This is a genomic window from Aeromonas sp. Marseille-Q7275, assembly GCF_965119515.1.
The window spans coordinates 55926-112371 of record NZ_CBCPLW010000014.1 but is presented as its reverse complement, the minus strand read 5'-3'; the positions used below and the strand labels follow the sequence as shown (position 1 = coordinate 112371).

Below are 56446 nucleotides of genomic sequence, written 5' to 3'. Positions count from 1 at the left end.
CCTGCTCGGCGAGGACTACATCACCATGGCCAAGGCCAAGGGGCTCTCCAGCAACAGGGTCATCTTCAACTACGGCGCCCGCAACGCCGTGCTGCCCAGCGTCACCGCCCTCTCCATGGCGCTCGGCTTCGTCATCGGCGGCTCCCTCATCACAGAGGTGATCTTCAACTACCCCGGCCTGGGACTGACCCTCTATCAGGGCATCCTGGCCCGCGACTACCCGCTCATTCAGGGGCAACTGCTCATCATGACCATCACCATGCTCAGCTTCAACTTCCTGGCGGACGTGCTCTATGTCTTCCTGGATCCCCGTCTGCGTACAGGAGGCAAATAAGATGCGTATGCCGACTATTCTGAAAATCCTGCTGGGCAACAAGAAGGCGGCCTTCGGTCTCGCCATCGTGGTCACCTTCGTGCTGATGGCCCTGTTTGCCCCGCTGCTCGCCAGCAACGAGCCCACCAAGCGGGTCGCCCGCCCCCACCAGCCCCCCAGCGTGGAGCTGGTGATGGGATCCAACCGCATGGGCCACGATCTCTGGGCCCAGTTCACCAGCGGCGCCCGCATCTCCCTGATGGTGGGCTTCGGGGCAGGCCTGCTGGTCTGCGCCCTCGCCATCGGCATCGGCATCACAGCCGGTTACTTCGGCGGCGTGGTGGACGAGTGCCTCACCTTCCTGATGAACGTGGTGCTGGTGATCCCCAACCTCCCTTTATTACTGGTGCTCGCGAGCTTTATCGGGGAGGCGTCACCGACGGTGATTGCGCTCATCATAGGCTTTACCTCCTGGGCCTATGGCGCCCGGGTGATCCGTGCCCAGACCCTGGCCCTGCGCGAAAAAGAGTTCGTCATCGCCGCCGAGGTGCTGGGGGAACCGGCCTGGCGCATCATCCTGGTGGAGATACTGCCCAACCTCATCTCCATCATAGGGGTGAGCTTCATCGGCTCCATCATCTACGCCATCGTCACCGAGGCGACCCTGGAGTTCCTGGGGCTGGGTGATCCCACCGTGGTCAGCTGGGGCATCATGCTCTACAACGCCCAGACCTCCAGCGCCATCCTGGTAGGCGCCTGGTGGGAGATCCTGGCCCCCTGCTTCGCCATCGCCACCCTGGGGGCGGGTCTGGCCATGCTCAACTTCGCCATTGACGAAATCGCCAACCCGCAACTGCGCTCTCACAAGGGCCTGCGCCGCTGGAAACAGCTCGCAGCCCCCGTCACCCCCATTGCCGCCCAGGAGAAGACAGCATGAGCTTGCAACAACCCCTGCTGTCGGTGCGCCAGCTCTGCGTCGACTACATCACAGAGAGCGGCGACGTGCGCGCCGTCAATTCCGTCAGCTTTGACATCGCCCCCGGCGAAGTCTTCGGCCTCGCCGGCGAGTCCGGCTGCGGCAAGTCCACGGTCGCCTTCTCGGTGGCCCGGCTGCACAAGCCGCCCGCCTACATCAGCGGCGGCGAGATCCTGTTCAAGGGGGAGAACATCCTCGGCTTCGACGACGAGCGACTGCGCAGCTACCGCTGGCGCCAGGCGAGCGTGGTGTTCCAGTCCGCCATGAATGCGCTCAACCCCGTGCTGCGCATGGAGGAGCAGTTCTGCGACGTGCTGCTGGCCCACAACCCCGGCATGACCCGCTACGAGGCCATCAAGCGCGCCCAGGAGCTGCTGGAGATAGTCGACATCCACCCGAGCCGGCTCAAGGACTACCCGCACCAGTTCTCCGGCGGCATGCGCCAGCGGCTGGTGATCGCCATCGCCATGGCGCTCAACCCAGAGCTGCTCATCATGGATGAGCCCACCACGGCGCTGGATGTGGTGGTGCAGCGGGAGATACTGCAGAAGGTCTACGCCCTCAAGGCGAAGTTCAACTTCTCCATTCTCTTCATCACCCACGATCTCTCCCTCATGGTCGAGTTCTGCGATCGCATCGGCATCATGTATGCGGGGGAACTGGTGGAGGTGGCGCCGTCCAAGTCAATTCTGACCGCCCCATTGCACCCCTACACCCGGGGGCTCGGCAACTCCTTCCCCCCCCTGCACGGCCCGAAAACCGTGCTGGAGGGGATCCCCGGCACCCCGCTCAACCTGCTGGAGGTGCCGGTCGGCTGCCGCTTCCAGGCCCGCTGCGGCAAGGTGCACGAACGCTGCCGCCAGGAATATACCCAGCTGGCCGAGATCCGGCCCGGGCAGCAGGCCGCCTGCCACCTCTATGACTCGGCCGAGGAATCCCTGAACCACCCCATCTATCTGGACAAGGCCGCTGGCTGTTAAGGATGTCTGTCATGCAAATCGCCCAAACCGACGCGCCCATCATCGAAGTCCAGCATCTCTACAAGGACTTCGCCGTCAACTCCAATGCCATCAAGAGCGGCAAGATGCGGGCCCTCTCCGACATCACCTTCAACCTGCACCGGGGCCGCGCCCTGGCGGTGGTGGGGGAGTCGGGCTCCGGCAAGAGCACCATCGCCAAGATCATCGCCAAGATGTACAAGCTCTCCAACGGCCGCATCCTCTACCGGGGCCGGGATCTGGAGGAGTTCAACAAGGGCACCGCCCTGCTGGACTATCGCCAGAGCGTGCAGATGGTGTGGCAGGATCCGTTCGGTTCATTGAATCCGACCCACACCATCTACCACCACATCGCCCGCCCCCTGCTGCTGCACAGCAAGGTGAGCGACAAGCGGGAGCTGCCTGACATGGTCTATGCCCTGCTGGAGAAAGTGGGGCTGACGCCGGCCAAAGCAACGGCGGCCAAGTATCCCCACCAGCTCTCCGGCGGCCAGCGCCAGCGGGTCAACATCGCCCGCAACCTGGCGGTGGAGGCGGAAGTGGTGCTGGCGGACGAGCCCACCTCCATGCTCGACGTCTCCATTCGCATCGGCATCCTCAACCTGATGGAGCAGATGAAGAACGAGCTCGGCGTCTCCATGCTCTACATCACCCACGACATCGCCACCGCCCGCTACGTGGCAGAAGACTTGGCGGTGATGTACGTGGGGCACATGGTGGAGTGGGGGGAGGTGGACGAGATACTGCACCATCCCCAGCACCCCTATACCCAGCTGCTCATCTCGGCGGTGCCCGACCCCGAGAAGAGCATCCACGCCGAGCTGGAGGGGGGCCGCAAGGGAGAGATACCGCTCTGGACCCCGGAATCCCGGGGCTGCCCCTTCGCCGGTCGCTGCCATCAGGCCATGGCGCGCTGCAAGGAGAGCCTGCCCCCCGTGACCCGGCTTGCCGACAACCACTTCGTGCGCTGCTACCTGCACGAATAAGCCAGCCCCCACACCGGGGGCGGCCTTACCGGCCCGCGACACCTTCACCCGGGCCTCTTCGCGAGGCCCCTTCATTGCCCAGACCAGGGAGTAAAGCTGGATGGAACTCTTGATCAATCAGGTGGGTTACGAGTGTGACGGACACAAGATTGCCCTGCTGCAGACCGCCGCCGACGTGGAGATAAGCGGCCTGGTGCGACTGCGCCGCCTCCATGATGACCGCCTCCTGCTGGAGGTTCCTCTCCAGGCCGCAGGCCAGGTGCCCGGCTGGCAGGGGCGCGCTTACTGGCGCGCCGACTTCTCTGCATTCAAGGAGTCCGGCCACTACCGGCTGGAGGCGATAACAGCCCAAGGCATAGTCCGCTCCACCCGCTTCGCCATCGGTCAGGATCTGCTGACCGGCCGCTGCCTCTCCGATGTCATTCACTACTTCAAGGGGCAGCGCGCCAGCGGCACCTTCGATAGGGCCGACCGCAACGCCCGCCTGTTTGGCGCCGACCGGCACAAGGATGTGCACGGGGGCTGGTTCGATGCCAGCGGCGACATGAGCAAGTACCTGAGCCATCTCTCCTACGCCAACTACCTCAACCCCCAGCAGACCCCATTGGTGGTGTGGAGCCTGCTCAAGAGCCGGGCGCTCCTGGCGACGCGCCGGGACATCGACGGGCTGAACCTCTGCAAGCGGCTCAGTGACGAGGGGCTGCACGGGGCGGATTTTCTCTGCCGGATGCAAGATGAGAGCGGCTTCTTCTACATGACACTGTTCGACAAGTGGAGCAAGGATCCCGAGCAGCGCGAGCTGTGCGCCTACGCCACCCAGCAGGGGCTCAAATCCGCCAACTGGCAGGCGGGCTTTCGCCAGGGGGGCGGCATGGCCATCGCTGCCCTGGCCCGGGCCGCCCGCGAGCAGACCGGCGGCGACTTTGATACCAGCCACTATGCCGGGGCGGCCAGGCGCGGCTACCTGCACCTGCGCGAACACAACCTCGCCTACCTGGACGACGGTTGCGAGAACATCATAGACGACTACTGCGCCCTGCTGGCGGCGGTGGAGCTGACCCAGACCCTTGGCCGCGACTGGCTCGGGGAGGCAAGGGAGAGGGCCGGCAGGCTCTGCGCCCGCCAGCGCCCCCACCCCGAGCTCGGCCACTACTGGAGTGCCAACGACGACGGCTCGCGCCCCTACTACCACGCCGCCGAGGCGGGTCTGCCGGTGTTGGCCCTGCTGGAATACCTGGGGGTCGAGCCGGATCAGGAGCGCCGCGCCCGGGTGAGTGCCGTGGTGCAGCAGGCGCTGGCCGCCGAGCTGGCCCTCGCCGCCCGGGCGGGCAACCCCTTCGCCCTGGCCCGCCAATATGTGAAGGGGGTCGACGAAGCCCCCCGCATCAGCTTCTTTATGCCCCACCACAACGAGTCCGGTTACTGGTGGCAGGGGGAGAACGCCCGGCTGGCCTCCCTCGCCGCCATGGCCTTCGCCGCGGCCCGCCACTTCCCCCAGCAGAGCGCACTCCTGATGACGTTCGGCCAGCGCCAGCTCGACTGGATCCTCGGACAGAACCCCTTCAACGCCTGCATGCTGGCGGGGCACGGCATCAACAACCCGAGCTACACCGCCGGTTATCCCAATGCACCCGGGGGGATCTGCAACGGCATCACCGCCGGGTTCGATGACGAAAACGAGGTGGCTTTCATCCCGGAGGCGTACAAGGAGAGGCTGGATCAGAACTGGCGCTGGGGGGAGCAGTGGATCCCCCACGGCGCCTGGTTTGCCCTGGCCATCAGCTGGCAGAGTGCGCCGGAGGCCCGTCATGATTGAGACGTACAAGGACAGGCTCGATCATAACTGGCACTGGGGAGAGCAGTGGATCCCCCACGGCGCCTGGTTTGCCCTGGCCATCAGCTGGCAGAGTGCGCCGGAGGCCCGTCATGATTGAGTATTGGGTCGGGGTCGATGGCGGGGGGACTCACACCCGCGCCCGCATTCGGGACAAGGGGGGCAGAGTGCTGGGAGAGGGGCGCGCCGCGGGCTCCAATCTGGAGCTCGGCATCCCCCTCGCCCACGCCAACGTGCTGGCGGCCATCGCCAGCGCCCGCCTTGCCGCCGGGCTTGGCATCGAGTGCGAACAGCGGATGGGAGTGGGGCTGGCGCTCGCCTCCGCCGAGCTGGCCGACTGCTACCACGCCCTGCTTAAGATGCCCTTCCCCTTCGCGAGCGTCAGGCTCACCTCCGACGCCTTCGGCGCCTGCCTCGGCGCCTTTGGGGGCCGCGAGGGAGCCATTCTCATCGCCGGCACAGGATCCGCCGGGCTCATCTACCGCCACGGTCAGCTGCATAGCTGCTCAGGGCGCGGCTTCCCCATCTCGGATCTCGGCAGCGGCGCCTGGCTCGGGCTGCGCGCCATCCAGCAATCCCTGCTCTGCCACGACGGCATCCTGCCTCCCAGCCTGCTCGCCGTGCGCCTGCTCGATCACTTCAAGCGGGATCAGGCCGAGGTGGTGCGCTGGGCCGCCCGCGCCATTCCCGCCGACTATGGCCGCTTCGCCCCCTGGGTGTTCGACACAGCCAGCGACGGAGACGAGCTCGCCAACCAGCTGCTGGATGAAACCTGCGCCCAGTTGCAGACCCTGCTGGAGGGCATGAGGCTGCTGGGAGCCGACCGCATCGCCCTGCTGGGCGGCGTCGGCATGCGCCTGGCCCCTCGCCTGGGGCACCTCAACCTGGTTCACCCGCAAGCCGATGCGCTGGAAGGCGCCATCCTGTTTGCCCAATCGGAGGCCTACCCATGTCTGCATCCCTGAACCTGCCCCCATCCACCCCACCCCAAAGTGCGGGCCTGACCCCGGTCTGCCCGCTGCGGGGGATGCCCATGTCAGCCCTGCGGCTCCCGGCCGGGGTTGACCAATACCACAAGGACGCTGTCTGGCTGTTCGTCCCCTTCACTCCATCAGAGGAATTTTCATGTCTGCACCCCTGATCCATACCCAGATCGACCGTCGCGACGGTGAAGACGTCTGGTTCCGCTTCACCCTGAGCCAGCTCCCGGCCAGCCCCTGGAAGCTGCACTTCTGCCTGACCCGCCACATAGATCCCCAGTCGGTGGAGGGGGGCTCCCTGGCGCGCCAGAGCGGCAGCTACAAGGTGCTGGTGCCCCATGAGGGGGTCTGCGAGCTGCGTTTTTGCTGCCGCAACACCCCCATCAAACGCTACTCCGATCTGCCCCAGGGCTTCTTCCTCAGCCTGACGGACCAAGGCGCTCAGGCCCAGCTGCAACCCGTGGTGCAGGCGGGCCAGGATCTCGGCCTGCCGCCGAGCCCGGCGGCGGCCCCCGATCTGCCCGAGGTGGAGCCCGCCAACGGCATAGTGCCCCAGCCGGCTCAGCTGCGGCTGCCTGAGGGCAACTTCCGCCTGGCCGAGCGGGCCCATGTCAGCGGCCCTGTCTCCCTCGCCCCCCTGCTGGCCCATTTCAACGAGCTGACGGGGCTGGCCCTGACTCAGGATCACGACGCCGAGATCCACCTGGTCGAGGCCCAGCTCCCCCAAGAGGCATACCAGCTCGTCATCACCCCCGAGGAGATCCGCATCCGGGCCGCCGGCGAGGCGGGCTGGCGCCACGGTCTGGTGACCCTGGCCCAGTGGGCCCTGCAACACGGGGAGAGCCTGCCCTGCCTCGAGGTGGAGGATGCGCCGCGCTTCGGTTTTCGCGGCATCTTCCTCGACTGCGCCCGCCACTTCCACTCCATCGCCACCCTCAAGCGCCTGCTCAAGCAGATGAGCCTCTACAAGTTCAACCGCTTCCACTGGCACCTGACCGATGACGAGGGGTGGCGCCTCGAGATCAAGGCCTTCCCCCAGCTGACCGAGGTGGCGGCCTGGCGGGGACATGGCCTGGCGGTCGGTCCCCAGCTCAGCGGCGGCCCCGAGCCCTATGGCGGTTACTACACCCAGAGCGAGGTGCGCGAACTGGTGGCCTATGCCACCGGACTCGGCATCACCATCATCCCGGAGATAGACATCCCGGGTCACTGCCACGCGGCCATCAAGGCGCTGCCCGAGCTGCTGCGGGAAGAGGCGGACCACTCCCGCTACCTCTCGGTGCAATATTTTGACGACAACGTGCTCAACCCTGCCCTGCCCGGCACCTATCGCTTCCTGGAGGCGGTGATCGACGAGGTGTGCGCGCTCTTCCCCGGCACTCAGGTGCACATGGGGGGGGACGAGGTACCGACCGGGGTCTGGACCGACAGCCCCGCCTGTCAGCAGTTGATGGCCGAGCAGGGCTACTCCGATTGCCGGGAGCTGCAGGGCCATCTGCTGCGCCACTGCCAGCAATACCTGGCGGCCAGGGGCAAGCAGATGCTGGGGTGGGAGGAGATACTGCACGGGGACAAGGTGAGCCGGGACGCCACCATCTTCGCCTGGACCAGCTTCCAGGCGGGGCTGGATGCCGCCTCCGCGGGCTACCCCGTGGTGATGGCCCCGGCCCAGTCTCTCTATCTGGATCTCGCCTGGAGCCCGGACATCCATGAACCCGGGCTCTACTGGGCGGGAACCCTCAATCTGGAGCAGGTCTACCGATGTGATCCTGCCCCTGCCGATTTCCATGCCAACGATAACATCCTGGGGGTGCTGAGCCCCTTGTGGTCGGAACTGATCACCTCTCGCGATCGTCTCGACTACATGTTGTTCCCGCGCATGCTCGCCACGGCCGAGGTGGCCTGGAGCGACCCCGCCCGCAAGGCCTGGGATCACTTCGCCGCCCGTCTGCCCGGCCAGCTGCAGATCCTCGATCAGTTACAGGTGCGTTACCGGGTGCCACAGAGGTAGTGTTGTCTTTCTCTTTTTGGCGACCTTTTGGTCGCCATTTTTTTACCACCAAACAACAGAAATCCAACCTGGCCCCTACTTTTACTCCGCCTTTGTTGGCAAAATAAGGCCCCCGATGAGGCCGGGCAAGACGCACTGCGCCCGGGCCAGCATCCGGCTCAACCACAATAACAACCAGCAACGCATCGGAGCTTATCCCTATGGCCCGCAAACACGTCCAGATCCAGGACAGTGAAGTTGAGTTCCCCGCCGACGTGCAACTCGTCTCCACCACGGATCTGCGCGGCGTCATCACCTACGCCAACCCCGCCTTCTGCCGCATCGCTGGCTACCATGTCGATGAACTGGTCGGACACAACCACAACCTGGTGCGTCACCCCGACATGCCCAAGGCCGCCTTCGCCGACCTCTGGGATCGCCTCAAGGAGGGCAACCCCTGGCGCGGCATGGTCAAGAACCGCTGCAAGGATGGCCGCTATTACTGGGTCGACGCCTATGTGACCCCCATCTACGAGAACGGCAAGATAAGCGGCTACCAGTCGGTGCGCTGCAAGCCGGAACCCCAGCTCAAGCGGGTCGCCGCCCAGGCCTATCAGGCCCTGCTCAAGGCCGAACAGGGCGGCGCCAGCAAGCTGCCCTCCCTGCACAGTGCCAGACCCCTGCTGCTCGGCCTGCTGATGCTGCTGCTCTTTGGCTGGGCGGCCTTCTCCCAGGGGGCCCTGACGATGCTGCTGATGCTGCTGCCCCTGCTGGCCGTCGCCGGCACTTACTGGCGCGAACTCATCTCGCTGCCACGCTACCTCAAGCGGCTCGGCCAGCAATATGACAGTCTGACCCGGCTGGTCTACTCGGGGGACGCCCCCGGCGCCATCGCCGATTTCCATCTCAAGATGCTGCAGGCCCGCATTCGTACCGTGCTGGGTCGGGTCAACGACGCCACCCATCCCCTGCAGACCCTGGCGACCGACCTGCAGGACTCTTCCCATCAAGCCTTCCTCGACATCAACGAGCAGGATGCCCAGACCCAGCAGATGGCCGCCGCCATGACCCAGATGGCCAGCACGGCCCACGAGATAGCGCGCAACATCCAGGACACCAACAGCCAGGTGACAGAGGCACGCAGCAGTTGCCAGCACACTGTGCAGCAGCTGGATCAGACCGAGCAGCAGATGGAGCTGCTGGCCAGGCAGGCGGAGCATGCCTTCCACTCCGCCGTCGAGCTGGCGAACGAATCCGAGCGGATCGGCAGCGTCATGGGCGAGATCCAGGGCATCGCCGAGCAGACCAACCTGCTGGCCCTCAACGCCGCCATCGAGGCCGCCCGGGCCGGTGAGCAGGGACGCGGCTTTGCGGTGGTGGCGGACGAGGTGCGCACCCTCTCCACCCGCACCCACAAGGCGACCGAGCAGATCCAGGGCAGCATCCGCCAGATCCAGCAGACCCTGGGCCGCTGGCAGGGGATGATGCAGGACAACCTGGCCCAGACCCGCGAGTGCGCCCTGATGACGCGCCAGGGCTCCGGCAACCTGCATCTGGTGCTGGGGGAGATAGATCAGGTGACCGAGTTCTCCACCCAGATAGCCGCCGCGGCCGAACAGCAGCAGGCGGTGGTGGAGGAGATCAGCCGCAACATCCACCAGATCTCCCAGTACTCCCGCGCCAACAGCCAGAAGATCCAGGCGGTGGACAACTCCAGCCAGGAGCTGCTCAAACGCGCCAGCGAGCTCAGGGGGCTGAGCCAGACCTTCGGCTGAGCCGGATCCCCTGTTGCCCCCCAGACCACGGAAGCGCCACAATGATGGCGCTTTTGTTTCACGCCGAGTAACGCACCATGATGATGACCCCTCCCCCTTCCCCCTTGAACAAGGTGGCGCGCATCGAGGCTATCCTGGCCCTGATCCCGGTCGGCCGCGTGGTGAGCTACGGCCAGGTCGCCGATCTCGCGGGCCTGCCCGGGCGGGCACGGCTGGTGGGAAAAGTGTTGCGGGAGACGGACAAGACGCTGCCCTGGCATCGCGTGCTGGGCGCAGGCGGTACCATCTCCTTGCCCAAGGGCTCGGCGGGTTTTGATGAACAGGTAGGAAGATTGCAGGAAGAGGGGGTGCCGGTGATCAAGGGGCGGGTCAGGATGCGGGAGTGGCAGTGGCAGCCCGACCTCGCCGAGCTGCTCTTTCTGATCCCGTTCTAGCGCCTGTCAGGGCGCCGCTAGTCGCTGGCAAGGGGGCCCAGGATGTCGTCGCAACGTACCTGCACCGGTATGGTCTCGTCTTCCCGCTGCAGCAATACCAGCAGACTCTGCCTGTCCACTTCCAGCACATAGGCCGTTCCTTCCCGCGTCAGGCAGGTCATGCCTGGCCGGATTTCATGTATCTCCATGACAACCTCCCTGTCTTGTGCTGCCATCCATGCAGCCCTCTCAGTATACCGCCATCTCCCAATAAAAAGGCCCCTGTACGGGGCCTCTTTCATCATGATGTGAGCAATGGCGCGTCAGGATTTCTTCGCCTTGGCCAGGCTCTCCTGCCACTTCCCGTTGTCGTAATGGGCGGTCCAGCCCGTTGCCTTGCCGTTGACCTCCGTCATCACGTACTGCTCCTTGCTCTTGCGGCTAAAGCGTACCACGGATGCGTTCCCGTCAGGATCTGACGCCGGGGCGTCCGCCAGGTACTGATGCTTGGGCGACAACCGATCGCGGAAGCGCTTGAGCTCCTCCACCAGAGGCGCACGAGTCTCACGGGATTTCGGGAAGTTGCTGGCGGCGAGGAACAGACCGGCCGCCCCGTCACGGAGCACGAAGTGGGCGTCGGACTGGGTGCACTTGAGCTCGGGCAGCGGCACCGGATCTTCCTTCGGCGGCGCTATGTCACCGTTTTTCAGGATCTTGCGGGTGTTCTTGCAGGTCTCGTTGGTGCAACCCATGTACTTGCCGAAGCGGCCGTTCTTGAGCTGCATCTCGGAGCCGCAGCGATCGCACTCGATGCTTGGCCCTTCATAGCCCTTGAGCTTGAACTGGCCCTGCTCGATCTCGTAACCGTCGCAGTCCGGGTTGCGACCACAGACGTGCAGCTTGCGGCTGTCGTCGATGATGTAGGCATCCATGGCGGTGCCGCAGACGCCGCAGCGGTGCTTGGCGCGCAGCGCCTCGGTCTCGGCCTCGTCCCCGTCGGTGGCGGAGACGAACTCGTCCGCACTGACCAGGTTGATGGTCTTCTTGCAGCGCTCCTTGGGCGGCAGGGCATAGCCGGAGCAGCCGAGGAAGACCCCGGTGGTGGCGGTGCGAATGCCCATCTTGCGGCCGCAGTCCGGGCAGTCGATGTCGGTCAGCACCATCTGGTTGGCGCGCATGCCCCCCTCTTCCGCCGGCTTGTCGGCCTGCTCCAGCTCCTGGGTAAACTCGGCGTAGAAGGCGTCCAGCACCTTCTTCCACTCCAGGCTGCCTTCGGCGATGCCATCGAGCTTGTCTTCCATCTTGGCGGTGAACTCGTAGTTCATCAGCTCGACGAAGTTCTCCACCAGACGATCGGTGACGATCTCCCCCATCTTCTCGGCGAAGAAGCGGCGGCTCTCGACCCGCACATAGCCGCGATCGACGATGGTGGAGATGATGGAGGCGTAGGTGGACGGACGGCCGATGCCGCGCTTCTCCAGCTCGCGCACCAGGGCCGCTTCGGTGAAGCGGGCGGGCGGCTTGGTGAAGTGCTGACGGGGATCCAGCTTGACCAGTTTGAGGATCTCGCCGACGGTCACCGCCGGCAGCTGGTTGTCTTCTCCCTTGCGACCCATGGGCGGCAAGGCCTTGGTCCAACCGGCGAAGCGCAGGGTGCGACCGCGGGCCTTGAGCTCGAACTCGCCCGCCTTGACGGTCAGGGTGGAGGAGTCGTACTGGGCCGGGGTCATCTGGCACGCCACAAACTGGCGCCAGATGAGGTCATAGAGCCGCATGGCATCCGGCTCCATCCCTTCCAGCATCTCGGCAGTCACCTGCACGTTGGAGGGACGGATCGCCTCGTGGGCCTCCTGGGCGCCAGCCTTGGAACCATAGAGAGTCGGCTCGGCCGGCAGGTAGGCGGCGCCATACTGCTCGCCGATATATTCGCGCACCGCCTCGACCGCCTCTTTGCTGAGGTTGGTGGAGTCGGTACGCATATAGGTGATGTAACCCGCTTCATAGAGACGCTGGGCCATCATCATGGTCTTCTTGACCCCGAAGCTCAGCCGGGTGGAGGCCGCCTGCTGCAGGGTGGAGGTGATGAAGGGGGCGGACGGCTTGGAGCCGGTCGGCTTGTCTTCCCGGTTCACCACCTTGTAGTCGACCCCTTCGAGGGCGGCCACGGCGGCGAAGGTCTCGGCCTGGGTCACCGGCTTGAAGTCGACGCCGTTGCGGCTGACCACTTCCATCCGCAGCTCGCTCTTCTCGGCGGTGAGCAGGTCGGCGTTGAGATCCCAGAACTCCACCGGCACGAAGGCCTTGATCTCGCGCTCTTTGTCGACGATGAGGCGCACCGCGACGGATTGTACCCGGCCGGCGGAGAGACCGCGGGCCAGCTTCTTCCAGAGCAGCGGGGAGACCATGTAGCCCACCACCCGGTCGAGGAAACGACGGGCCTGCTGGGCGTTGACGCGGTGGATGTTCAGCTCGGACGGCTGGGCGAACGCCTCCTGGATCGCGGTCTTGGTGATCTCGTTGAACACCACCCGCTTGTAGCGGCTGTCGTCGCCGCCGATGATCTCCCGCAGGTGCCAGGCGATCGCTTCCCCTTCTCTATCCAAGTCGGTTGCGAGATAGATGGTGTCGGCCTTGGCGGCCAGACTTTGCAACTCGCTGACCACTTTTTCCTTGCCGGGCAAAATCTGGTAGTTGGCCTGCCAGCCTGCGGTCGGGTTGATCCCCATCCTGGAGAACAGGGCGTTGCGATCCTTGGCCGCCTTCTCGGATTCGCTGAGCTTGATGCCGCGAATGACAGGTTTTTTGGGCTCTGTGCTGGCGCTGCCGCTGGTCGGCAGATCGCGCACGTGACCGACGCTGGATTTCACCACGTAGTCCTTGCCCAAATATTTGTTGATGGTCTTGGCCTTGGCCGGAGACTCCACTATGACCAGTGATTTGCCCATGCTGTAACTATTATCCTCATTGCACCCGACGGGGTTGGCGTGCGGTTTTGTGGGGCTGTATAAGAGATTTGACGGGAAAAAGCAATCTTGTGAACAAATTTGCCATGCAGCCCGAACCGCCTTGCTTCTTTATTTATTAATGCGAAGGGGAGGCGCGGGAAGCAACCGCTTTTTTGTTTTTATGCTATATCCCCCCCTTTTTTAGATTGGAAATGACATATCCAGCCACCCCCGTCACATAAAAAACCATCTTGGTTATCAGCTTGTTACAAAGGATGAAATCTCTTTATAATGGCCGCACGCCGCAGCTTTGTGCGCGGAAGGAACCGCTCCCCATATAAAAATCGAAAGGATGTAGTCATGAAGCACTTCGAGGTCAACTTCGACGGCCTGGTCGGCCCCACCCACAACTATGCCGGCTTGTCCTATGGCAACGTCGCCTCCCAAAGCAACGCCAAAGAGGCGTCCAATCCGAAGGAGGCCGCCAAGCAGGGGCTGCGCAAGATGAAGGCGCTGACCGAGCTCGGCATGACGCAAGGGGTGCTGGCGCCGCAGGAGCGGCCGGATCTCGCCACCCTGCGCCGCCTCGGCTTCACCGGCAACGATGCTAGCGTCCTGGCCCAGGCCGCGAAACAGGCCCCCGCCGTGCTGGCCGCCTGTTACTCCGCCTCCAGCATGTGGACCGCCAACGCCGCCACCGTCTCGCCGAGTGCCGACACCCAGGATGGCCGCATCCATTTCACCCCCGCCAACCTGACCAACAAGTTCCACCGCTCCCTGGAGCCCGAAGTGACCGGTCGCATCCTGCGCGCCGTGTTCAACAACGACCGTCACTTCAGCCACCACCAGCACCTGCCGGAGAACGACCACTTCGGTGACGAGGGGGCAGCCAACCACACCCGGCTGTGCCGCGCCTATGGCGAGGCCGGGGTCGAGCTGTTCGTCTATGGCCGCAGCGCCTTCGACGTCTCCCAGCCGGCTCCCAAGCGCTACCCGGCCCGCCAGACCCTGGAGGCGAGCCAGGCCATCGCCCGCCTGCACGGCCTGGGGGAAGAGAGCGCCGTCTTTATCCAGCAGAACCCGGACGTGATCGATCAGGGGGTGTTCCACAACGACGTGATCGCGGTGGGCAACCAGAACGTGCTCTTCTTCCACCAGCAGGCGTTCCTCAACACAGCCTCGGCCCTGGCCGAGGTGCGCACCAAGTTCGGCGAGGGGGAGCTGCACTTCATCGAGGTGCCGACTGCCGAGGTGTCGGTGCAGGATGCGGTGAAATCCTACCTGTTCAACACCCAGATCCTGACCCTGCCCTCCGGCGAGATGGCGATCATCGCCCCCACCGAGTGCCGTGACAACCCGGCGGTATCCGCTTATCTGGCCAAGCTGGTGACCCTGGGCACCCCCATCAAGGGGGTACATTTCATGGACGTCAAGCAGAGCATGAAGAACGGCGGCGGCCCCGCCTGCCTGCGCCTGCGGGTCGCCATGAACGACGCCGAGCTAGAGGCGGTCAACCCGGCCTGCCTCATCGACGACAAACAGTTCGCCCGGCTGGATCAGTGGGTAGAGAGACACTACCGCGACAGCCTGTCGCTGGACGATCTGCGCGATCCGGCCCTGGTGCTGGAGACCCGCACCGCCCTGGACGAGCTGACCCAGATCCTCAAACTCGGCTCCGTCTACCCCTTCCAGCGCTGAGCACAGGCTCGCAGCGAAGCCGCGACATCAGCATAAACAGAGAGCCGGGCAATGCCCGGCTCTCTTGTTTCAACCCATTGAACTGTGACTCAGCGCCAGGGGCTCTGCTGCCAGAGGCGACCGAGGGCACCGTCCAGCGCCTGGGCCCCCTGTTGCCCCAGCCGCTGGGTCAGGCTCTTGGGCTTGCGGTAGCTGATGCCGACCACCTTGTGGTGGCTGGCCTGGGCCAGCAGGTAGTCATCGCTGGTGCAGAGTGCATCCACCAGGCCGAGCTGCTTGGCCTGACTCGCCAGCCAGTGCTCCCCCGTGGTGACCTTGTCGATGTCGAGGCCGGGTCTGTGCTCGGCCACGAACCCCTTGAAGCGCTCGTGGATGGCCCCCAGCTCCTCGCGAAACTTCTCCCGCCCCAGATCGTCGTTCTCGCCGAACATGGTGATGGTGCGCTTGTACTGGCCGGCGGTGTGCATCTCGAACTCGATGTCATGCTTTTTCAGGAGTTTGTTGAAGTTCGGCAACTGGGCTATCACCCCGATGGAGCCGACGATGGCAAAGGGCGCTGCCAGTATCTTGTCCGCCACGCAAGCCATCATGTAGCCGCCGCTCGCCGCCACCTTGTCGATGGCCACCGTCAGCGTGATGTCCTTGTCCCGCAGGCGCTGCAGCTGGGAGGCCGCCAGGCCATAGCCGTGCACCACGCCGCCGCCGGACTCGAGGCGCAGCAGCACCTCGTCACCGGGCCGGGCGACCCCAATCACGGCGCTCACCTCTTCCCGCAGGGAGGCCACCTCCCTGGCGTCCATGCTGCCGTGAAAATCGAGCACAAAGAGCCGGCTGCGCTCGTCCTCTGTCTTGGCGCGCGCCTTCTCCTCGGCCTTGCGCGCCTTGTCCATCTGCTTGCGCTCGGCCTTGCCTGCCAGGGCCGATTGCAGCTGATGACGGCCCTGCTCCAGCTCCCGGGAGAGATCGGTCACCACCAGCTCCCCCTTGCGGGCCCTGGGCTGACGGCTGCTCACCACCATCAGGACGACGGCGCCTATGGCCAGCAGTAAGGTGAGGGTCTTGGCCAGAAACAGGCCGTATTCGGTCAGAAATGCCACTTGATGCTCCGCGCTATGTTCGGTTTTTTCACATAGTAAGGAGTTTGGCGGCATGGTGCAAAAACTCTGCCATGGGCCAGGGGCAGGCAGCGCCAATTCAGGCTAGCGCCCTGTTTTCTTCACATTTTTGCCGTCTCATACTGGTCAACGGCAGGGCCGGATCAGTACACTTGCCTCCTCTATTGTCGCGCCCATCCGTCACGGATTTGTTAACAGGAGTGCACATGCTCGATTATCAGGCCCCCCGGGATCTGCTCAAGGACAAGGTCATTCTGGTAACGGGTGCCGGTGACGGCATCGGCCGCGAAGCGGCGCTCACCTATGCCGCCCACGGCGCTACCGTGGTGCTGCTCGGGCGCACCAGCGCCAAGCTCGAGGCGGTCTACGACCTGATAGAGGCGGCCGGTCACCCCCTGCCCGCCATAGTCCCTGTGGATCTGAAAGGGGCCACCGCCGCTCACTACCGCGGCATGGCCGAGACCTTCGCCCAGCAGTTCGGCCGCCTCGACGGCGTGCTGTTCAATGCCGGCCTGCTCGGCACCCTCTCCCCCTTCGAGCACATCCAGGAGAAGGAGTGGGACGAGGTGATGCAGGTCAACGTCAAATCCGAATTCCTGCTGACCCAGGCCCTGCTGCCCCTCATTCGCCAGACCGCCAAGGAGCACGGCGAGGCCTCCATCGTCTACACCTCCTCCAGCGTGGGACGCAAAGGGCGCGCCTACTGGGGCACCTATGCCATCTCCAAGTTCGCCGTGGAGGGCATGATGGAAGTGCTGGCGGACGAGCTGGAGAATACCGGGGTGCGGGTCAACACCCTGAACCCGGGCGGCACCCGCACCAGGATGCGGGCCAGCGCCTTCCCGGCGGAAGATCCCCAGTTGCTGAAGACCCCGGCCGACCTGATGCCGCTCTATCTCTATCTGATGGGGCCGGACAGCCGTGGCAAGACAGGCCAGACCTTCGTGGCCCAGCCCAAATAAATCAACAAACTAACCAGATGGGGTTAAAGTGAAGAGGGGTGCCAGTCGCGCCCTGTTGAATCCCATCGGCCCCTGACAGGTTGCACTATGTTTCGTCCCAAGAGCACGTTTGAGCAATGGCGGATCTTCCAGGCCGTGGTGGACTGTGGCGGTTACGCCCAGGCCGCAGAGGCGCTGAACAAGAGCCAATCCTCCCTCAATCATGCGGTCGCCAAGCTGCAACAGAGCCTGGGGCTGGCCCTGCTGGAGGTGAGGGGGCGCAAGGCGGTGCTGACACCGGCGGGGGAGATCTTCCTCAAGCGGGCCCGTCAGCTCAGCCAGCAGGTGGAAGAGCTGGAGAACCTGGCCAACAACCTGGAGCGCCAGTGGGAGCCGCAGATCAACCTCTATGTCTCCGCGCTGCAACCCAGAGACCGGCTCTACCGGGCGCTGGCGCACTTCCATCCCCGCAGCCGGGGTTGCCGCATCAATCTGCACGAACGGATCCATTGCCACTTCAATGCGCTCCAGGTGGGGGATCTGATGCTCTCCGAGCACCTGCCCCACGATCGCACCGGCCTGCCGCTGGACGAGGTCTGCCTGCTGCCGCTGTGCGCGGCCGGGCATCCCCTCGCCGGGCAGGAGGAGCCCATCACGGCGGAGCTGCTCGCCAGCCATAACCAGATAAGCCTGCACCCCCCCATCCACCGCTCGGTGGACTGGAACGATGCGGACGACACTGGCTGGAAGGCGACCCACTATCACGAGGTGCTCAGCATGGTGCGCCTGGGCCTCGGCTACGCCTGGGTACCTGATCACCTGGTGCGGGAGGAGCTCGCCAGCGGCGCCCTGGTGCAGCTCGATCTGGCCGGCGGCAGCGAACGCTACCTCTACACCTACCTGCTCACCCCCTCCACCGATGCCCTGGGCCCGGCGGCCGAGCTGCTGCTGCGCTGCCTGCGCAACGAATACCAGGCCGACAACGGCAAGTAATGCTCCGCCGGCCACCGCGGCCGGCCTCTTCTTATGCCGCCGGCGTCAATGCCGCAGTGCCCGCCAGGGGCACCTCACACATTGGGCACCCGCCAGCAGGCGGCCAGCGCAGCCAGCGCCAATGCGGTGGCCACCATGAAGACCCCGTGAAAACTCCAGATCTCCGCCACAGTCCCCGCGATGGCACCCGCCATGATGGAGCCGGTGCGGATGCTGTTGGCAAACAACGTGGTCGCCACCCCGGCCCGACCCGGCATCAGATCCTGGAAATAGGACATGCCGATGCCGGCGACTATGCCGATGAAGATGGCGTTGAGCAGCTGCAGCGCGATGAGGGCCCCCTGGCTCGACAGCGTCACCAGGCCGGCGTAGAAACCCACCCCGGCCAGCACCGCCAGCAGCATCATGGGCCGCTTGCCAAAGCGCCGGGTGTAGTAACCCGCCAGCAGCATGAAGGGGATCTCCAGGGCCGCCGCCGTGCCCATCAGGATGCCGGCCAGCTTCTCCTCCAGCCCCAGCTCGCGGGTGATGTAGAGCGGCATGTTGATGAGGTACATGCTGTTGCAGGTCCACATCAGGGTGGAGGCGATGAAGAGCGCCCGCACCGAAGGATCTCGCCAGCTGCTGACCCGCTCACTCCCGCCCTGGCTGCTCGGCAGCGGCAGGGAGGGCAGCCAGCGCCAGACCACCAGGGCGCAGATCAGATAGGCCAGGGCGGAAGCCAGATACATCACCTCGAAGCCGTAGCCGATGGCGAGCGCGAAGGCGGCCGGCGGCCCGATGACCCAGGCCAGGGAGAACTGGGCCCGCAGCACAGAGCTGAACATGTCCGCCCGCTTGTTGCGGCTGTCGGCGTATTCCCGCGCCAGGGCAAACAGCTGGGGGCTTGCGGTGGCGGTGAGGCTCGCCAGAACCACCCCCAGGCTCACCAGCAGCCAGTATTGCCGGTTCCAGGCAAACAGCAGGGAGAGCACTATGCCAGCAAGGCAGCAGCGCAGGATCAGCTGCTTGCGATCCCCCCCGTTGTCGGAGCGATGGCCGAGCCACTGGCTGATGAGGATGCCGATCACCGCGTTGACGGTATAGAAGAACCCCACCAGGAAGGGGCGCACCTGCACCTCTTCGGCCAGAAACAGGCTCAAGGTGGGCACCTGGAGTGCCACCGCCACCCCGGTCATGAAGGTCACGGCGAGGAAAGAGAGAGAGACGGGATCCGGCCTCTTGCGGGCAGCACTCAGCAAACTCATAGAGATACCATTGATATGGAAGAGAAAAGGAAGCCAGAAGCCGGCGGATGTACAGTATGACGGCGATTATTTTATGCGATTATCAACAGCCACCTCAAGGCTTGCGAGGCCACGTCCAAGTCCGTACATTGGTAAACCCTCTGGCCAGTACAAGGATTTCACATGTTTGATTTTGATCGGGAGATAGATCGCAGCGGCACCATGAGCCTGAAGTGGGACAAGTACAAGGGTCAGGATGTCGTGCCCATGTGGGTGGCCGACACCGATTTCGCCTCGCCCCCCGCCGTCATCGAGGCCCTCACCGCACGGGTGGCCCACGGCGTCTTTGGCTATTCCCGCCCCTCCCCCCGGCTGATCGAACTCATCATCACCCGTCTGCAGCAGCGCTATGGCTGGACCATATCCCCGGAGTGGCTGGTCTTCCTGCCGGGAGTGGTGCCCGGTCTGAACCTCGCCTGCAAGGCCTGGAGCCAGCACGGCCGTGGCATCATCACCCCCAAGCCGGTCTATTACCCCTTCCTGCAGGCGCCGGGCTTCAACGATCGCCCCCTGCTGACCGTCCCCATGATGGAGGAGGCCGGACGCTGGGTGCTGGATCTGGAAGAGCTGGAGCGCCAGGCTCCCTCCGCCGACCTGCTGCTGCTGTGCAATCCGCAGAATCCGGGGGGCACCGTCTTCACCCGCGAGGAGCTGCTCGCCATCGACGCCATCGCCGAGCGCCACAATCTGGTGGTCTGCTCGGACGAGATCCACTGCGATCTGCTGCTGGACAAGGATGCCCGCCACATTCCCTACGGTGCTCTGAGCCCGTCGGCCGCCGAGCGCTCTGCGGTCATGATGGCGCCGAGCAAGACCTTCAACATCGCCGGCCTGTGCTGCTCCTTTGCCGTGATCCCCAACGCCCGCCTGCGGCTCAAGCTGCAACAGGCGATGCGCGGCATCAGTGCCGACGTCAACCTGCTGGGCTTCGTCGCCGCCGAGGCGGCCTACGAGGGCGGCGAGCAGTGGCTCAGCGAACAGCTCGACTATCTGAGGGCCAACCTGACGCTGATCGAGCAGGCGGTGGCCCGCTGGCCCGGCGTCAAGCTGGCAAAGAATCAGGCGACCTATCTCGCCTGGATCGATGTGAGCGCCCTCGGGCTGGATGATCCCGTCGCCTTCTTCGAACAGGCGGGGGTCGGTCTCTCCCCGGGCGCCCAGTTTGGCGACGGCCAGTTCGTGCGCCTCAACTTTGGCTGCACCCGGGCTCGCCTCATCCAAGCCTTGGCGCGCATGGAGAAGGCCATTCTCCAGCGCACGATCTGACATGGAGTCCCCTTGACGGGAATGGTGAAAGCCATTCAGGTTCACATCTGATATAGATAAGATGTGACACATGACGGGATGAGCCTGGCTCATCCTTTTTTCAGCCATTGTTCCGGTTCACTATGCACCCACGAGCCCTGCGTCACCTGCCGCGCCTGTCACTTGCCGCCCTGCCCTGGCTGGCGGCCATGCTGGCACAGCCCCTCTCGGCCACCCCCGCCTATGTCACCATAGGCACGGGGGCGCTCAACGGCGTCTACTACCCCACGGGGGGCGCCATCTGCCGTCTGCTCAACGACGACAGCAGCAACCACGGGCTGCACTGCACAGTGCAGAGCACCTCGGGCTCCATCGCCAACCTGGCCGCGCTGGCCAAGGGCGACATCCAGCTGGCGCTGGTGCAGTCGGATGTCCTGTACCATGCGGCCCACGGCAGCGGCCCCTTCGCGGGCCAGAGCCCGAACGCGCAGCTGCGCAGCCTGCTGCGGCTCCACAAGGAGTCCCTGACCCTGCTCGCCAGCGCCACCAGCAACATCACCACCCTGGCGGACATCGAAGGCAAGCGGGTCGATCTCGGCGCCCCCAACTCCGGGGACAGGGTCACCAGCCGGGCACTGCTCGACGCCATGGGCTGGCAGGAGAGCCAGTTCGCCGTGCCCCCCGTCGCCTCGGCAGGCAACCGGCTGGAGGGGCTCTGCAACGGCACCCTGGATGCCGCCTTCCTGGTCGCCGGCCACCCCAACCAGGGAATAGGCGATCTGACCGGTCGCTGCCAGGCCCGCCTCATTCCCATCGAGGGGGAGCAGGTCGACAAGCTGCTCAATCAGTATCCCTACTATGAGCGCAGCCGCATCGGCGCCAACCTCTACCCGGGGCAGACCAGCTCCGTCGCCACCTTTGCGGTGACCGCCGAGCTGGTGGCCGAGGCCAGCCTGCCTGAAGATCAGGTGCGCACCCTGCGCGACGTGCTGAGCCGCAATCTCAAGCAGTTTACTCGTCTGCACCCGGCGCTCACCACGCTCACCCCCGAATCCATGCAGGCGGGAGACATACTCCCGCTCCACCCCGGCATGCTGGATGCCGCGCCGACCCTGTTGCCCGATGCTCCCTCCGGGGCCGAGGCCACCTCGGGAGCGCTCCCCACGGCGCCGTCCGCCCCCACCAGTGCGGCCACCCCGCTGGAAGGGGCTGAGGTGCTGCCGGAGCAACCCGCCGGCGCCACCCTGCCGGCCAGTTCGGATGCGGTGACGACCGAACAAGCTCCGGCGCTGACCACGCTGCCGACGCCGACAGAGGCAAGGTCGGCGCAGGGCAGCGAGCCGGACGCGGCCGGGGTCACCCCCCCCTCGGCGGCAAAGGGCACAGCGCAAGCACCGACCGAGGCACCCGCACCGGGCAGCCCAAGCGGTGCCTCGCCGCTCACCGGCGAGACGCCCGCCCCCGCCCAATGACGGGGAGAGCACAGTGCAAGAGGCCACCCCAGGGTGGCCTCTTGTCATCCGGATGTGCGCCGACGAGCGGCGCCGGGCCTATCCCTTGGGGAGCGGCAGCGAGTCCGGGCGCAGGATCTCCTCCTCCACCCAGTGCAGCAACTGCTTGATGGCCCGCGACAGCACCTGATTCTGGCGCACCACATACCCCAGGCTGGTGCCGGGGAAGTCGGTGAGCCGGGTCACCGGGGCAGTGAGCTTGAGCCGCGGGTGGAGGGAGAAGTCCGGCACTATGGCGACGCCAAAGCCCGCCTCCGCCCAGTCGAGCTGGGCATCCACGCTGCCCACCTCCATGATGCGGCAGCTCGGCAGCCCGAGCAGGGGCAAGGAGGGGTCGATCAGTGCCCGGGTGCGGGTGTCGTGCCCCAGCAGGATCAGGGTGGGCTCGTCGAGGGGATCGCTCTCCCCGGCCTTGGCACGGGCCTGCCAGCGGGTGAGCCCCTGCCCCAGCGCGCACCAGGTCACCTGCTGCAATTCGGTGTAGAAGAGCGGCTCGCTGCGCTTTTGCGCCATCACGAAGCCGAGATCCGCCTTGCCCGCCCTGACCAGATCCGCCGCCTGATCCGAGGTGGTGTTGAACAGGGTGAGATCGATGCCGGGAAAGGCCTGCTTGAAGCGCTGGAACGGCTGGATCAGCAGCAGGCGCGAGATGATGTCGCTGGCGGCGATGGCGAGCGTCCCCTGGCTCAGCTGGCTGAGGGCGTTGAGATCGGACTGGCAGAGCTGCAACTCGTTGATGGCGCGCTCGGCGCTTTGTAGCAATCGCTCACCCGCCTGGGTCAGTCGAAACGGGCTGCGTTCAATCAGCTTGACCCGGGTGGCCTGCTCCAGGTTCTTGAGGTGCAGACTGACGTTGGGCTGGGTCATGTGCAGTTCGGTGGCGGTCTGGCCGAAGTGCTGCAGGCGGGCCAGGGTGACGAAGGTATTTAACCAGTGAATATCCAACATGAGGTAACTCTCACCCACGGCCGGCGCGGGGTGGCGCGTCATGGCGGGGCTTTGCCGATAAATTGGCCATAATTATATGACTTACTTATCGGAATTATAAAGATAATTAATTTTTCTAATCCGCACAGGGCTCCTAGGATGGACGCCTAACGTCTTAGGAGAAAGAGTCATGTCGTCTATCGTAGTCGTAGGTGCTAACTGGGGTGATGAAGGCAAAGGCCGCATCGTCGATTATCTGGCAGGCCAGTCCGCCGCCAGCATCCGTTTCCAGGGCGGCAACAACGCCGGCCACACCGTGGTCAACGATCTTGGCACCTTCAAGCTGCACCAGCTGCCAAGCGGCGTCTTCAACCCGGATTGCCTGGTCGTGCTCGGCCCTGGCATGGTCATCAGCCCGGAGCCGCTGACCAAGGAACTGGCCGAAGTGAAGGCCGCCGGCGTGACTCCCAAACTCGCCATCTCTGACAGAGCCACCTTCTGCCTGCCGATCCACGCCCTGGAAGACACCCTGGAAGAAGTCCGTCTGGGTGATGGCGCCTATGGCTCCACCCGTCAGGGCATTGCCCCGGCTTACGGTGATCGGGTCATGAAAAAGGCGATCCTGGTGGGCTGGCTGAAACAGCCGGACGTGCTGGTCGAGCGCATCCAGTTCTTCCTCGACTGGAAACTGCCGCAGCTCAAGGCCCTCTACCCCAGCTTCGAATTCAAGCAGACCGCCCAGGAGATGGCCGACTGGCTGCTGGAAGTGTCCGCCCCCTGGATCGACGCCGTCTGCAACGTCAGCGAGCCGCTCAAGGCCATCCAGGCCCAGAACGGCACCCTGCTGTTCGAAGCCCAGCTGGGCGCCGGCCGTGACCTCATCTACGGTGAGTACCCCTGGGTGACCTCCTCCCACGTCTCCGGCGCCTACGCCGGCATCGGTGGCGGCCTGCCGGCCCTGCGCCCCGAGCGCGTGATTGCCGTGGCCAAGGCGTTCAGTACCTCTGTGGGTACAGGCACCCTGATCACCGCCATGGAGAACCAGGAAGAGTTCCGCAAGTTCGCCAACGAGTTCGGCGCCACCACCGGTCGCCCCCGTGACATCGGTTACTTCGATGCGGTCGCCACCAAGCAGGGTCTGGAGATCCAGGCTGCCAACGAGATCGCCCTGACCAAGCTGGACTGCCTCTCCGGCATGCCGGATCTGAAGATCTGCGTGGCCTACGAAGGTGCCAACACTGAGAACCCGATCTGGCCGCAAACCGCCGGTCTGAAGCCGGTGTACGAGTCCATGGAAGCCTGGAGCGAAGACATCTCCCACATCCGCAAGTTCGAAGACTTGCCCAAGGCTGCCCAGCACTATGTGCTGCGCATCGAAGCCCTGCTGGGTGTGCCGGTTCCCATGGTCTCTGTCGGCCCGGGCCGCGAGCAGATGATACTGCGCTAAGCCGCCTCGCGGCTGTCAGCAAGATGTCAAAACCGGCCTCCATGAGGCCGGTTTTTTTATGGCCGACCCGCTCCCCGCCACGTGGCTGACTGACGCCCAGGCCACGCCGCAGCGGAAGCCGCGCCTTGAGATAGGCCCGGCGCTGACATTCTGCTTCGAGCGGGTTTGCTCCATGGCCAGCCACACGCTGAGTCAGACCACCCAAACCCAGGTGCGCATGAGCCACGCCCTCACCCTGCTGCAACAGGCCCTCACTCCGCTGGAGGCGGCCCTCGCCGGCGGTTACGACTCCCCCAGCCGCTTCGCCGCCCGCTTCAAGCAGGCGTTCGGTCTGACCCCCTACCAATATCTGCGCACCTGCCCCGCAACTGTCCCGCAATGCCAAGTAAATAGTTACTAAAAACAACTCCTATGTAACCTCATGTAACCTGGTGATCCCGATCACACAGCTCCCCGCCCGGAGTGTGACGCAGCGCCAACCTTTCCGCTTTCTTTCCCCTAGAATGGCAATGAAAACGTTTTTACTAAAATAAACACAAAAAAAGCACCTTCCTTAACCTACAAAATCGTCATTGGAGCGAGATATGTTTCGTAAAAGTTTACTTTCCGTCGCCCTGGGTGTCGCCCTGTTTGGCCTGGCCGCCTGCAACGGCAATGACTCGAGTGCCCCGACCCCGCCCGGCGCCACCCTGGCGAACCAGTACAGGAACGTGATCGATCGCACCGGCACCCCGCTCCAGTTCCGTGACTTTGACAGCTACTCCAACCTCAAATACAACCCCCTGCTCGATCTCGGGGCCTGGCACGGCTTCCTGCTGCCCAAAAGCGAGAACGAGTGGGGGGGCTTCACCGGCCCCATGGTGATCGCCGAAGAGTACAGCCTCTTCTTCGCAAGCGAGCTGGACAAGCTGACCCTGAGCGATGAGAGCGGCCGTCAGTACCCGCTCACCAGCGCCAGCAAGCATGAGATCTACGCCATCCCCGGCGCCCTGGTGCAGCGCTTCGAGTTCACGCCCTTCACCCTGGAGCTGGAGCTGCGCTACGGCGATGCCCGCACTGCGCTGATCCGCACCCGTCTGGTGAACAATCAGGATGCGCCCCTCACCCTGACCCTCAACTGGCAGGGGGAGCTGCTCCAGCAGTGGGATGCCAACAAGACGGTCGCCGAGCAGTATCCCGACTGGCGCCGCACCATCAGCCAGAGCGAGCGCGGCGTGGCATTCCAGTTCGGCGAACTGCGCAGCACCTGGAACATCATGCAAAGCGGCAGCGCCAGCTATCGCATCGACCGCACCCTGCCGAGCCGCACCACCCTGGACGAGAAGGGGCTCGGCTATGTGAGCGAGGCCAGCCTCACCCTGGCCGCCAAGGGTCAGCAGGATATCTACACCCTGCAGAGCTATGTCCACAGCAGCGAGGAGGCCGCTCGCTATCAGCAGAGCCGCCAGGCGCTGCTGGCCAACCCGGCCGACGCCTTCGAGGCCTCCATCCGCCGCTGGGAGGATTACCTGGCGCGTGGCCTCTCCAATCAGGGGATCCCGGAGTCGGAGCGCCGCATCGCGGTCAAGGCGATGGAGACCCTCAACGGCAACTGGCGCTCGCCGGCTGGCGCCATCCTCCATGACGGGGTGACCCCCTCCAACACCGCCCGCTGGTTCGACGGTGTCTGGGCCTGGGACAGCTGGAAGCACGCCTACGCCATGGCCCACTTCAACCCCGAGGTAGCCAAGAACAACGTGCGCGCCATGTATGACTACCAGATCCAGACCGATGACCCGGTGCGGCCGCAGGATGCGGGCATGGTGATCGACGCCGTCTTCTACAACAAGCTCGCCGATCGCGGTGGCGACGGCGGCAACTGGAACGAGCGGGACACCAAGCCGCCCCTCTCCGCCTGGGCCATCTGGGAGATCTACAGCGCCACCAAGGACAAGGCCTTCATCGCCGAGATGTATCCGAAGATCCAGGCCTATCACGACTGGTGGTACAGGGCGCGGGACAACAACCACAACGGCATCATCGAATACGGCGCCACCCGCCACGTCGAGCACAACGACGAATTCGGCAACATCACCTTCAAGGTGCAGTACCCGACGGGGGCACCGGCCGGGCTGGATCTGTCGAGCTGTACCAATGAAGGAGATGGCTGGTACGGCTGCGCCGGCATGCCGCTCTATCAGCAGGTGCTGAGCGTTGGCGGCTACGACGAGATGGACATCGGTGCCCAGCACGGCGCCGGCTGGGAGTCCGGCATGGACAACGCCGCCCGCTTCGGCTTTATCGAGCAAGACCAGTTACAACGCTACGCCGACAAGGCTTATGGCGGTGACATCGACAAAGCCCGCCAGGACTGGAACGTGGCCTTCTTCGAGAACCATGAAGGCAGCGGTGAGCTGATCGGTTTCTCCATCGATCAGGAGTCGGTGGAGCTCAACGCCTTCCTGGCGAAAGAGAAGCGCATCCTGGCGGACATGGCCGAGCTGCTCGGCAAGCCGGACGAAGGGATCCGCTATCGCGAGGGAGCGACCCAGCTCGCTGGCTACATCAACAACTGCCTGTTCGATGAGGCCTCCGGCTTCTATTACGACCGCCAGATAGCCCAGGGGGATCTGCCCGACGCCAACGGCTGCGTCGGCAAGCTCTTGACCGCCCGCGGCCGGGGCCCGGAAGGGTGGAGCCCGCTCTGGGCCGAGGTGGCGGACAAGGAGAAGGCGGCGCGGGTGCGCGAGGTGATGCTGAGCAGCCAGGAGTTCAACACCAAGGTGCCGCTCGGCACGGCGGCACTGACCAACCCGGCCTACGACCCCGACATCTACTGGCGCGGCCGGGTCTGGCTGGATCAGTTCTACTTCGGGGTGAAGGGGCTGGAGAACTACGGCTATCGCGACGACGCCCAGCTGCTGGTCAACAAGCTGTTTGCCAACGCCGAGGGGCTGGCGGGCAGCGGCCCCATCCGCGAGAACTACAACCCGGAGACCGGCGCCATGCAGGGGGCCAGCAACTTCAGCTGGAGCTCGGCCCACCTCTATATGCTCTATCGCAACTTCCTGAAGCAGGAGTGACACTGCCGGGTGCCCAACCCAAAACAGAAAGGCCTCCGCTAGGGAGGCCTTTCTTATGGCGGCGCCAGGGGCCGGCGACTTACTTGACGGTCACCCGGGCAAACTTGCGCTTGCCGACCTGATAGACGGCGGTGCCGGCGCCGACCAGCGCCTTGCCATCCTCCAGCTTGTCGCCGTCACGCTTGACCGCGCCCTGCTTGATCATCCGCAGCGCCTCGGAGGTGGTCTCCACCAGACCGGCGTCTTTGAGCAGGTTGGCGATGGCCAGCCCTTCCCCTTCCAGGGCCAGTTCTACCTCAGGCATCTCGTCCGGGATGGCGTTCTTGGAGAAGCGCTGGGTGAAGTCTTCGTGGGCCGCTTCGGCCGCCGCTTCGTCGTGATAGCGGGTGATGATCTCCTTGGCCAGCCAGATCTTCACGTCGCGGGGGTTCAGGGTACCGGCTTCGATGCCGGCCTTGAAGCCTTCGATGTCCGCCAGCGGGCGGGAGGAGAGCAGCTCGTAGTAGTTCCACATCAGGGTGTCGGTGATGGACATGATCTTGCCGAACATCTCCCCCGGGGCGTCATGCACGCCTATGTAGTTGGCGGCGGACTTGGACATCTTCTTGACGCCGTCCAGACCCACCAGGAGCGGCATCATCAGCACGCACTGGGCGGCCATGCCGGCATCTTTTTGCAGCTCGCGGCCCATCAGCAGGTTGAACTTCTGATCGGTACCGCCGAGCTCCACGTCCGCTTTCAGCGCGACCGAGTCATAGCCTTGCAGCAGCGGATAGAGGAATTCGTGAATGGCGATGGACTGGCCGCCGCTGTAGCGCTTCTTGAAGTCGTCGCGCTCCATCATGCGGGCCACGGTCTGCTTGGCCGCCAGCTTGATCATACCGGTCGCGCCGAGCTCGCCGAGCCAGGTCGAGTTGTACTCGATGCGGGTCTTGGCGGGATCGAGGATCTTGAACGCCTGCTCGGCATAGGTGAGGGCGTTGTGCTTGATGGCCTCTTCGGAGAGCGGCGGGCGAGTGCTGTTCTTGCCGGAGGGATCCCCCACCATGGCGGTGAAGTCGCCGATCAGCAGGATGATCTCGTGGCCCAGATCCTGGAAGGTCTTCAGCTTGTTGAGGATCACGGTATGACCCAGGTGAATGTCCGGAGCCGTCGGGTCCATCCCCAGCTTGATGCGCAGCGGGCGCCCTTCCTTCAACTTGGCGACAAGTTCTTCTTCAACCAGAATTTCTTCCGCTCCGCGCTTGATCTCGGCTAGCGCCACCTCGAGCTGGGACATTTTTTGACTCTCCAATCACGATTCCACAGGGCCAGACATATTACTGGAATGGCAGGCCAATTGGAAAGGCGGTAAACTCCGACCTTCTTCTGGGTTCAACTTCGTCAGCTTCTCATGGTCATTTGGCACGCCTTCAACTCTCTTCCTACCTGGCACCGCAAGATGGTGCTTATTCTGAGCATCCTGGTGATGATGCTGGCGGCCTGGCCAAGCGAACAGGCGGTCGCCACCCGGGTCGATGACAACGGCAACGAACTTGCCCTGCGCCAGCCCGCCGACGCGGCCGCCGCGACCGATGAACTCGAGGCCGCGCAGCCCCTCACCCCGCCCAAGCCGCGCTACATCACCAAGCAGGTGAAGGTGCGCCGGGGCGACAACATGGGGGTCATCTTCCAGCGCATCGGGCTCAATACCACGGATCTGCACCTCATCGATCAGCTCGACGGCAGCGATCCCCTGCGCATGCTGCAGCCGGGGCAGGAGCTCACCTTCAAGCTCACCGAACAGGGCGAGCTGCACAGCCTCTACTACCCCCACAGCCTGGAGCAGGCGCTCAAGGTGAGCCGCAAGGACGACGGCTTCGTGGCCAGGCCGGTGCGCCTCGAGCTCGACACCCGCGAGCAGGTGGCGAAGGGGGAGATCCGATCCAGCTTCTGGGGCGCCGCCAGCGAGGCGGGCATGACGGAGGATCAGATCATGGATCTCGCCGCCATCTTCGGCTGGGACATCGATTTTGCCCAGGACCTGCAGCCGGGGGACAGCTTTCGGGTGGTCTACGAAGACAAGTACCAGGATGACGAGCGAGTGGCCTCCGGCGACATCCTGGCCGCCGAGTTCATCAACCAGGGGGCCATCTATCGTGCCGTGCTGAACCAGGATGGCAACTACTACACCCCGGAAGGCAAGGCGATGCGCAAGAGCTTCCTGCGCGCCCCGGTCAACTTCAAATACATCAGCTCGAACTTCAACCCGCGTCGCCTGCACCCGGTCACCGGCAAGGTGCGCCCCCACAACGGCATCGACTACGTGGCCCCCGTGGGCACCCCCATCATGGCGGCGGGCTCGGGCAGCGTGGTGGCCGCCGGTTACAACCAGTTCAACGGCAACTATGTCTTTATCAAGCACGCCGGCAACTATGTGACCAAGTACCTGCACCTCTCCAAGCGCACCGTGAACAAGGGGCAGCGGGTGAAACAGGGGCAGACCATAGGCCTCTTGGGAGGCACGGGCCGGGTCACAGGCCCGCACCTGCACTATGAATTCGTGGTGGGCGGCGTGCACAAGAACCCGCGCACCCTCACCCTGCCCCAGGCCGAGACCCTCACCGGGCGGGCGCTGGCCAGCTTCAAGGCCGAGGCCAGACCGCAACTGGCCAAGCTCGACAGTAACGAGCTGCAGCTGGCCCAGAACAAGCGGGACAGCAACGGCAGCTAAGGCCAGAAGGGCTGGCGGGGTGAATGCCCCGCCAGCCCTTTTTATTCAGCCCACTCTTGGCAACCATATTGAGGAGAGCTCATGGCTGAGCGTTATATCGGATTAAGGTCGGGCACCGCTATATGGCATGGCATTGAGGCCGTGACCTCTATCCCGCTCTCTATCACGACCCGCAATTGAGGAGACACCATGACTGAGCGCTATATCGGATTGATGTCGGGTACCAGCATGGATGGCATCGATGCTGTGCTGGTCACTCTGGATGGGGAAACCCTTCGGGTGGAGGCGGCGCTCTGCCATCCCTGGCCAGAGGCAACGGCCCGCGAGCTTCACGCCCTCTGCACTCCGGGGGAGAACGAAATAGACCGCATGGGCGTGGCCGACAATCGCGTGGCGCAGGAGTTTGCCGCCGCCACCCTGGCGCTGCTTGCCAAGGCCGGGCTTGAGCCCAAGGATATCCGCGCCATCGGCTCCCACGGCCAGACAGTGCGCCACCGCCCCCAGCTCGGCTTTACCCTGCAGATAGGCAATGCGGCCCTGCTGGCTGCCTTGACCGGCATCGATGTGGTGGCCGATTTTCGCACCCTGGACATGGCCCTCGGCGGTCAGGGGGCCCCCCTGGTGCCCGCCTTCCATCAGGCGATTTTTGCCAAACCCCATGCCTTGCGGGTGGTGCTGAACCTCGGCGGCATCGCCAACATCTCCGTATTGCCGGGTAATCCGGACGGCGACGGCAACGCTCAGGTATATGGCTTCGATACCGGACCCGCCAACACCCTGCTCGACGGCTGGTATCGCCGCCATCACCCGCAAGGCGGCGACTACGATGCGAATGGCCGCTGGGCCGCCAGCGGCCGGTTGCTCCCGGCGCTGCTGGCAAGGCTGCTGGCTCACCCCTACTTCGCCGCCCCCGCCCCCAAGAGCACGGGGCGGGAGATGTTCACCCTGGAGTGGCTAGACGGCGAGCTGGCAGGCACGGCATACGCCCCGGTGGATGTGCAGCGCACCCTGCAGGCGCTGACCTGCCACAGCATAGCCCGCCAGCTGCCCGTACTGGACGAGGCTCAGGGCCAAGCCGAGCTGTTTGTCTGCGGCGGCGGCGCCCACAATGGCCCCCTGCTGGGGGAGCTCGCCGCCCTGTTGCCCCGCTGGCGCCTTGCCAGCACGTCCGAGCTGGGGCTCGCCCCCGACTGGGTGGAAGGGGCCGCGTTTGCCTGGCTGGCACAGCGCTTCGTGACGCGCCAGCCCGGTAACCTGCCCGCCGTCACCGGCGCCAGCCGACCGGCGGTGCTCGGTGCCCTCTACCCCGCCTGAGCGGGCAACCTGCGCACACGAACAGAGAGGGCGGCATATGCCGCCCTCTCTGTCATCATCCGGCTCTGCCGTCAGCCGTTATCGACCTTGTTCATTCCCCCTCTATTTCCCGCTGCAATTTCATTGCATAAATCTGGATGTCATATGCAGCCCGTATTGGTTGATTACGGCGGCTCGCTTGCGTCAATGACATCATCGTCATGCAGCCTGGGTGAATGATATTTCCCGCCGCTGTTTCAAGGGTCGAAAACGGACACCGGCTAGCATATTTTTGAGGTTGCTGACAGCCCCGTTCATGGGCATGAAATGCATAGCCATTCATATTGGAATGCATGAACAGCAAAATATTTCCGATGATTAACCCTTTATTCACAGAATTGATCAACGTCGACCCGGCACAAACCCACGCACTGCGGCCATTTCCCTTATAAGGCGCGTGATGACACCCGGCCAGCCGTTATATATGGTGAATTGAACCGCATTTTAGCTATATTTCAGAGCATTGAGCCACCTCATAGAAATGCGATCCCGGTTTGCATCCCCTGGTCGGCCCCCCATAGAATCCCCCTGTCTGAATCATCAACCCGATCCATTTCTTCATCAGCCGCTCGCCCACGCAGGCGACGTCGAAGCAAGACTCGAAACAGCGATGACTGTTTTCCGTATCACCCGTCGTCATTCGTCGGGAACGGGCAACTGTTGCCGAAATAAAGCGAGACGTGCGGCAATCGAGAAAGGAAGGCGTTGACCCTACATCAATAAAGAGAAAGGAGTATCGCCATGAGTGGTACCATCATCAAATCCGCCAGAAATACCCCCAATGCCCCCCAGGATCTGGGCCCCTGCACCCAGAGCGTGGCCTTCTCCCACTACAACAATATTGCCGCCCAGCTGCCGGTCGATCCCAGGACAGGCAAGCTGGTAGGTGGCGATATCCAGGCCCAGGCCAGACAGTGCCTGACCAATATCCAGGCCATAGTAGAGAGCATCGGCCACGTCATGGACGACATGGTGAAAGTCACCCTCTTCCTCAAGAACATGGGGGATCTGGAGGCGGTCAACGCCGTTTATCGGGAATTCTTCCCCCGCAACCTGCCGACCCGTACCGTGCTGGCCGTGGCCGCCCTGCCGCTCGGCGCCGCCATTCAGATGGACGCCCTGCTCTCCAACGGGGAAGGCACCTTCCCCCAGGCCCCCTGCCCCCTGATCAAGCTCGCCCGAAACAGCTGCCGGGCGCCGACCGACCCGCTCTCGACCCATACGGTGGCCTTCTCCCACTACAACAATATCGGTGCCCAGCTGCCGGTGGATGCCGCCACCGGCCAGCTGGTTGCCGGTGGCATCCAGGAGCAGGCGGCCCAGTGCCTGCGCAATATCAAAAACGTGCTGGAGAGCATAGATGTGCCCTTTGACGATATCGTCAAGGTGACCCTCTATCTGACCAGCCTCGCGGATCTGGAGGCCGTCAACGAGGTCTACACAACCTTCTTCCCGGACTCCGCCATCGCCCGCGCCGTCGCCTATCTGCCCGCCCGCAGCGTGATCGCGGCCTCCGCCCTGCCCATGGGCGCCCGGGTGCAGATGGATGCGGTCATCTCCCACGGTGACGGCACCCCGCCCCAGCTGGTGGAAGACAGACACAACCTGGTGATCCGCGCCCGCAACACCGACCAGGCGCCGCGCAGCACGCTCCATAGCCAGAGCGTCGCCTTCTCCCACTACAACCATATCGCCGGCCAGCTGCCGATCGACATGGCCACGGGCAAGGTGCTGACCGGCTGCATCAAAGAGCAGACCGCCCAGTGCCTCGGCCATATCAAGACCATAGTGGAGAGCATCGACCATGTGATGGACGATATCGTCAAGGTGAATATCCAGGTGAAGAACATCGAGGATCTGGACGCAGTAAACGCCATCTACACCAAATACTTCCCGAGCTATCTGCCCGCCCGCACCGTCATTGGCGTGAGCGAACTGCCCGCCGGCGCCCTGGTGCAGATGGATGCCGTACTCTCCAATGCGGAAAGCACCCCGCCGCAGGTGTAAGGTTTACGTTCAATAATAAAAAGAGACCGGCTGATAGTCGGTCTCTTTTTACGTAACACGATGGGGCATTATTTGTATGGCTTCGACTTAAAGAACGCGAACGTCCGATTACGCTTCGCTAATCGAACCTACGAGACAATAATGTTTTCACACTTAGTCTTTATCTATCGCTTTTTTAATTTCATTGTAATAATAACCTTCTTCAGGCTCATGGCCAAATGCAATCTGCATCATCATTTTTATCATCATAACAGTCCCAATTTTAATTCCGTTCTCATCCACTTCTTGTCTTGAATAATCAGGATGGATTGGCAGCTCATAATTCATGACCCAATAAACACCAACCTTGTTTGTAACCTCAAGCATTTTGTTAAAAATGTCAGCATCAACCTCATGGTCTGGCTCTGATATGAATTTAGGTAAGTTATGTGCAATTTCATTACGATGTGATATTGCTTTTTCAAAGCCCTCGATATCTATATCGTTTATAGCACCTTGATCTTTGAACCATAGCAAAGATGCTTTAAGAGGGCTCTTACTAAAAGACATAACATCCTTGGAGTATTCCTCACTCAGAGTTTCACCATTAATCCCCCAGTGATCAGTAAAAAAGCCTCTTGGTTTTGATATAATAAAATCCCTACACATTTCATATGATGAAATATATACAGAAGCACTCATTAAATTTTCTCGCAGCTTCTTTGGATTTGTTAGTTTTTCCCATGCCTCCATGACTATATCTCCGAGCAATTAAAAAATTAAACTGAAGGATAACTCACTTTATAAGCTGCTATAACAAATTTTGAATATTATATTTCAAGCCAATAAAAACGCCCCCATCTTGCGATGGGGGGCGTTTTATTTTCCGGCTATTGAGCCAAAGAGGCTCAATCGTCAGCTATTACAGGGGCTGTTACAGGGATTCAGCGGTCGCAACCACGTTTTCCACGGTAAAGCCGAATTCCTTGAACAGCAGCTCGGCTGGGGCGGACTCACCGAAGGTGGTCATGCCGATGATCTTGCCGCCGAAGCCCACGTACTTGTACCAGTAGTCGGCGATGCCCGCTTCGATGGCGACACGCTTGGTGACGCTGGACGGCAGGACGGACTCCTTGTACGCGGCAGATTGGGCGTCGAACACGTCGGTGGCCGGCAGGGAGACCACACGCACGGCGCGGCCCTTGGCAGTCAGCTGCTCGTAAGCTGCAACGGCCAGCTCCACTTCGGAACCGGTGGCGATCAGGAGAAGCTCCGGGGTACCGGCGCAATCCTTCAGCACGTAGCCACCCTTGGCCACATCGGCCAGTTGCTGGGCGGTGCGGTCCATCTGGGGCAGGTTCTGACGGGAGAAGATCAGGGAAGTCGGGCCGTCGGTACGCTCGATGGCGTGCTTCCAGGCGATGGCAGACTCGACCTGGTCACAGGGGCGCCAGGTGCTCATGTTCGGGGTCAGACGCAGGGAGGCGATCTGCTCGACCGGCTGGTGAGTCGGGCCATCTTCACCCAGACCGATGGAGTCGTGGGTGTAGACGAAGATGGCGCGCTGCTTCATCAGGGCGGCCATGCGCAGGGCGTTGCGGGCGTACTCCATGAACATCAGGAAGGTGGCGCCGTAGGGGATGAAACCACCGTGCAGGGCGATGCCGTTCATGATGGCGGACATGGCGAACTCGCGCACACCGTAGTGGATGTAGTTGCCCGCCGCGCTCTCGGGAGTCAGGGACTTGGAGCCGGACCACATGGTCAGGTTGGACGGGGCCAGGTCGGCGGAACCACCCATGAACTCAGGCAGCAGCTTGCCGAAGGCTTCCAGGGCGTTCTGGGAGGCCTTGCGAGTCGCGATCTTGGCCGGGTTGGCTTGCAGGGTCTCGATGACCTTGGCGGATTCAGCGGCCCAGTTGGCTGGCAGCTCGCCAGTGGTGCGGCGCTTGAACTCGGCAGCCAGGGTCGGGTGCGCGGCTTCATAGGCGGCAAACTTGGCAGCCCAGTCGGATTCGAGCTTGGTGCCCTTTTCTTGCGCATTCCACTCGGCAGCGATCTCGGACGGGATGACGAAGGGCGCGTGATCCCACTTCAGGAAGGCACGGGCGGCAGCGATCTCGTCGTTGCCCAGCGGTGAGCCGTGGCAGTCGTGGGAGCCGGACTTGTTCGGTGAGCCGTAACCGATGATGGTGCGGCAGCAGATCAGGGTCGGCTTGCCGGTCTCGGCCTTGGCGGCCTCGATGGCGGCGTTGATGGCTTCCGGGTTGTGACCGTCAACGGCCGGGATGACGTGCCAGCCGTAGGCTTCGAAACGCTTGGGGGTGTCGTCGGTGAACCAGCCTTCCACGTGACCGTCGATGGAGATGCCGTTGTCATCCCAGAACGCGATCAGTTTGCCCAGGCCCAGGGTGCCGGCCAGGGAGCAAGCCTCGTGGGAGATGCCTTCCATCAGGCAGCCGTCGCCCATGAAGGCGTAGGTGTAATGGTCGACGATGTCGTGACCCGGCTGGTTGAACTGCTCGGCCATGGCCTTCTCGGCGATCGCCATGCCCACGGCATTGGTGATGCCCTGACCCAGCGGGCCAGTGGTGGTTTCGATGCCAGGGGCATAACCGTACTCCGGGTGACCCGGGGTGCGAGAGTGCAGTTGGCGGAAGTTTTTCAGATCATCGATGGAGAGGTCGTAACCAGAGAGATGCAGCAGGGAGTACAGCAGCATGGAGCCGTGGCCGTTGGACAGCACGAAGCGGTCACGGTCGGCCCACTTGGGGTTGTTCGGGTTGTGCTTGAGGTGGCCACGCCACAGCACTTCGGCGATATCTGCCATTCCCATGGGGGCGCCCGGGTGACCGGAGTTGGCTTTTTGAACGGCATCCATACTCAATGCGCGAATGGCATTGGCAAGCTCTTTACGAGAAGGCATCTGTATCTCCTGCGATTGCTTCATTTGATGGCCAAGATTAAGGCGCGTTATTGTCCCAGCAGGGCGGGCGCGGTGCAAATATTATCTGGGCGAATAAAGTGGCTTTGGGAGCACAATCGCTTTTCTGGCCCGGGAAAACGATTCAATCCGCCCCCTCTCTTACCCCCATCGGGGTGGTTGCCCCCTCAGCCTTGGTCCGGGCGGGTCCAACCCCAAATAGTGCTGGCAATCACCCAGTGACCTAATTAAAATAGACGTCCAGATGTAGATACCTCTACAGTCATCCTGTCATTTTCCGGTTATGGCCAAGGCGATAACCCCATACGAATCGAGAACCAATCATGGCAAAGCTGTTTACTTCCGAGTCGGTCTCCGAAGGCCATCCCGATAAAATCGCCGACCAGATCTCCGATGCGGTGCTGGACGCCATCCTGGTGCAAGACACCAAGGCGCGCGTCGCCTGCGAGACCCTGGTCAAGACTGGCATGGTGATGGTGGCCGGCGAAGTAACCACCTCTGCCTGGGTCGACATCGAGCAGATCGTGCGCGACACCGTGCGCGAGATAGGTTACACCCACTCCGACATGGGCTTCGATGCCGACTCCTGCGCCGTGCTGAACGCCATCGGCAAGCAGTCCCCGGACATCAACCAGGGTGTGGATCGTACCGATCCGCTGGAGCAGGGCGCCGGTGACCAGGGCCTGATGTTCGGCTATGCCACCAACGAAACCGACGTGCTGATGCCCGCCCCCATCACCTACTCCCACCTGCTGGTGAAGCGTCAGGCCGAAGTGCGCAAGAACGGCACCCTGCCGTGGCTGCGCCCGGATGCCAAGAGCCAGCTCACCTTCGCCTACGACAGCGAAGGCAAGATCCTGGGGGTGGATGCCGTGGTGCTCTCTACCCAGCATTGCGACTCCATCAGCCACAAGGATCTGGTGGAAGCGGTGCGCGAGGAGATCATCAAGCCGGTGCTGCCGGCCGAGTGGATCAACAAGGACACCAAGTACTTCATCAACCCGACCGGCCGTTTCGTCATCGGCGGCCCCATGGGTGACTGCGGTCTGACCGGTCGCAAGATCATCGTCGACACCTACGGCGGCATGGCCCGTCACGGTGGTGGCGCCTTCTCCGGCAAGGATCCGTCCAAGGTGGACCGCTCCGCCGCCTACGCCGCCCGCTACGTGGCCAAGAACATCGTCGCCGCCGGTCTGGCTGCCCGCTGTGAAGTCCAGGTCTCCTACGCCATCGGCGTGGCCGAGCCGACCTCCATCAGCGTCGAGACCTTCGGCACCGGCAAGGTAGCCGAGGAGCTGCTGGTCAAGCTGGTGCGCGAGTTCTTCGAGCTGCGTCCCTACGGCCTCATCGAGATGCTGGATCTCAAGCGTCCCATCTACCAGGCAACCGCCGCCTACGGCCACTTCGGCCGTGACGAGTTCCCCTGGGAGAAGACCGACAAGGCCGCTCTGCTGCGCGACGCCGCCGGTCTGTAAGGCTGGCCGTTGTGATAAAAGGGGAGCCTGGCTCCCCTTTTGCTTATCCGCTACCCGACGAGACCTCGATGTCTGCCACCAGAGCCCAACTCGACGCTTCCCTGCTCCAGCTGCTGCACCAGCGGGTCGACGCCTGCTTAGTGCAGGCGGAGGCACGCCTCGGCCGCCCCTTCCCGCGCCCGCAGATCCACTGCAACATGCGGGGCCGGGCGGCGGGGTCGGCGCGGCTGCAAACCTGGGAGCTGCGCTTCAACCCGGCGCTCTATCAGGCCAACCAGCAGGCCTTTCTGGCCGAGGTGGTGCCCCATGAGGTGGCGCACCTGCTGGTCTATGCGCTCTGGGGGGAAGGCCGCGGCAAGTCGCGGGTGCTGCCCCACGGCCGCCAGTGGCAGTCGGTGATGCGGGAGGTGTTCGGCCTCGAGCCCAACACCACCCACAGCTTCGATCTCGCCGTGCTGGCCCAGCGCACCCATGCCTACGCCTGTGCCTGCCAGCAGCATCAACTCTCGGTGCGTCGTCACAACAAGGTGGTGCGCGGCGAGGCCCGCTATCACTGCCGCCGCTGCCGCCAGCCCCTGGTATTGCAGCCGGGGTCGTCGGCGGATTGAGTCAACCCGTGTCGCGCCCCTGTGTTAGGGTGCGCAGCTTCTTCATTCACTCGTTTCATTGCCAAGGATCTTCATGTTTCGCCCTCTGATTTCCCTCTGCCTGGCCCTGCTGGTCAGTGCCCCGGCCCATGCCGAGGCCCCTCAGACCTTTCGCGCCGCCAAGCAGGATCTGAACAAGCTCTACCAGAGCCACCCCACCACCTTCTATTGCGGCTGCAACATCAAGTTCAGCGGCAAGCAGATGGCCCCGGACTGGGAGAGCTGCGGCTACCTGCCGCGCAAGCAGGCCAATCGCGCCTCTCGCATCGAGTGGGAGCACGTGGTCCCCGCCTGGGAGTTCGGCCACCAGCTCCAGTGCTGGCAGGAGGGCGGGCGCAAGAACTGCGGCAAGAGCGACGAGTTCAACAAGATGGAGGGGGACATGCACAACCTCTTCCCCGCCATCGGCGAGGTGAACGGCGATCGGGCCAACTACCGATTCTCCGACTGGAACGGCAAGCCGAACCAGTACGGCAAGTGCCAAATGCTGGTGGACTTCAAGGATCGCCGGGTGCAGCCGCCCAAGGGGCCGGTGCGCGGCCAGATAGCCCGCGCCTACCTCTACATGAGCCAGCAGTATGGGCTGCGCCTGGCCGCCCAACAGCGTAAACTGTTCGAGGCCTGGGACAGGCAGTACCCGGCCGACCGCTGGGAGTGCGAGCGCAACAGCCGCATCGGCAAACTGCAGGGCAATACCAACCCCTTCATTGAAAAGCAGTGCCAATAGCCCCATTTGACAGGGAGGGTCAGCCCTCCCATCACCCAACGCGTTCAAGCCAAGAGATTGTGATCAGCCATGCGCATTCCACGTATCTATGAACCGGCCGCCCTGCAGGTGGGCCAGACTCTCGCCCTGTCGGAAGACGGTGCCAACCACATAGGCCGGGTGCTGCGCATGCAGCCGGGTCAGCAGCTCGAGCTGTTCAACGGCGACGGCAACCAATATGCCGCCACCATCACAGGCGTCGGCAAGAAGTCGGTGGAGGTGCGCATCGACAGCTGCGAGGCCCGCTCGGTGGAATCCCCCTTCGCCATCCATCTGGGCCAGGTGATCAGCCGCGGCGACAAGATGGACTTCACCATCCAGAAATCCGTGGAGCTCGGCGTCACCTGCATCACTCCGCTCTTCTCCGAGCGCTGCGGCGTCAAGCTGCCGGCGGACAGGCTGGAGAAGAAGCGCGAGCAGTGGCAGAAGGTGGTGATCAGCGCCTGCGAGCAGTGCGGCCGCAACGTGGTGCCCGAGGTGCGCATGCCCATGGAGCTGGACGCCTGGCTGCGCGAAGAGACCCAGGAGCTCAAGCTCAACCTGCACCCGCGCGCCCCGTACAGCATCAACACCCTGCCGGTCCCCGAGCACGGGGTGCGGCTGCTGATCGGCCCGGAAGGGGGCTTGTCCAGCGACGAGATCGCCCGTACCGTGCAAGAGGATTTCAAGGAGATGCTGCTGGGGCCACGGGTGCTGCGCACCGAAACCGCCGCCCTGACCGCCATTACGGCGCTGCAGTGCCGCTTCGGCGATCTCGCTTAATACCAGAGGGCAGCGTCGACAAGCCGCGTGGCGGCATCGAATGATTGCAGCCTCAAACGGCCGATTAGGCTTCGCTAATCGCCCCTACCACCCAATCGAGCCACCAGAAGGAATCTCGGATGACCATCAAACTCGGCATAGTGATGGACCCCATCTCGGCCATCAACATCAAGAAGGACTCCAGCTTCGCCATGCTCGAAGAGGCGCAAAAGCGCGGCTACGAGCTCTTCTATCTGGAGATGAAGGATCTTTACATGCAGGCCGGACGTGCGTTTGGCACCATGCGCCCGCTGACCGTCAAGCATGACTACGCCCACTGGTTCAGCCTGGGCGAGGTGATCGATCAGCCGCTCTCCAGCCTGGACGTGATCCTGATGCGCAAGGATCCCCCCTTCGACACCGAGTTCATCTACGCCACCTACATGCTGGAGCGGGCCGAGGACGAGGGTTGCCTCATCGTCAACAAGCCCCAAAGCCTGCGCGACGCCAACGAGAAGCTCTACACCGCCTGGTTTGCCGAGCACACCCCGACCACCCTGGTCACTCGCCGTGCCGACAAGCTGCGCGCCTTCCACGCCGAGCACAAGGACGTGATCCTGAAGCCCCTGGATGGCATGGGCGGCGCCTCCATCTTCCGCATGAAGGAAGATGACGCCAACGTGGGGGTCATCATCGAAACCCTCACCGCCCACGGCAGCCAGTACTGCATGGCCCAGACCTTCCTGCCCGCCATCAAGGACGGCGACAAGCGGGTGCTGGTGGTGGACGGCGAGCCAGTGCCCTACTGCCTGGCCCGGATCCCGGCCCAGGGAGAGACCCGTGGCAACCTGGCGGCCGGCGGCCGCGGCGAGGCGCGCCCCCTGAGCGAGGCGGACTGGGCCATCGCCCGTGCGGTGGGCCCCACCCTCAAAGAGAAGGGGCTGATCTTCGTCGGGCTCGACATCATAGGCGATCGCCTGACCGAGATTAACGTCACCAGCCCGACCTGCATCCGCGAAATCGAGGCGGCCTTCCCGGTGCATATCACCGGCATGCTGATGGATGCCATCGAGCGCCGACTGGGAAAATAACCCAGGGTGACGCCCCTTGAGGCCATCAACCAGACAGTGACACCACAGGGGCCGACGCGGCCTCTGCTCTTTTCTGTTGCGTGACGATGTGAGCCAGCCCCCGGACTTCCGGGTTTTCTGCGCGAAAAAGCGGTTTTGCCCGCCGCCGTCAACTGCCATAATCACCCCAAATACCTTTGCACTCTTTGATATCTATGCAAACACTGCAAAACCATTTTCTGCTCGCCATGCCGAGCCTCACGGACGCCTACTTCGAACGCTCCCTGGTCTATCTGTGCGAGCACAGCAGCGAGGGAGCCATGGGACTGGTGGTCAACATCCCGGTGGACATGTCCCTGGACGCCATGCTGACCAAGCTCAAGCTGAGCCCGCCCGCCACCGCCGAGATGAAACAGCCGGTGCTGCAGGGGGGCCCGGTCCATGCCGATCGCGGCTTCGTGCTGCACAGCTTCAGGCCCGGCTTCAACTCCACCCTGCAGGTGAGCGACGAGATGATGGTCACCACCTCCAAGGACATCCTCGAGACCCTGGGCACGGACGAGGCGCCAGACCACTGGCTGGTGGCGCTGGGTTACGCCGGCTGGAGCGCAGGGCAGCTCGAGCAGGAGCTGGTGGATGGCGCCTGGCTGGTGATCCCCCCCAACCCCAGGCTGGTGTTCGACACCCCCATTCACCAGCGCTGGCAGCAGGCCGCCGCCAGCATAGGCGTCAATCCCCTGCATCTCTCCAGCCAGGTGGGACACAGCTGATGATGTTTGACACACAGATTCACCAGCGCTGGCAGCAGGCCATTGTCGTCATCAGCATAGGCATCAACCCTCTGCATCTCTCCAGCCAGGTGGGACACAGCTGATGATGTTTGACACGCAGATTCACCAGCGCTGGCAGCAGGCCATTGTCGTCATCAGCATAGGCGTCAACCCCCTGCATCTCTCCAGCCAGGTGGGGCACAGTTAGATCTCTTGTCACGCTCTTTAGTTGGTGCAGTTCCCATTTAGTGCCCCTCATCCCCAGCCCTTCTCCCGCGAGGGGAGAAGGGGGTAAATCGGCACGTTTCGGATATATCTGTGGCAACCTGTCAGCTAAAACGGAGTTAGCCAGATTCGAGCGAGCATAACCTCGATCGGTTCCCTCTCCCTTCGGGAGAGGGCTAGGGTGAGGGGATACGACATCTTTTTATTCATCTTTTTTCGAGGACATCCATGTCATCACGCAGCATCATGGGCTTTGACTACGGCACCAAGAGCATCGGCGTCGCCATCGGCCAGGAGCTCACGGGCACGGCCCAACCCCTTCGTTCCCTCAAGGCCAACGACGGCATTCCCAACTGGGACGAGATTGAAAAGTTGCTCAAGGAGTGGCAGCCGGATCTGCTCATCGTCGGCCTGCCGCTGAACATGGATGGCACGGATCAGGAGATCACGGTGCGGGCCCGCAAGTTCGGCAACCGCCTCCATGGCCGCTTCGGCAAGCCGGTGGAGTTCAAGGACGAGCGGCTCACCACCACGGATGCCCGCGCCCGCCTGTTCGAGCGCGGCGGCTACAAGGCGCTGGACAAGGGTAGCGTGGACGGGGTCTCCGCCCAGCTAATCGTCGAAGCCTGGATGGAAGAGCAATACGGTTGAACCCGGGGGGCCGGCCAGGCCCCCTGCATCAGGCATCTCCAGCCGCCTCTCCCCCGTCCCATGGGAACAGGGCCAGTCCCTGCGCCGCCTGGCCATAGAGCCGCTTCGTCTCATTGCGCAGCCACATCACCTTGGCATCCTGGTTATGGCGTTTGTGCCACAGCAGGATGAAGGCTATCTCCAGTTGTACATAGAGTGCCTCGGGGAGCGGCAGGGGCATGGCGATCAGGTTGCCGTGGTGACTGGCGGCATAGCCAGCGCAATAGGAGGGCGCCACGGCGATCAGTTCGTGACTCGACTGGGAGGCGATGTGCAGGGCCTGCTCGAAGCTCGCCACCATGATGGGCACCTCCCGCCTCTGCCCCTCATCCTCCAGCAGATCGTCCAGCGCCCAGCTGTCGCTGGCCTCCCACACCACGCTTATCTGGGGACAGGCCAGAAAGTTTTCCAGCGACCACGTCCGCCCGAGCAGGGGGTGATCCTTGCGCAGGAACACCACGGGGCGATCGGTGAACAGCACCTCGTGATCGATGTAATAGGGCAGCCGGTTGACCCTGGCCTGGGAGCGACCATGGGTCTCCCGGGCGCAGAAGCCGAGATCCGCATCCCCGTTGACTATGTCGTTGAGGGAGTGGTGATCCCACCCCAGCATCCTGACCACAGAGTGGGGGTACTTCTGGTAGATGGTCATGGGCAGCTCGCTCAGGAAGCTGATGCCAAAGGGGGACTCCATCACCATACTGAAGCGGGCCCCCTCGGGGATCGCCTCGCTGTTGAGAGAAGTGATGCTGCCTGTCAGCAGGAACCAGGCCTTGAGCTCCTCCTCCAGGGTCAGGGAGAGCTGGGTCGGCTGCAGCCCCTGCCGCACCCGCACCAGGAGGGGATCGTCAAACCAGTCCCGCAGCTTGGCGAGCGCCTTGCTCACCGTCGAGGGGGTGACGCAGAGCTTCTTGGCCGCCCCTGACACGCTGCGCTCCTGCATCAGGTGTTTGAAGACCACCAGCAGGTTCAAATCCAGTTCACCCAGGTTGCGCATCTTTCCTCTCCCCTTATCCCCGCGACCGCGCTTCGCGCAGCGCGAGCCATGGTAACAGCCCTTTGACGGCCAGGTAACTGAGCAGGGTCAACAGCAGGGCAGAGATCAGCATCCCGGATGGGGTAACGCCAAGCTGGCCCAGCAGCCAGATATAGAGGCCGGAGAGGCTGATCTGCATGATGCAGAGCAGGGCGCTGGCAAATGCCGCCTGGTGCCGACACTCCCCCAGCGCCTCCCCCATCGCCACCCCGAAGCCACAGGAGAAACCGATGCAGACCAGGGCAAAACCCGGCAGCAGCAAGCGGACGTCGTCCCCCAGCTGCCAGTTGCCGAGCAGGAGGCAGGCCGCCAGCAGGTAGGCCAGATGGGAGAGCGCCAGCACCCTCTGCTTGCCCTGCCAGCGCAGCAGCAACGGTGTCAGGAAGGAGGCGGACATGCTCACCCCGGCCATCACCATCATCACCAGGGCGTACTGCTCGGTGGTGAAGCCAAGCCCCTGCATCAGGATCAGCGGCGAGACGCTCACATAGACCAGGATGGCGGTGACGCTGGCACTGGTCAGCAGCGAGTGCAGCATGAAGCCCGGGGAGCCCAGCAGGGCAAAGGGCCGGGTCGCGCCACTCTGCTGGCGGGCCGGACGGGTCTCCCTGAGCAGCAGCAGGTTGACCAGGCCGCTGACAGCGGCCACCAGCGCCATCGCCACGAAGATCCCGCGCCAATCAAAATGCGACAGGATGAGATAACCGAGCACCGGCGCCAGCACCGGGATGACGCAGATCACCCCGTTGATCATGGAGAGCGCCATGGCCAGCCGCCCCTGGCTCAGCACATCCCGCAGCACGGTAAAGGTCATGATGTAGAGCGCCCCCGCCCCGGCCCCCTGCCAGAAACGGCCCAGATAGAACTGACTGATCCCCGTCGCATTGGCCGCCACCAGGGAGGCGACGACAAAGATGAGGGCGCCCCCCAGCACCACCCAGCGCCGGCCATGGCGATCCGCAATGATCCCCCCCAGCAGCACTGTGGCCGCCATGCCGAACAGGTAGATGGAGAAGGCGGTGTGGATCTGCCCCTCGCTCGCCTGCAGGGTGTCGGCAATCTGGGGCACGGCCACCAGATAGAGATCGATCCCGAGCGGGTAGAGGATGATCATCAGGAAAGTGCACAGCAGGAAAATGCCCATGGATGCTCCATTGCGAAGGGCCCGCCCACTCAGACCGTCGACGGCATGAGCATGGGGGACAGAATGAATATGGGCAGCACTATAGGAGGGGGCCCCGCTCGCATCGAGTGAAGAGATGGCGAACGGTAGATTCCAGTTTGGAAATCCTGTGGCGAGGGCAGGCCATTGGAGCCATTCGCCTAGGCGTGACAGTGCCGGGAAGCACCAAAAAGTACGCCGGGCTGTCCCGGCGTACTCACCTCAATCAACGGGGCCGAACCGTCACTCCGTCAGCTGGCTCAGGATGGCGTGGGCCGCCTTGACACGGGCCTCGTTCGGATAGTTGCGATTGGCCAGCATGACGATGCCGACGCCCTTCGCGGGCACGAAGGCCACGTAGGCACCGAAGCCGTTGGTCGCGCCTGTCTTGTTGTAGAGCCGCGCCTCCCCCGTCTTCCGGGACCCGGCAACGGGGCTGACCGGATTGGCCTTGAAGCTCACCGCCGGGGAGTTGCCCGCCAGCAGCGCCGCTTCGCTGACGGGATAGGAATAGCTCTCCCAGCCGAGCCCCTGGGTCATGGCGCCCACCGAGTAAAGCCCCTTGTGGGTCAGGGCAATCGCCTGCTGCATCGCCTCGTCGCCACCGCCTGTGATGTTGGCGCCGACAAAGGCCAGCAGATCCGCCGAGCTGGTCTTGATGCCATAGGCTTCGTCCGCCAGGACGCCCGGGTTGACCCGGATGGGCTTGTCCTCTTTCGAGTAGCCATAGGCGTAGTGCCCCATGGCCGCGGCGGGCACCTTGAGATAGGTGTGGGCCAGACCAAGCCTGGGCAGCAGGGTCTGGCTCATCAGCTGCTCAAAGGGTTGATCCAGGCTCTGGGCCGCGAGATGGCCGAACAGGCCGATGCTGGGGTTGGAGTACTGGCGATGGGTGCCCGCCGGGTAGGCTGGCGTCCACTGGCGATAGTAGGCGCGCATCTTGTCGGTGGAATCCACCTCGTCGGGGAATTGCAGCGGCAGGCCCCCGGCGCTATAGGTCGCGAGCTCGGCCATGGTGATGCCGTCGAAGGCGGAACCTTTGAGCCAGGGGGCGTGCTGGCTCACCCTGTCATCGAGCTGGAAGCCGCCCTTGACCACGGCGTAGGCCCCAAGCGTTGCCGTAAAGGTCTTGCTGACCGAGCCTATCTCGAACAGGGTCTGCTCGCTGACACGGGCCCCGCTCTCCCGGTTCGCCACCCCGTAGTTGAAGTAGTGGGCCTTGCCATCCTGCAGCACGGCCACCGCCATGCCCGGGATCCTGTGCTCCTTGAGCACGGGCCGGATGCTGGCATCCACCAGGGGGCGCAGGGGATCGCCCTGGGGGGCCGCCGTGGCCTGCGCCAGACCGGTCCAGAGCAGCGTGCCCGCCGTCAGCAATGTCATCCGCACCTGTTGTTGCATGGTTATTTCATCCTCTCGGTTGTTTGGGATCGCCGCACCAGCGACGAGCTGTGGGGCCAGCATAACGGGCCAAGGTGTGCTGGATGTGAAGTGGCGTGAAGTCTCGTCGCTGTTGCCAAGGAGGCTCCCAGCCAGCACCCTGTGAGTCCACCATCCCATGCACCGCCCCGGGCAGGCACAAGCCCATATAGAAGAGGGGAGCCCATGGCTCCCCTCTTTCATTATCCAACCGGATCAACGCAGGACTCAGGCCTGCTTGCTCTTGGGCGGGTTGTCCCAGATCCCCTCTTCCAGCTGACTGCGCAGCTCGGGGTACTTGTTGGCATCGAAGGTGGGGACGCGACCCACCTTGAGCTGGTCGTTGTAGTCCTTGGCCAGCTTGATGGCGACACCGGAGAGCAGCAGTATGGCGATCAGGTTGACGATGGCCATCAGCCCCATGGAGACATCCGCCAGGGCCCACACGGTCGGCAGCTCGCCCACGGAGCCGAACATCACCATGCCCAGCACGAACATCCGGAACAGCATCAGGCCACCCTTGTGGTTGTGCTCCAGGAACACCAGGTTGGTCTCGGCGTAGGAGTAGTTCGCCACTATGGAGGTGAAGGCGAAGAAGAAGATGGCCGCCGCAATGAAGATGTTGCCACCGCCACCGACCTGGGAGGAGAGCGCACGCTGGGTCAGCTCGACCCCGGTCACGCCGGAGCCCGGCTCGAACTGGCCGGACATCAGTATGATGGCGGCAGTACAGGTACAGATGACTATGGTGTCGAGGAAGACCCCCAGCATCTGCACATAGCCCTGGGACGCCGGGTGCGGCGGATAGGGGGTCGCGGTCGCGGCGGCGTTGGGGGCAGAGCCCATGCCGGCTTCGTTGGAGAAGAGACCGCGCTTGATGCCGTTGATCATCGCCTGGGAGATGGCGTAACCCATGGCGCCGGACCCCGCCTGCTCGATGCCGAAGGCAGACTTGATGATGAGGACAAAGACCCCGGGCAGCTCGCTGATGTTCATGGCCACCACGAACAGCGCCATCAATATGTAGGCCAGCGCCATGAAGGGCACCACCAGTTCGGCGAAGCGGGCGATGCCACGGATGCCGCCGAAGATGATGAGACCGGACAGCACCACCAGGGCCAGGCCGCTGACCCAATCAGGGATGCCGAAGGCGACGTTCATGGCCAGGCTGATGGAGTTGGCCTGCACCGCATTGAACACCAGACCGAAGGCCAGCAGCAGACAGAGGGAGAAGACCACCCCCATCCAGCGCATGCCGAGGCCGCGTTCCATGTAGTAGGCGGGGCCGCCACGGTAGTTGCCGTCTTCGTCCTTGACCTTGTAGAGCTGGGCCAGGGTGCTTTCCACAAACGCCGTCGCCATGCCGATAAAGGCGATCAGCCACATCCAGAAGATGGCGCCCGGGCCACCCAGATAGATGGCGACGGCCACGCCAGCCAGGTTGCCGGTGCCCACACGGGCGGCCAGGCTGGTACACAGGGCCTGGAAGGAGGAGATGCCGGCACTGTCGGATTTGCGGCTATTGCGCAGTACCGAGAACATGTGGCCGAAGTGGCGGATCTGGATAAACCCCAGGCGGAAAGTAAAGAAGAGTCCGACCCCGATCAGCAGGTAAATGAGCACGGCTCCCCACATCAGGTCGTTAATCATTGCAATCAAGGTGTCCATAATTCTCTCGTTGTTATCACATCCATGGTCAGTCTGCGCTGACCGCTCTCTGTCAATTTCCGAATTAGCATTGCGCCGAAGGGGCGGAATCTAGCATAGGGAGGGGATTCAGAATAGTGATTAGGCTCACTGGAAAGACAAAAAACGAGCGATTTGATGCAAAAAAGCTTCATTTAGCACGCAAATAATCAACAAAACTTGATGTGCGCTGCTACAGCCGACAAATAAGACCCGAAAGGGGCTCATCAGTCGATATGCCCATGGCGGCAAAAACAGATGCCTTGACGGGCCGCGGGAAGACAAGCGTTTGCCTTTGATGCCGCCCAGCCAGGGGCTTGTCGCGCCAAACGTTTTACACGTAATTAAATTTCAAGTAGCTGACAAGAGTATTTGTGTGACCTACTGCACAAATTGAAGAATCAACTAAAAAAGTTGCTTTTGTGCCGGCCGGCGGGCGTTGCCAAAAGATAAGTAAAAGTCGTTTTTTATCAGACACTTTCCTCCTGTCGCTCCCCCCCTTCCCGCCACCTGGATGATTCACGTACAAGGCTCCCTATTGCAGGAAGCGCCACATCCGTATTAATTAGGCAGGCAGTGGCGATGGGCCACCCCCATCGTGCTTTTCTGAGCCTGAGTCGCCGGGATTTTGTAATTTTATTTCAGAACGGCCGTCTCACGCCCGCAACCCCTGGGATTGCTCCCTCATATAGAGATGATATTTGCTATGGCCGATAAATTAACCCAGCTGAAAGCCCTGACCACGGTAGTTGCCGACACCGGCGACATCGAAGCCATCAAGCGCTACCAGCCCATCGATGCCACCACCAACCCCTCCCTGGTGTTGAAGGCATCCGAGATCCCCGAGTACGCGGCTCTGATCGAAGACGCCATCAACTGGGCCAAGTCCCAGAGCCAGGACAAGGCACAGCAAATCATCGACGCGGGCGACAAGCTGGCGGTCAACATAGGTCTGGAAATCCTGAAAATCGTCCCGGGCCGCATCTCCACCGAGGTGGATGCCCGTCTCTCCTTCGACACCGACGCCAGCATCGCCAAGGCACGCAAGCTGATCCGCCTCTACAACGAAGCCGGCATCAGCAACGATCGCATCCTGATCAAGCTGGCCTCCACCTGGGAAGGGATCCGTGCCGCCGAAGTGCTGGAGAAAGAGGGCATCCAGTGCAACCTGACCCTGCTGTTCTCCTTCGCCCAGGCCCGTGCCTGTGCCGAAGCCGGTGCCTTCCTGATCTCCCCGTTCGTGGGCCGCATCCTCGACTGGTACAAGGCCAAGCACAACCGTGACTACACCGCGAGCGAAGATCCGGGCGTGGTCTCCGTCACCGCCATCTACAACTACTACAAGCAGCACGACTACCCGACCGTGGTGATGGGTGCGAGCTTCCGCAACACCGGCGAGATCCTGGAGCTGGCCGGCTGCGACCGCCTGACCATAGGCCCTGCCCTGCTGGAAGAGCTGAGCAAGACCGAAGGCGCCGTGGTTCGCAAGCTGGACTACACCGGCGAGCGCAAGGCCAAACCGACCCCGATGACCGAAGCGCAGTTCCGCTGGGAGCTGAACCAGGACGCCATGGCTCACGAGAAGCTGGGCGAAGGCATCCGCATGTTCGCCATCGACCAGGGCAAGCTGGAAACCATGCTGGCCAGCCGCCTGTAAAAAGACGACCTAAGCCATCTCGGCCAGCCCCTCCACAGGAGGGGTTGCGCCGATAAAACCGGGCTCCCGACAGGGCAGCCCGGTTTTTTTTATCCACCCTCCCGATTGTCACAACCTGGTCATAAAAACGTTTTATTTTCAAATGCGTCGTGTTATACGAATGGTGAAAACCATAAAACCAAGGAGGGAGCCATGGACATGTTCAACTTCGATTTTGACGAGGTCGTTGAGCTGGGTTCACGTAGCCGCGGGACAACGGGAAAGAAACGCAAATGGCGTGAGATAGAGGCGCTTAAAGACAAGCACCGCCTGCAGAAGGAGCTGCAAGCCATCGACATCGCCTATGAAGGTTCGGAAGAACTGGAGCTGTAGCGTCGCCGGTGTCGCCGATGGCGGCACAGACCCGCCGACACAGTAAAACAAGACGCCCCGGCCAAGCCGGGGCGTCGTTTTTTGGTCCGCCTGCCATTTCAGGATGAGGGGGGCAGCGAGAGCTGCTTGGCCAGCGCCTGGAAGTGCTGGCTCACCTCGGCCCCGAACAGGGGATCATTGATGGCCCTGTTCTGCCAGAGCTGCTCCAGGTGGCGCCAGTCATCCTCGGTCAGGGAGTCACGCAGATGAGGGAAGATCACCCCTTCCTCATAGTTCATGTGGGCCTCCTGCTGCTCGATGAACTGCTCCAGCTTGGCGGTGAACTGCTCAAGCGGAATGACGGCGTCCATCAGTATCATCTCCACCATCTCCTTGAGCTCGGTGCCGGCCACCAGCAGGCGGGCGTGCTCCTCATGCAGCCGGTTGGCGACCTCCCCCTCCACCACCCTGTACTTCAGGTAGTAGTCATAGATCATGTCTTCCTTGGGGTGATGGAACTTGTCGGAGACCTCCCGCAAGTAGTCCACCACGTCCCGGAGCAGGAAATAGCTCACCGGCTGCTCATTGCGGATGGCTGCCAGCTTGTGCTTGAGCAGCGTCAGCAGCCTGGCGATGTTGAGGTGGTCCTTATGGAGACTGGATAACATGAGCACTCCTTGCGCTGAATTGAAAAAGAGACTGTCTCGAGTATACGGTCATTTATTACCCGAACTTTGCACTCAATCAAATCAGTTGCTGACAATCCCCGCCCCGGCGGCGCAGACCAGCGGGCAGGCCTGCGTGCCCTGGCCACTCGCAGAGGCGGGAAGACGGTCAGGCCGGCACGGGCTGGTCATGGCAGACCGAGAGCCAGTCGATGGGGCTCATCCCCTGCTGCACCAGCAGGCGGTTTGCCTCGGAGAAGTGGCCGCAGCCGATGAAGCCGCGGTGAGCGGACAATGGGCTGGGATGGGGAGCCGTCAGTACATGGTGACGCTGCCTGTCGATGAAGCGCCCCTTCTTCTGGGCATGGGCTCCCCACAGCAGGAAGACCACCCCCTGGCAGTGGGAGTTGATCCGCTCGATGACCCTGTCGGTAAAGGTCTCCCAGCCCAGGTGGGCATGGGAGTGGGCCATGCCCGCCTGCACCGTCAGCACCGTATTGAGCAGCAGCACCCCCTGGGTGGCCCAGGACTCCAGATAACCGTGACCGGGTGTGACAAAACCCGGCAGATCCCGCTGCATCTCCTTGTAGATGTTGACCAGGGAGGGGGGCGTGCGCACCCCGGGCAGCACGGAGAAGCAGAGGCCGTGCGCCTGGCTCGGCCCGTGATAGGGGTCTTGCCCCAGGATCACCACCTTGACGCTGTCCAGCTCGGTCAGCTTGAAGGCATTGAACACCTCGGTGGCCGGGGGGTAGATCACCTTGCCCGCTTCCCGCTCCTCCCTGACGGTCGCCAGGGTTGCCTTGAAATAGTCCTGCTCTTTCTCAGAACCGATCACGTCCTTCCAGGTCAGCACGCCAGTCTCCTCTCTCTGTGAATCCACTGCCTCTGGCACCCCGATATCCTCGATGAATGCCGCAAGGGGCTCAGGATAGGTGGCCGGGCAGCAAGACGCAACCGCGACTCGGCTCAAGGAGATGGCCGCACCTGCATCCCGGTGTCCCCTTTCCCCTGGCACCCTGGCGATCGAGATGACGGTTGGTGGCCTCAGCCATCGGCGCCCTGGCGACCGCGCACGGGCCATCCAGCGGCCCCCTGACCTGATAAGACACCCGGCCTGACCTTATAAAGAGAATAACGGCTAAAGGTGTAGTTAAATTACTAGATATACCCAATAAAAAATGCATAATTAATATATCTTACGAAATCATAAAAATGATCTCTTTTTGATTAATCTCAATGAATTAATCCCTTTTCTCGCGCGCAAATCGCGCATTTATTGATTTGGATCAATTTTCGTATTATTACCATCGTGATATATATGACCCCAACGAAGTAAAGGTGTAAGGCAAGGCCCCGTTAAATCATCCCGTCACCAAGGTGGTTTAAAAACATCAGGGTAATGTGCTTACCGTTGAATCCGCTTTCCTATGAGGAGTCATACCATGATCAAGGGCATCCAAATCACCCAGTCCGCCAACGCCGCACTGCTGAACTCTTTCTGGCTGCTGGATGAAGAGAAGCAGCAGGCTCGCTGCATCTGCGCCAAGGGCGACAGCTTCGTCGCCGATCAGGAAGTCGCACTGTCCGATCTGGGCCAGTTCGAATACCGTGAACTGCCGGTCCAGACCGAACCCGTGGTCGAGGGTGGTCAACACCTGAACGTCAACGTACTGCGCCGCGAGACTCTGGAAGACGCCATCGCCAATCCGGAGAAATACCCGCAGCTCACCATCCGCGTGTCCGGCTACGCAGTGCGTTTCAACGCCCTGACCCCGGAACAGCAGCGTGATGTGGTCACCCGCACCTTCACCCAGAGCCTGTAAGTCGCTCTGCGGTCATCTGCACCATGAAAAACGGCCCAAACGGGCCGTTTTTTTATGGGCAAGCCACTGTGCCAGTCCATCCTCGCCTCGCAGGCCGCGCCTGCCGGCTATCCGTGCTGGTCGACCTTCAGCCCCTTGACCGGGTTGGCGAGCACCTCGTTCATCTTCTGCTCGTCGAGCTGATCGCAGTAGCGCGCCACCACCAGGGTCGCCACACCGTTGCCGATGAGGTTGGTCAGGGCCCGCGCCTCGGACATGAAGCGATCTATCCCCAGGATCAGCGCCAGTCCGGCGAGCGGCAGGTGCCCCACCGCCGAGATGGTGGCCGCCAGCACGATGAAGCCGCTGCCGGTGACCCCGGCCGCCCCCTTGGAGGAGATGAGCAGCACCACCAGCAGGGTGAGCTGCTGGAACAGATCCAGCGGCGTATTGGTCGCCTGGGCGATGAAGACGGCCGCCATGGTCAGGTAGATGGAGGTGCCATCCAGGTTGAAGGAGTAACCGGTCGGGATCACCAGGCCCACCACCGACTTCTTGCAGCCGAGCGCCTCCATCTTCACCAGCATGCGCGGCAATACGGATTCGGAAGAGGAGGTGCCCAGCACGATCAGCAGCTCTTCCCGGATGTAGGAAATAAAGCGCACTATGCTGAAACCATTTGCCCTGGCAATGCTGCCCAGCACCATGAAGATGAATAGCAGACAGGTCACATAGAAGCAGGCAATTAACTGACCGAGCTGGACCAGGGAGCCGATACCATATTTTCCTATGGTAAACGCCATGGCACCAAAGGCGCCAACCGGTGCCAATTTCATGATCATGTTGATGATGCCGAAAATAACCTGGGAGAAGCTGTCGATCATATTGAAGACCAGTTTCCCCTTCTCGCCGATATGATGCAGGGAGAAGCCAAACAGCACCGCAAACAGCAACACCTGAAGAATGTTGCCGCTGGCAAAGGCGCCGATCACGCTGCCCGGGATCACGTCAAGCAGGAAGGCGATGATGCCCTGGGACTTGGCTTGCTCGGCATAGGCCGAGATGGTGCTGGCATCCAGCGTGGCGGGATCCACGTTCATGCCGACCCCGGGTTGCAGCAGGTTGACCACGCACAGCCCGATGACCAGGGCTATGGTACTCACCACTTCAAAGTAGAGCAGCGCGATGGCACCGGTTTTCCCCACCGCCTTCATGCTCTCCATGCCGGCGATGCCGGTCACCACGGTGCAGAAAATAACGGGGGCAATGATCATCTTGATTAATTTCACGAAGCCATCACCCAGCGGCTTCATATCAGCCCCGAGGTCGGGATAGACATGTCCCAGAAATACCCCCAGGGTGATCGCAAGCAGCACCTGGAAATAAAGGCTGCTGAATACTTTCTTGTGCATGATTAACGTCCTGTTAATTAATTGACAGCTCATATGGCAGAAATAGGCATGCAGGGAGCCGTCACGAGAAAATATCCTTCTCTCGCCGGCGTCATGCTATTTCGTCATCGCAACGGCGCCACTTTCACACGTTATAAGAAGCAATTAAGAGACATTAATCACACAACATATTTAACATCATTAACACCACGGCAACCTTGATATGTTTGGTCGGTGATGTATTTAGGAGTCCAATGAAAACATTGCTGGATAAAAAAATGCCCCGCATGGCGGGGCATTTGGCATCACTCAACCGGCGTGCTGGATCAGACGGAGGTATCCAGGGGCTCGAAGCCCTTGATGAGATCGTCGATGGCCTTCATCTGCTTGAGGAAGCCTTCCAGCTTCTCCAGCGGCAGGGCGCTCGGGCCGTCGCAGCGGGCGATCTTGGGATCCGGGTGGGATTCGATAAAGAGACCGGCCAGACCGACTGCCATGCCGGCACGGGCCAGCTCGGTCACCTGCTCGCGGCGACCACCGGAGGCCGCCCCCAGCGGGTCGCGGCACTGCAGGGAGTGGGTCACGTCGAAGATGACGGGGTAGCCGCCGGTGCTCTTCTTCATTACGCCAAGGCCCAGCATGTCCACCACCAGGTTGTCGTAGCCGAAGTTGGCACCGCGCTCGCACAGGATCAGGCGATCGTTGCCGCACTCCTCGAACTTGTCGGTGATGTTCTTCATCTGGCTCGGGCTCAGGAACTGCGGCTTCTTGATGTTGATGACGTTGCCGGTGCGGGCCATAGCCTCCACCAGATCGGTCTGGCGCGCCAGGAAGGCGGGCAGCTGGATGACATCCACCACTTCCGCCACCGGCTTGGCCTGATGGGGCTCGTGCAGGTCGGAGATGACCGGCATACCGAAGGTCGCCTTGAGCTCCTGGAAGATCTTCATCCCCTCTTCCAGACCCGGGCCGCGGTAGGAGTGGATGGAGGAGCGGTTCGCCTTGTCCCAGCTCGCCTTGAACACGAATGGTATGCCCAGCTTGCTGGTCACTTCCACGTACTTCTCGCACACCGCCATCGCCATGTCGCGGGATTCCAGCACGTTCATGCCACCGAACAGCACGAAGGGCTTGTCGTTGGCGACGTCGATCGCGTTGATCTTGATATTCTTCTGTTCCATCTCAGCATCCTTAAGTGAAAGGGCTTCCCCAGAGGCCCTCAATGGAGGGGCTTGGGGCTAAGATCCAGGCTGGCCAGCTGGGTTTTCAGCACGTCGGCCACAGGATCGTCCGGGCATTGTTCAATAAAGTATTCAAAATCGTCGGCGGCGAAACGGGGGCAATCGAGCTGCTCGTAGATGAAGCCCCTGTCCCGCGTCTCCAGCGGATCACCTGGCTTCATGCGCAGCAGCAGCTCGCTGGTGCGCAGCGCCTCGGCCATGCGCTCCTCCCGCAGCAGGGCCCCCTTGCTGACGTTGAGCAGGCGTTCGATGATCTCCCACTGCCCCGCAGGCTGCAAATGGTCATCGCTCAGGGTCGCCAGGTTGCCGAGGGCCCCGCGCAGCAGCAGCTCGATGCGGTGCAGGCTCAGCTCGTCCCCGTTGAAGGGGTCCACATAGACCTCCCCCTCCAGGCCGGCGAAGCTCACCAGGAAATGGCCCGGGAAACAGATCCCCTCCACATCCAGGCCAATCTTGCGACCCAGCTGGATGATGAGGATGCCAAGGCTCACCGGTATGCCCTTGCGCTGCACCAGCACCTGGTTCAGGTCGCAGTTGGCGGCAGAGAAGTAATCCTGCCAGTCGCCCCGAAACCCCAGGGTCTGGTAGAAGCCCTGCAACAGCTGACGGCGCACCTCGTCACAGTCCCCTTCGACTATGGCCTCGTCCAGCCAGCTATCGAGGCGGGCCAGCTCGGCCTCTCCCGCGCCGCCATGGCCCAGGATCTCGTCGCTCACCGACAGCGCCAGTTCGGCCAGGTCGTGGGCCTCGAAGTCGGTCCACTCATCCACACGTATCATCGTCGTCATCCCTAACCGAACAGGTTGGCCTGCTTTTGCACCGCCAGCTTGGCGATAAAGAAGATCCACCCCAGGGCGCCCAGGAAGGCAAACCAGCGGATGCTGTTGCTGCGCGCCAGGCGCAGCGCCATCATGCCGAGGAAGGCCACCGCCAGCACGGCGCTCAGCTTCTCGCTGAGCCAGGGGATCCCGTTGTTGAGGGGATTGAGATCCAGCACCATGCACAGCAGCACGCCGGAGAGCACCACCAGGCCATTGAGCCAGCCGCTCAACGTCAGGGTACGAGCGCTGCCGGCACGGCTCGAACCGGTCTGCAGCCAATAGAAGCGCAGGATAAACATCAGCACGGCCCCGACTATCAGGGTGAGGTGCAGATGTTTGAGAGCAACATACATATGATTTCCTTGCACAGGGGCGGACAGTTCCGCCCGTCATCATC

50 protein-coding genes and 2 pseudogenes (2 of these 52 only partly in view) are annotated in these 56446 nt (G+C 62.8%); 32 read left to right on the top strand and 20 right to left on the bottom strand.

The features are described from left to right. The 10 genes from ACWPWQ_RS14390 to ACWPWQ_RS14345 all read left to right on the top strand — a co-directional run. Positions 1-334, top strand: partial view of an ABC transporter permease gene (locus tag ACWPWQ_RS14390; RefSeq protein WP_005331240.1) — the final stretch only. It extends 650 nt beyond the left edge of the window; 334 of the gene's 984 nt are visible here — the last part of the coding sequence; its start codon lies off the left edge, out of view; its stop codon occupies positions 332-334. Position 335: 1 nt separating this feature from the next. Beyond that, positions 336-1250: an ABC transporter permease gene (locus ACWPWQ_RS14385; RefSeq protein WP_111910280.1), complete on the top strand. Its 915-nt coding sequence runs from the start codon at positions 336-338 to the stop codon at positions 1248-1250. Beyond that, positions 1247-2269 (top strand): ABC transporter ATP-binding protein, encoded by a 1023-nt coding sequence (locus ACWPWQ_RS14380; protein WP_454010095.1) that lies wholly within the window; start codon positions 1247-1249, stop codon positions 2267-2269. Before ACWPWQ_RS14385 ends, ACWPWQ_RS14380 begins: the two co-directional genes overlap by 4 nt. An 11-nt stretch (positions 2270-2280) precedes the next feature. Further along, positions 2281-3273: an ABC transporter ATP-binding protein gene (locus ACWPWQ_RS14375; RefSeq protein ID WP_139435555.1), complete on the top strand. Its 993-nt coding sequence runs from the start codon at positions 2281-2283 to the stop codon at positions 3271-3273. 100 nt (positions 3274-3373) lie between these two features. Further along, positions 3374-5089: a glycoside hydrolase family 9 protein gene (locus ACWPWQ_RS14370; RefSeq protein WP_454010094.1), complete on the top strand. Its 1716-nt coding sequence runs from the start codon at positions 3374-3376 to the stop codon at positions 5087-5089. Further along, positions 5082-5207 carry a hypothetical protein gene (locus ACWPWQ_RS14365; RefSeq protein WP_454010101.1) on the top strand — a complete coding sequence of 42 codons (126 nt, stop codon included), beginning with the start codon at positions 5082-5084 and terminating at the stop codon, positions 5205-5207. The genes ACWPWQ_RS14370 and ACWPWQ_RS14365 overlap by 8 nt, the downstream gene beginning before the upstream one ends. After that, on the top strand, positions 5200-6072 hold the full coding sequence (locus tag ACWPWQ_RS14360; RefSeq protein WP_454010093.1) for a BadF/BadG/BcrA/BcrD ATPase family protein: 873 nt from the start codon (positions 5200-5202) through the stop codon (positions 6070-6072). Before ACWPWQ_RS14365 ends, ACWPWQ_RS14360 begins: the two co-directional genes overlap by 8 nt. Before the next feature lie 160 nt (positions 6073-6232). Next, positions 6233-8098, top strand: a complete 1866-nt coding sequence (locus ACWPWQ_RS14355) for a beta-N-acetylhexosaminidase (RefSeq protein WP_404838013.1) — start codon at positions 6233-6235, stop codon at positions 8096-8098. Positions 8099-8298: 200 nt separating this feature from the next. Next, positions 8299-9852 carry a methyl-accepting chemotaxis protein gene (locus tag ACWPWQ_RS14350; RefSeq protein WP_454010092.1) on the top strand — a complete coding sequence of 518 codons (1554 nt, stop codon included), beginning with the start codon at positions 8299-8301 and terminating at the stop codon, positions 9850-9852. A 77-nt stretch (positions 9853-9929) separates the two neighbouring features. After that, entirely contained in the window at positions 9930-10286 is a 357-nt protein-coding gene (locus tag ACWPWQ_RS14345; RefSeq protein WP_342057755.1) for an MGMT family protein, read from the top strand. A 17-nt stretch (positions 10287-10303) separates the two neighbouring features. Here ACWPWQ_RS14345 and ACWPWQ_RS14340 read toward each other — a convergent pair whose 3' ends face one another. After that, complete coding sequence (locus ACWPWQ_RS14340; protein ID WP_162852227.1) at positions 10304-10474, bottom strand: hypothetical protein; 171 nt, start codon at positions 10472-10474, stop codon at positions 10304-10306. Between the two features lie 114 nt (positions 10475-10588). After that, positions 10589-13210 carry a type I DNA topoisomerase gene (gene topA / locus ACWPWQ_RS14335; RefSeq protein WP_429038795.1) on the bottom strand — a complete coding sequence of 874 codons (2622 nt, stop codon included), beginning with the start codon at positions 13208-13210 and terminating at the stop codon, positions 10589-10591. 360 nt (positions 13211-13570) lie between these two features. Between topA and astB the strand changes: the two genes are divergently transcribed. After that, positions 13571-14908, top strand: coding sequence for an N-succinylarginine dihydrolase (gene astB, locus ACWPWQ_RS14330; RefSeq protein ID WP_454010091.1), 1338 nt, complete (start codon positions 13571-13573; stop codon positions 14906-14908). Positions 14909-14997: 89 nt separating this feature from the next. On the opposite strand, the gene sohB is transcribed toward astB, so the two are convergent. Continuing rightward, positions 14998-16005, bottom strand: a complete 1008-nt coding sequence (sohB, locus tag ACWPWQ_RS14325) for a protease SohB (protein ID WP_139435571.1) — start codon at positions 16003-16005, stop codon at positions 14998-15000. A 224-nt stretch (positions 16006-16229) separates the two neighbouring features. Between sohB and ACWPWQ_RS14320 the strand changes: the two genes are divergently transcribed. Together ACWPWQ_RS14320 and ACWPWQ_RS14315 are read left to right on the top strand one after the other, a co-directional pair. Beyond that, entirely contained in the window at positions 16230-16985 is a 756-nt protein-coding gene (locus ACWPWQ_RS14320) for a YciK family oxidoreductase (RefSeq protein WP_429160509.1), read from the top strand. Between the two features lie 87 nt (positions 16986-17072). Beyond that, on the top strand, positions 17073-17957 hold the full coding sequence (locus tag ACWPWQ_RS14315; protein ID WP_454010090.1) for a LysR family transcriptional regulator: 885 nt from the start codon (positions 17073-17075) through the stop codon (positions 17955-17957). A 74-nt stretch (positions 17958-18031) separates the two neighbouring features. Here ACWPWQ_RS14315 and ACWPWQ_RS14310 read toward each other — a convergent pair whose 3' ends face one another. Beyond that, positions 18032-19204 carry an MFS transporter gene (locus ACWPWQ_RS14310; protein ID WP_454010089.1) on the bottom strand — a complete coding sequence of 391 codons (1173 nt, stop codon included), beginning with the start codon at positions 19202-19204 and terminating at the stop codon, positions 18032-18034. 162 nt (positions 19205-19366) lie between these two features. Here ACWPWQ_RS14310 and ACWPWQ_RS14305 point away from each other — a divergent pair, with 162 nt between their 5' ends. Beyond that, a complete protein-coding gene (locus tag ACWPWQ_RS14305) occupies positions 19367-20509 on the top strand; it encodes a MalY/PatB family protein (protein WP_454010088.1) in 1143 nt (380 codons plus the stop codon). 122 nt (positions 20510-20631) lie between these two features. Next, positions 20632-21960: a TAXI family TRAP transporter solute-binding subunit gene (locus ACWPWQ_RS14300; RefSeq protein WP_454010087.1), complete on the top strand. Its 1329-nt coding sequence runs from the start codon at positions 20632-20634 to the stop codon at positions 21958-21960. 78 nt (positions 21961-22038) lie between these two features. Here ACWPWQ_RS14300 and ACWPWQ_RS14295 read toward each other — a convergent pair whose 3' ends face one another. Continuing rightward, entirely contained in the window at positions 22039-22947 is a 909-nt protein-coding gene (locus ACWPWQ_RS14295) for a LysR family transcriptional regulator (protein WP_202046428.1), read from the bottom strand. 169 nt (positions 22948-23116) lie between these two features. Here ACWPWQ_RS14295 and ACWPWQ_RS14290 point away from each other — a divergent pair, with 169 nt between their 5' ends. From ACWPWQ_RS14290 to ygjK, 3 genes and pseudogenes are all read left to right on the top strand, one after another. Further along, complete coding sequence (locus ACWPWQ_RS14290) at positions 23117-24373, top strand: adenylosuccinate synthetase (RefSeq protein WP_139435583.1); 1257 nt, start codon at positions 23117-23119, stop codon at positions 24371-24373. Between the two features lie 67 nt (positions 24374-24440). Continuing rightward, positions 24441-24773: pseudogene (locus ACWPWQ_RS14285) on the top strand (helix-turn-helix domain-containing protein); the annotation flags it as partial. A gap of 184 nt (positions 24774-24957) precedes the next feature. Further along, complete coding sequence (ygjK, locus tag ACWPWQ_RS14280) at positions 24958-27435, top strand: alpha-glucosidase (RefSeq protein WP_454010086.1); 2478 nt, start codon at positions 24958-24960, stop codon at positions 27433-27435. A 79-nt stretch (positions 27436-27514) separates the two neighbouring features. Here ygjK and tyrS read toward each other — a convergent pair whose 3' ends face one another. Beyond that, positions 27515-28714 (bottom strand): tyrosine--tRNA ligase, encoded by a 1200-nt coding sequence (gene tyrS / locus ACWPWQ_RS14275; protein ID WP_139435589.1) that lies wholly within the window; start codon positions 28712-28714, stop codon positions 27515-27517. 114 nt (positions 28715-28828) lie between these two features. Here tyrS and ACWPWQ_RS14270 point away from each other — a divergent pair, with 114 nt between their 5' ends. Beyond that, positions 28829-30148, top strand: coding sequence for a peptidoglycan DD-metalloendopeptidase family protein (locus ACWPWQ_RS14270; RefSeq protein WP_342057748.1), 1320 nt, complete (start codon positions 28829-28831; stop codon positions 30146-30148). Between the two features lie 189 nt (positions 30149-30337). Further along, the gene (locus ACWPWQ_RS14265; RefSeq protein WP_454010085.1) at positions 30338-31462 is read left to right on the top strand and encodes an anhydro-N-acetylmuramic acid kinase; all 1125 of its coding nucleotides are present in this window, start codon (positions 30338-30340) and stop codon (positions 31460-31462) included. A gap of 91 nt (positions 31463-31553) precedes the next feature. Here the strand turns inward: ACWPWQ_RS14265 and ACWPWQ_RS14260 are convergent, their stop codons facing one another. Beyond that, positions 31554-31835, bottom strand: coding sequence for a hypothetical protein (locus ACWPWQ_RS14260; RefSeq protein WP_454010084.1), 282 nt, complete (start codon positions 31833-31835; stop codon positions 31554-31556). 407 nt (positions 31836-32242) lie between these two features. On the opposite strand from ACWPWQ_RS14260, the gene ACWPWQ_RS14255 reads away from it, so the two are divergent. Then, positions 32243-33508 carry a RidA family protein gene (locus ACWPWQ_RS14255; RefSeq protein WP_454010083.1) on the top strand — a complete coding sequence of 422 codons (1266 nt, stop codon included), beginning with the start codon at positions 32243-32245 and terminating at the stop codon, positions 33506-33508. A 153-nt stretch (positions 33509-33661) separates the two neighbouring features. Here ACWPWQ_RS14255 and ACWPWQ_RS14250 read toward each other — a convergent pair whose 3' ends face one another. Together ACWPWQ_RS14250 and tkt are read right to left on the bottom strand one after the other, a co-directional pair. Next, complete coding sequence (locus ACWPWQ_RS14250; protein ID WP_454010082.1) at positions 33662-34240, bottom strand: hypothetical protein; 579 nt, start codon at positions 34238-34240, stop codon at positions 33662-33664. Positions 34241-34421: 181 nt separating this feature from the next. Beyond that, positions 34422-36413 (bottom strand): transketolase, encoded by a 1992-nt coding sequence (gene tkt, locus ACWPWQ_RS14245; protein ID WP_454010081.1) that lies wholly within the window; start codon positions 36411-36413, stop codon positions 34422-34424. Positions 36414-36754: 341 nt separating this feature from the next. Between tkt and metK the strand changes: the two genes are divergently transcribed. The 8 genes and pseudogenes from metK to ruvX all read left to right on the top strand — a co-directional run bounded on the left by metK (position 36755) and on the right by ruvX (position 42776). Further along, positions 36755-37906 (top strand): methionine adenosyltransferase, encoded by a 1152-nt coding sequence (gene metK / locus ACWPWQ_RS14240; protein WP_005330558.1) that lies wholly within the window; start codon positions 36755-36757, stop codon positions 37904-37906. A gap of 68 nt (positions 37907-37974) precedes the next feature. After that, the gene (locus ACWPWQ_RS14235; protein ID WP_454010080.1) at positions 37975-38514 is read left to right on the top strand and encodes a SprT family zinc-dependent metalloprotease; all 540 of its coding nucleotides are present in this window, start codon (positions 37975-37977) and stop codon (positions 38512-38514) included. 73 nt (positions 38515-38587) lie between these two features. Beyond that, positions 38588-39280, top strand: a complete 693-nt coding sequence (locus tag ACWPWQ_RS14230) for an endonuclease (protein WP_454010079.1) — start codon at positions 38588-38590, stop codon at positions 39278-39280. Between the two features lie 69 nt (positions 39281-39349). Then, positions 39350-40081, top strand: coding sequence for a 16S rRNA (uracil(1498)-N(3))-methyltransferase (gene rsmE, locus ACWPWQ_RS14225; protein ID WP_454010078.1), 732 nt, complete (start codon positions 39350-39352; stop codon positions 40079-40081). Positions 40082-40200: 119 nt separating this feature from the next. After that, positions 40201-41151, top strand: a complete 951-nt coding sequence (gene gshB, locus ACWPWQ_RS14220; protein WP_163136244.1) for a glutathione synthase — start codon at positions 40201-40203, stop codon at positions 41149-41151. Positions 41152-41345: 194 nt separating this feature from the next. Beyond that, positions 41346-41900 (top strand): YqgE/AlgH family protein, encoded by a 555-nt coding sequence (locus ACWPWQ_RS14215; protein ID WP_139435608.1) that lies wholly within the window; start codon positions 41346-41348, stop codon positions 41898-41900. Positions 41901-42003: 103 nt separating this feature from the next. Then, positions 42004-42108 (top strand): annotated as a pseudogene (locus ACWPWQ_RS14210) (YqgE/AlgH family protein); the annotation flags it as partial. Between the two features lie 245 nt (positions 42109-42353). Next, complete coding sequence (gene ruvX, locus ACWPWQ_RS14205; RefSeq protein WP_025326196.1) at positions 42354-42776, top strand: Holliday junction resolvase RuvX; 423 nt, start codon at positions 42354-42356, stop codon at positions 42774-42776. Positions 42777-42804: 28 nt separating this feature from the next. Here ruvX and yidZ read toward each other — a convergent pair whose 3' ends face one another. The 4 genes from yidZ to ACWPWQ_RS14185 form a co-directional block, all read right to left on the bottom strand. Beyond that, positions 42805-43812, bottom strand: coding sequence for an HTH-type transcriptional regulator YidZ (gene yidZ, locus ACWPWQ_RS14200; RefSeq protein WP_454010077.1), 1008 nt, complete (start codon positions 43810-43812; stop codon positions 42805-42807). Between the two features lie 13 nt (positions 43813-43825). After that, a complete protein-coding gene (locus ACWPWQ_RS14195) occupies positions 43826-44995 on the bottom strand; it encodes an MdtL family multidrug efflux MFS transporter (RefSeq protein ID WP_454010076.1) in 1170 nt (389 codons plus the stop codon). A 261-nt stretch (positions 44996-45256) separates the two neighbouring features. Continuing rightward, positions 45257-46414 (bottom strand): FOX/MOX family class C beta-lactamase, encoded by a 1158-nt coding sequence (gene ampC, locus ACWPWQ_RS14190; protein ID WP_454010075.1) that lies wholly within the window; start codon positions 46412-46414, stop codon positions 45257-45259. A 246-nt stretch (positions 46415-46660) separates the two neighbouring features. After that, positions 46661-48100, bottom strand: coding sequence for an alanine/glycine:cation symporter family protein (locus ACWPWQ_RS14185; RefSeq protein ID WP_139435616.1), 1440 nt, complete (start codon positions 48098-48100; stop codon positions 46661-46663). Between the two features lie 724 nt (positions 48101-48824). Here ACWPWQ_RS14185 and tal point away from each other — a divergent pair. Further along, the gene (tal, locus tag ACWPWQ_RS14180; protein WP_139435618.1) at positions 48825-49775 is read left to right on the top strand and encodes a transaldolase; all 951 of its coding nucleotides are present in this window, start codon (positions 48825-48827) and stop codon (positions 49773-49775) included. A 192-nt stretch (positions 49776-49967) separates the two neighbouring features. Further along, on the top strand, positions 49968-50147 hold the full coding sequence (locus ACWPWQ_RS14175) for a DUF3545 family protein (protein WP_025326190.1): 180 nt from the start codon (positions 49968-49970) through the stop codon (positions 50145-50147). A 98-nt stretch (positions 50148-50245) separates the two neighbouring features. On the opposite strand, the gene ACWPWQ_RS14170 is transcribed toward ACWPWQ_RS14175, so the two are convergent. Next, positions 50246-50794 (bottom strand): hemerythrin domain-containing protein, encoded by a 549-nt coding sequence (locus ACWPWQ_RS14170; RefSeq protein WP_202046443.1) that lies wholly within the window; start codon positions 50792-50794, stop codon positions 50246-50248. Between the two features lie 166 nt (positions 50795-50960). Further along, entirely contained in the window at positions 50961-51647 is a 687-nt protein-coding gene (gene ung, locus ACWPWQ_RS14165) for a uracil-DNA glycosylase (protein ID WP_202046444.1), read from the bottom strand. 589 nt (positions 51648-52236) lie between these two features. Between ung and grcA the strand changes: the two genes are divergently transcribed. Continuing rightward, positions 52237-52617, top strand: a complete 381-nt coding sequence (gene grcA / locus ACWPWQ_RS14160) for an autonomous glycyl radical cofactor GrcA (RefSeq protein ID WP_025326187.1) — start codon at positions 52237-52239, stop codon at positions 52615-52617. 107 nt (positions 52618-52724) lie between these two features. Here grcA and ACWPWQ_RS14155 read toward each other — a convergent pair whose 3' ends face one another. The 5 genes from ACWPWQ_RS14155 to prmC form a co-directional block, all read right to left on the bottom strand. Beyond that, positions 52725-54008: a dicarboxylate/amino acid:cation symporter gene (locus ACWPWQ_RS14155; protein ID WP_404837995.1), complete on the bottom strand. Its 1284-nt coding sequence runs from the start codon at positions 54006-54008 to the stop codon at positions 52725-52727. A gap of 305 nt (positions 54009-54313) precedes the next feature. Then, a complete protein-coding gene (gene kdsA / locus ACWPWQ_RS14150) occupies positions 54314-55168 on the bottom strand; it encodes a 3-deoxy-8-phosphooctulonate synthase (protein ID WP_319912771.1) in 855 nt (284 codons plus the stop codon). Between the two features lie 38 nt (positions 55169-55206). Next, entirely contained in the window at positions 55207-56007 is an 801-nt protein-coding gene (locus ACWPWQ_RS14145) for a SirB1 family protein (RefSeq protein WP_139435629.1), read from the bottom strand. 11 nt (positions 56008-56018) lie between these two features. Beyond that, complete coding sequence (locus tag ACWPWQ_RS14140) at positions 56019-56402, bottom strand: SirB2 family protein (RefSeq protein WP_265435833.1); 384 nt, start codon at positions 56400-56402, stop codon at positions 56019-56021. A 42-nt stretch (positions 56403-56444) separates the two neighbouring features. Then, positions 56445-56446, bottom strand: partial view of a peptide chain release factor N(5)-glutamine methyltransferase gene (prmC, locus tag ACWPWQ_RS14135; protein ID WP_454010100.1) — a 2-nt sliver only. Its footprint extends 832 nt past the window's final position; a 2-nt sliver of its 834-nt coding sequence is all that appears in the window; the start codon falls outside the window, past its right edge; only part of the stop codon is in view: it crosses the right edge, with 2 bases visible at positions 56445-56446.

What these genes read in the sequence shown, in the direction of transcription:
- ACWPWQ_RS14385 (WP_111910280.1), top strand. Translation starts at nt 336, where the DNA reads ATGCGTATGCCGACTATTCTGAAAATCCTGCTGGGCAACAAGAAGGCG.
- ACWPWQ_RS14380 (WP_454010095.1), top strand. Translation starts at nt 1,247, where the DNA reads ATGAGCTTGCAACAACCCCTGCTGTCGGTGCGCCAGCTCTGCGTCGAC.
- ACWPWQ_RS14375 (WP_139435555.1), top strand. Translation starts at nt 2,281, where the DNA reads ATGCAAATCGCCCAAACCGACGCGCCCATCATCGAAGTCCAGCATCTC.
- ACWPWQ_RS14370 (WP_454010094.1), top strand. Translation starts at nt 3,374, where the DNA reads ATGGAACTCTTGATCAATCAGGTGGGTTACGAGTGTGACGGACACAAG.
- ACWPWQ_RS14365 (WP_454010101.1), top strand. Translation starts at nt 5,082, where the DNA reads ATGATTGAGACGTACAAGGACAGGCTCGATCATAACTGGCACTGGGGA.
- ACWPWQ_RS14360 (WP_454010093.1), top strand. Translation starts at nt 5,200, where the DNA reads ATGATTGAGTATTGGGTCGGGGTCGATGGCGGGGGGACTCACACCCGC.
- ACWPWQ_RS14355 (WP_404838013.1), top strand. Translation starts at nt 6,233, where the DNA reads ATGTCTGCACCCCTGATCCATACCCAGATCGACCGTCGCGACGGTGAA.
- ACWPWQ_RS14350 (WP_454010092.1), top strand. Translation starts at nt 8,299, where the DNA reads ATGGCCCGCAAACACGTCCAGATCCAGGACAGTGAAGTTGAGTTCCCC.
- ACWPWQ_RS14345 (WP_342057755.1), top strand. Translation starts at nt 9,930, where the DNA reads ATGATGATGACCCCTCCCCCTTCCCCCTTGAACAAGGTGGCGCGCATC.
- ACWPWQ_RS14340 (WP_162852227.1), bottom strand. Translation starts at nt 10,474, where the DNA reads ATGGAGATACATGAAATCCGGCCAGGCATGACCTGCCTGACGCGGGAA.
- topA (WP_429038795.1), bottom strand. Translation starts at nt 13,210, where the DNA reads ATGGGCAAATCACTGGTCATAGTGGAGTCTCCGGCCAAGGCCAAGACC.
- astB (WP_454010091.1), top strand. Translation starts at nt 13,571, where the DNA reads ATGAAGCACTTCGAGGTCAACTTCGACGGCCTGGTCGGCCCCACCCAC.
- ACWPWQ_RS14320 (WP_429160509.1), top strand. Translation starts at nt 16,230, where the DNA reads ATGCTCGATTATCAGGCCCCCCGGGATCTGCTCAAGGACAAGGTCATT.
- ACWPWQ_RS14315 (WP_454010090.1), top strand. Translation starts at nt 17,073, where the DNA reads ATGTTTCGTCCCAAGAGCACGTTTGAGCAATGGCGGATCTTCCAGGCC.
- ACWPWQ_RS14310 (WP_454010089.1), bottom strand. Translation starts at nt 19,204, where the DNA reads ATGAGTTTGCTGAGTGCTGCCCGCAAGAGGCCGGATCCCGTCTCTCTC.
- ACWPWQ_RS14305 (WP_454010088.1), top strand. Translation starts at nt 19,367, where the DNA reads ATGTTTGATTTTGATCGGGAGATAGATCGCAGCGGCACCATGAGCCTG.
- ACWPWQ_RS14300 (WP_454010087.1), top strand. Translation starts at nt 20,632, where the DNA reads ATGCACCCACGAGCCCTGCGTCACCTGCCGCGCCTGTCACTTGCCGCC.
- ACWPWQ_RS14295 (WP_202046428.1), bottom strand. Translation starts at nt 22,947, where the DNA reads ATGTTGGATATTCACTGGTTAAATACCTTCGTCACCCTGGCCCGCCTG.
- ACWPWQ_RS14290 (WP_139435583.1), top strand. Translation starts at nt 23,117, where the DNA reads ATGTCGTCTATCGTAGTCGTAGGTGCTAACTGGGGTGATGAAGGCAAA.
- ygjK (WP_454010086.1), top strand. Translation starts at nt 24,958, where the DNA reads ATGTTTCGTAAAAGTTTACTTTCCGTCGCCCTGGGTGTCGCCCTGTTT.
- tyrS (WP_139435589.1), bottom strand. Translation starts at nt 28,714, where the DNA reads ATGTCCCAGCTCGAGGTGGCGCTAGCCGAGATCAAGCGCGGAGCGGAA.
- ACWPWQ_RS14270 (WP_342057748.1), top strand. Translation starts at nt 28,829, where the DNA reads ATGGTCATTTGGCACGCCTTCAACTCTCTTCCTACCTGGCACCGCAAG.
- ACWPWQ_RS14265 (WP_454010085.1), top strand. Translation starts at nt 30,338, where the DNA reads ATGACTGAGCGCTATATCGGATTGATGTCGGGTACCAGCATGGATGGC.
- ACWPWQ_RS14255 (WP_454010083.1), top strand. Translation starts at nt 32,243, where the DNA reads ATGAGTGGTACCATCATCAAATCCGCCAGAAATACCCCCAATGCCCCC.
- ACWPWQ_RS14250 (WP_454010082.1), bottom strand. Translation starts at nt 34,240, where the DNA reads ATGGAGGCATGGGAAAAACTAACAAATCCAAAGAAGCTGCGAGAAAAT.
- tkt (WP_454010081.1), bottom strand. Translation starts at nt 36,413, where the DNA reads ATGCCTTCTCGTAAAGAGCTTGCCAATGCCATTCGCGCATTGAGTATG.
- metK (WP_005330558.1), top strand. Translation starts at nt 36,755, where the DNA reads ATGGCAAAGCTGTTTACTTCCGAGTCGGTCTCCGAAGGCCATCCCGAT.
- ACWPWQ_RS14235 (WP_454010080.1), top strand. Translation starts at nt 37,975, where the DNA reads ATGTCTGCCACCAGAGCCCAACTCGACGCTTCCCTGCTCCAGCTGCTG.
- ACWPWQ_RS14230 (WP_454010079.1), top strand. Translation starts at nt 38,588, where the DNA reads ATGTTTCGCCCTCTGATTTCCCTCTGCCTGGCCCTGCTGGTCAGTGCC.
- rsmE (WP_454010078.1), top strand. Translation starts at nt 39,350, where the DNA reads ATGCGCATTCCACGTATCTATGAACCGGCCGCCCTGCAGGTGGGCCAG.
- gshB (WP_163136244.1), top strand. Translation starts at nt 40,201, where the DNA reads ATGACCATCAAACTCGGCATAGTGATGGACCCCATCTCGGCCATCAAC.
- ACWPWQ_RS14215 (WP_139435608.1), top strand. Translation starts at nt 41,346, where the DNA reads ATGCAAACACTGCAAAACCATTTTCTGCTCGCCATGCCGAGCCTCACG.
- ruvX (WP_025326196.1), top strand. Translation starts at nt 42,354, where the DNA reads ATGTCATCACGCAGCATCATGGGCTTTGACTACGGCACCAAGAGCATC.
- yidZ (WP_454010077.1), bottom strand. Translation starts at nt 43,812, where the DNA reads ATGCGCAACCTGGGTGAACTGGATTTGAACCTGCTGGTGGTCTTCAAA.
- ACWPWQ_RS14195 (WP_454010076.1), bottom strand. Translation starts at nt 44,995, where the DNA reads ATGGGCATTTTCCTGCTGTGCACTTTCCTGATGATCATCCTCTACCCG.
- ampC (WP_454010075.1), bottom strand. Translation starts at nt 46,414, where the DNA reads ATGCAACAACAGGTGCGGATGACATTGCTGACGGCGGGCACGCTGCTC.
- ACWPWQ_RS14185 (WP_139435616.1), bottom strand. Translation starts at nt 48,100, where the DNA reads ATGGACACCTTGATTGCAATGATTAACGACCTGATGTGGGGAGCCGTG.
- tal (WP_139435618.1), top strand. Translation starts at nt 48,825, where the DNA reads ATGGCCGATAAATTAACCCAGCTGAAAGCCCTGACCACGGTAGTTGCC.
- ACWPWQ_RS14175 (WP_025326190.1), top strand. Translation starts at nt 49,968, where the DNA reads ATGGACATGTTCAACTTCGATTTTGACGAGGTCGTTGAGCTGGGTTCA.
- ACWPWQ_RS14170 (WP_202046443.1), bottom strand. Translation starts at nt 50,794, where the DNA reads ATGTTATCCAGTCTCCATAAGGACCACCTCAACATCGCCAGGCTGCTG.
- grcA (WP_025326187.1), top strand. Translation starts at nt 52,237, where the DNA reads ATGATCAAGGGCATCCAAATCACCCAGTCCGCCAACGCCGCACTGCTG.
- ACWPWQ_RS14155 (WP_404837995.1), bottom strand. Translation starts at nt 54,008, where the DNA reads ATGCACAAGAAAGTATTCAGCAGCCTTTATTTCCAGGTGCTGCTTGCG.
- kdsA (WP_319912771.1), bottom strand. Translation starts at nt 55,168, where the DNA reads ATGGAACAGAAGAATATCAAGATCAACGCGATCGACGTCGCCAACGAC.
- ACWPWQ_RS14145 (WP_139435629.1), bottom strand. Translation starts at nt 56,007, where the DNA reads ATGATACGTGTGGATGAGTGGACCGACTTCGAGGCCCACGACCTGGCC.
- ACWPWQ_RS14140 (WP_265435833.1), bottom strand. Translation starts at nt 56,402, where the DNA reads ATGTATGTTGCTCTCAAACATCTGCACCTCACCCTGATAGTCGGGGCC.